The organism is Acidovorax sp. (assembly GCF_046339755.1).
Taxonomy (GTDB): domain Bacteria; phylum Pseudomonadota; class Gammaproteobacteria; order Burkholderiales; family Burkholderiaceae_C; genus Acidovorax.
The window spans coordinates 1-49,839 of sequence record NZ_JBKDTZ010000132.1 but is presented as its reverse complement, the minus strand read 5'-3'; the positions used below and the strand labels follow the sequence as shown (position 1 = coordinate 49,839).

General features: G+C 67.8%; 49 protein-coding genes. 37 read left to right on the top strand and 12 right to left on the bottom strand.

The window, feature by feature from the left end; translation table 11 throughout:
* Positions 1-62: 62 nt before the first annotated feature.
* Positions 63-1,559, bottom strand: coding sequence for an alkaline phosphatase D family protein (locus tag ACK59X_RS10750; RefSeq protein ID WP_409957235.1), 1,497 nt, complete (start codon positions 1,557-1,559; stop codon positions 63-65).
* Positions 1,560-1,805: 246 nt separating this feature from the next.
* Between ACK59X_RS10750 and ACK59X_RS10745 the strand changes: the two genes are divergently transcribed.
* Positions 1,806-3,302, top strand: a complete 1,497-nt coding sequence (locus tag ACK59X_RS10745; RefSeq protein ID WP_409957233.1) for a CHAD domain-containing protein — start codon at positions 1,806-1,808, stop codon at positions 3,300-3,302.
* A gap of 13 nt (positions 3,303-3,315) precedes the next feature.
* On the opposite strand, the gene ACK59X_RS10740 is transcribed toward ACK59X_RS10745, so the two are convergent.
* Genes ACK59X_RS10740 through ACK59X_RS10715 form a run of 6 tightly spaced genes read right to left on the bottom strand, consistent with a single transcriptional unit; the run spans position 3,316 to position 10,916 of the window.
* Positions 3,316-4,644, bottom strand: a complete 1,329-nt coding sequence (locus ACK59X_RS10740) for a TolC family outer membrane protein (RefSeq protein ID WP_409957231.1) — start codon at positions 4,642-4,644, stop codon at positions 3,316-3,318.
* Positions 4,645-4,699: 55 nt separating this feature from the next.
* Positions 4,700-5,053: a rhodanese-like domain-containing protein gene (locus ACK59X_RS10735; protein ID WP_409957229.1), complete on the bottom strand. Its 354-nt coding sequence runs from the start codon at positions 5,051-5,053 to the stop codon at positions 4,700-4,702.
* Positions 5,054-5,077: 24 nt separating this feature from the next.
* Complete coding sequence (locus ACK59X_RS10730) at positions 5,078-5,788, bottom strand: protein-L-isoaspartate O-methyltransferase family protein (RefSeq protein ID WP_409957228.1); 711 nt, start codon at positions 5,786-5,788, stop codon at positions 5,078-5,080.
* Positions 5,789-5,811: 23 nt separating this feature from the next.
* Positions 5,812-9,012, bottom strand: a complete 3,201-nt coding sequence (locus ACK59X_RS10725) for an efflux RND transporter permease subunit (RefSeq protein WP_409957226.1) — start codon at positions 9,010-9,012, stop codon at positions 5,812-5,814.
* A gap of 6 nt (positions 9,013-9,018) precedes the next feature.
* On the bottom strand, positions 9,019-10,200 hold the full coding sequence (locus tag ACK59X_RS10720; RefSeq protein WP_409957224.1) for an efflux RND transporter periplasmic adaptor subunit: 1,182 nt from the start codon (positions 10,198-10,200) through the stop codon (positions 9,019-9,021).
* Between the two features lie 2 nt (positions 10,201-10,202).
* The gene (locus tag ACK59X_RS10715; RefSeq protein WP_409957222.1) at positions 10,203-10,916 is read right to left on the bottom strand and encodes a TetR/AcrR family transcriptional regulator; all 714 of its coding nucleotides are present in this window, start codon (positions 10,914-10,916) and stop codon (positions 10,203-10,205) included.
* 340 nt (positions 10,917-11,256) lie between these two features.
* On the opposite strand from ACK59X_RS10715, the gene ACK59X_RS10710 reads away from it, so the two are divergent.
* The 16 genes from ACK59X_RS10710 (at position 11,257) to msrA (ending at position 27,872) form a co-directional block, all read left to right on the top strand.
* Positions 11,257-12,072 (top strand): GntR family transcriptional regulator, encoded by an 816-nt coding sequence (locus tag ACK59X_RS10710; protein WP_409957220.1) that lies wholly within the window; start codon positions 11,257-11,259, stop codon positions 12,070-12,072.
* A 44-nt stretch (positions 12,073-12,116) separates the two neighbouring features.
* On the top strand, positions 12,117-13,319 hold the full coding sequence (locus ACK59X_RS10705) for an ABC transporter substrate-binding protein (RefSeq protein ID WP_409957218.1): 1,203 nt from the start codon (positions 12,117-12,119) through the stop codon (positions 13,317-13,319).
* Positions 13,320-13,415: 96 nt separating this feature from the next.
* A complete protein-coding gene (locus ACK59X_RS10700; RefSeq protein ID WP_409957216.1) occupies positions 13,416-14,288 on the top strand; it encodes a branched-chain amino acid ABC transporter permease in 873 nt (290 codons plus the stop codon).
* Positions 14,285-15,256 carry a branched-chain amino acid ABC transporter permease gene (locus tag ACK59X_RS10695; protein WP_409957214.1) on the top strand — a complete coding sequence of 324 codons (972 nt, stop codon included), beginning with the start codon at positions 14,285-14,287 and terminating at the stop codon, positions 15,254-15,256. Before ACK59X_RS10700 ends, ACK59X_RS10695 begins: the two co-directional genes overlap by 4 nt.
* Positions 15,246-16,007 carry an ABC transporter ATP-binding protein gene (locus ACK59X_RS10690; protein ID WP_409957212.1) on the top strand — a complete coding sequence of 254 codons (762 nt, stop codon included), beginning with the start codon at positions 15,246-15,248 and terminating at the stop codon, positions 16,005-16,007. Before ACK59X_RS10695 ends, ACK59X_RS10690 begins: the two co-directional genes overlap by 11 nt.
* The gene (locus ACK59X_RS10685; RefSeq protein WP_409957210.1) at positions 16,004-16,720 is read left to right on the top strand and encodes an ABC transporter ATP-binding protein; all 717 of its coding nucleotides are present in this window, start codon (positions 16,004-16,006) and stop codon (positions 16,718-16,720) included. Before ACK59X_RS10690 ends, ACK59X_RS10685 begins: the two co-directional genes overlap by 4 nt.
* Positions 16,721-16,738: 18 nt before the next feature.
* Complete coding sequence (locus ACK59X_RS10680) at positions 16,739-17,698, top strand: tripartite tricarboxylate transporter substrate binding protein (RefSeq protein WP_409957208.1); 960 nt, start codon at positions 16,739-16,741, stop codon at positions 17,696-17,698.
* On the top strand, positions 17,695-18,972 hold the full coding sequence (locus ACK59X_RS10675; RefSeq protein ID WP_409957206.1) for a 3-isopropylmalate dehydratase large subunit: 1,278 nt from the start codon (positions 17,695-17,697) through the stop codon (positions 18,970-18,972). Before ACK59X_RS10680 ends, ACK59X_RS10675 begins: the two co-directional genes overlap by 4 nt.
* Positions 18,969-19,475 carry a 3-isopropylmalate dehydratase gene (locus ACK59X_RS10670; RefSeq protein WP_409957204.1) on the top strand — a complete coding sequence of 169 codons (507 nt, stop codon included), beginning with the start codon at positions 18,969-18,971 and terminating at the stop codon, positions 19,473-19,475. Before ACK59X_RS10675 ends, ACK59X_RS10670 begins: the two co-directional genes overlap by 4 nt.
* Entirely contained in the window at positions 19,468-21,174 is a 1,707-nt protein-coding gene (locus ACK59X_RS10665; protein ID WP_409957202.1) for a hydantoinase B/oxoprolinase family protein, read from the top strand. Before ACK59X_RS10670 ends, ACK59X_RS10665 begins: the two co-directional genes overlap by 8 nt.
* Positions 21,171-23,213 (top strand): hydantoinase/oxoprolinase family protein, encoded by a 2,043-nt coding sequence (locus ACK59X_RS10660; protein ID WP_409957199.1) that lies wholly within the window; start codon positions 21,171-21,173, stop codon positions 23,211-23,213. Before ACK59X_RS10665 ends, ACK59X_RS10660 begins: the two co-directional genes overlap by 4 nt.
* On the top strand, positions 23,210-23,839 hold the full coding sequence (locus ACK59X_RS10655) for a cysteine hydrolase family protein (RefSeq protein ID WP_409957197.1): 630 nt from the start codon (positions 23,210-23,212) through the stop codon (positions 23,837-23,839). Before ACK59X_RS10660 ends, ACK59X_RS10655 begins: the two co-directional genes overlap by 4 nt.
* Positions 23,836-25,248, top strand: a complete 1,413-nt coding sequence (locus tag ACK59X_RS10650) for an FAD-dependent oxidoreductase (RefSeq protein WP_409957195.1) — start codon at positions 23,836-23,838, stop codon at positions 25,246-25,248. The genes ACK59X_RS10655 and ACK59X_RS10650 overlap by 4 nt, the downstream gene beginning before the upstream one ends.
* Positions 25,245-26,108 carry an oxaloacetate decarboxylase gene (locus ACK59X_RS10645; protein WP_409957194.1) on the top strand — a complete coding sequence of 288 codons (864 nt, stop codon included), beginning with the start codon at positions 25,245-25,247 and terminating at the stop codon, positions 26,106-26,108. Before ACK59X_RS10650 ends, ACK59X_RS10645 begins: the two co-directional genes overlap by 4 nt.
* A 126-nt stretch (positions 26,109-26,234) precedes the next feature.
* The gene (locus tag ACK59X_RS10640) at positions 26,235-27,170 is read left to right on the top strand and encodes a hypothetical protein (RefSeq protein ID WP_409957192.1); all 936 of its coding nucleotides are present in this window, start codon (positions 26,235-26,237) and stop codon (positions 27,168-27,170) included.
* A gap of 156 nt (positions 27,171-27,326) precedes the next feature.
* Complete coding sequence (msrA, locus tag ACK59X_RS10635; RefSeq protein ID WP_409957190.1) at positions 27,327-27,872, top strand: peptide-methionine (S)-S-oxide reductase MsrA; 546 nt, start codon at positions 27,327-27,329, stop codon at positions 27,870-27,872.
* On the opposite strand, the gene ACK59X_RS10630 is transcribed toward msrA, so the two are convergent.
* A complete protein-coding gene (locus tag ACK59X_RS10630) occupies positions 27,859-28,827 on the bottom strand; it encodes a class I SAM-dependent methyltransferase (RefSeq protein WP_409957189.1) in 969 nt (322 codons plus the stop codon). The genes msrA and ACK59X_RS10630 overlap by 14 nt on opposite strands.
* Before the next feature lie 102 nt (positions 28,828-28,929).
* Between ACK59X_RS10630 and ACK59X_RS10625 the strand changes: the two genes are divergently transcribed.
* The 10 genes from ACK59X_RS10625 to map all read left to right on the top strand — a co-directional run bounded on the left by ACK59X_RS10625 (position 28,930) and on the right by map (position 37,329).
* Positions 28,930-29,790, top strand: coding sequence for a DUF6597 domain-containing transcriptional factor (locus ACK59X_RS10625; RefSeq protein WP_409957187.1), 861 nt, complete (start codon positions 28,930-28,932; stop codon positions 29,788-29,790).
* 196 nt (positions 29,791-29,986) lie between these two features.
* Positions 29,987-30,412, top strand: a complete 426-nt coding sequence (locus ACK59X_RS10620) for a transcriptional repressor (protein ID WP_409957238.1) — start codon at positions 29,987-29,989, stop codon at positions 30,410-30,412.
* A complete protein-coding gene (locus ACK59X_RS10615) occupies positions 30,409-31,074 on the top strand; it encodes an ABC transporter ATP-binding protein (protein ID WP_409957185.1) in 666 nt (221 codons plus the stop codon). Before ACK59X_RS10620 ends, ACK59X_RS10615 begins: the two co-directional genes overlap by 4 nt.
* Before the next feature lie 4 nt (positions 31,075-31,078).
* Positions 31,079-32,305, top strand: a complete 1,227-nt coding sequence (locus ACK59X_RS10610) for an FtsX-like permease family protein (RefSeq protein ID WP_409957183.1) — start codon at positions 31,079-31,081, stop codon at positions 32,303-32,305.
* 32 nt (positions 32,306-32,337) lie between these two features.
* Positions 32,338-32,592 carry a hypothetical protein gene (locus ACK59X_RS10605; protein WP_409957181.1) on the top strand — a complete coding sequence of 85 codons (255 nt, stop codon included), beginning with the start codon at positions 32,338-32,340 and terminating at the stop codon, positions 32,590-32,592.
* Between the two features lie 168 nt (positions 32,593-32,760).
* On the top strand, positions 32,761-33,339 hold the full coding sequence (locus tag ACK59X_RS10600; RefSeq protein WP_409957180.1) for a DUF3299 domain-containing protein: 579 nt from the start codon (positions 32,761-32,763) through the stop codon (positions 33,337-33,339).
* A gap of 16 nt (positions 33,340-33,355) precedes the next feature.
* Positions 33,356-33,826, top strand: a complete 471-nt coding sequence (locus tag ACK59X_RS10595; protein ID WP_409957178.1) for a hypothetical protein — start codon at positions 33,356-33,358, stop codon at positions 33,824-33,826.
* Positions 33,827-34,054: 228 nt separating this feature from the next.
* Complete coding sequence (locus ACK59X_RS10590) at positions 34,055-36,166, top strand: TonB-dependent receptor domain-containing protein (RefSeq protein WP_409957176.1); 2,112 nt, start codon at positions 34,055-34,057, stop codon at positions 36,164-36,166.
* Between the two features lie 75 nt (positions 36,167-36,241).
* Positions 36,242-36,526 (top strand): ParD-like family protein, encoded by a 285-nt coding sequence (locus tag ACK59X_RS10585; RefSeq protein ID WP_409957174.1) that lies wholly within the window; start codon positions 36,242-36,244, stop codon positions 36,524-36,526.
* Complete coding sequence (gene map, locus ACK59X_RS10580; RefSeq protein ID WP_409957172.1) at positions 36,526-37,329, top strand: type I methionyl aminopeptidase; 804 nt, start codon at positions 36,526-36,528, stop codon at positions 37,327-37,329. Before ACK59X_RS10585 ends, map begins: the two co-directional genes overlap by 1 nt.
* On the opposite strand, the gene ACK59X_RS10575 is transcribed toward map, so the two are convergent.
* Positions 37,311-38,267, bottom strand: a complete 957-nt coding sequence (locus ACK59X_RS10575) for a LysR family transcriptional regulator (RefSeq protein WP_409957170.1) — start codon at positions 38,265-38,267, stop codon at positions 37,311-37,313. The genes map and ACK59X_RS10575 overlap by 19 nt on opposite strands.
* 100 nt (positions 38,268-38,367) lie before the next feature.
* Here ACK59X_RS10575 and ACK59X_RS10570 point away from each other — a divergent pair, with 100 nt between their 5' ends.
* Both ACK59X_RS10570 and ACK59X_RS10565 read left to right on the top strand, forming a co-directional pair.
* On the top strand, positions 38,368-38,823 hold the full coding sequence (locus ACK59X_RS10570; protein ID WP_409957169.1) for an ester cyclase: 456 nt from the start codon (positions 38,368-38,370) through the stop codon (positions 38,821-38,823).
* Positions 38,820-39,746: an NADP-dependent oxidoreductase gene (locus ACK59X_RS10565; protein ID WP_409957167.1), complete on the top strand. Its 927-nt coding sequence runs from the start codon at positions 38,820-38,822 to the stop codon at positions 39,744-39,746. The genes ACK59X_RS10570 and ACK59X_RS10565 overlap by 4 nt, the downstream gene beginning before the upstream one ends.
* A gap of 30 nt (positions 39,747-39,776) precedes the next feature.
* Here ACK59X_RS10565 and ACK59X_RS10560 read toward each other — a convergent pair whose 3' ends face one another.
* Both ACK59X_RS10560 and merR read right to left on the bottom strand, forming a co-directional pair.
* Positions 39,777-40,202 (bottom strand): EAL domain-containing protein, encoded by a 426-nt coding sequence (locus tag ACK59X_RS10560; RefSeq protein ID WP_409957237.1) that lies wholly within the window; start codon positions 40,200-40,202, stop codon positions 39,777-39,779.
* Positions 40,203-40,268: 66 nt separating this feature from the next.
* A complete protein-coding gene (gene merR / locus ACK59X_RS10555) occupies positions 40,269-40,673 on the bottom strand; it encodes an Hg(II)-responsive transcriptional regulator (RefSeq protein WP_409957166.1) in 405 nt (134 codons plus the stop codon).
* 71 nt (positions 40,674-40,744) lie between these two features.
* Here merR and merT point away from each other — a divergent pair, with 71 nt between their 5' ends.
* The 8 genes from merT (at position 40,745) to ACK59X_RS10515 (ending at position 48,402) form a co-directional block, all read left to right on the top strand.
* On the top strand, positions 40,745-41,095 hold the full coding sequence (gene merT / locus ACK59X_RS10550; RefSeq protein WP_409957164.1) for a mercuric ion transporter MerT: 351 nt from the start codon (positions 40,745-40,747) through the stop codon (positions 41,093-41,095).
* Positions 41,096-41,107: 12 nt separating this feature from the next.
* Positions 41,108-41,383, top strand: coding sequence for a mercury resistance system periplasmic binding protein MerP (merP, locus tag ACK59X_RS10545; protein WP_003131987.1), 276 nt, complete (start codon positions 41,108-41,110; stop codon positions 41,381-41,383).
* Positions 41,384-41,454: 71 nt separating this feature from the next.
* Positions 41,455-43,140: a mercury(II) reductase gene (merA, locus tag ACK59X_RS10540; protein WP_409957162.1), complete on the top strand. Its 1,686-nt coding sequence runs from the start codon at positions 41,455-41,457 to the stop codon at positions 43,138-43,140.
* A gap of 17 nt (positions 43,141-43,157) precedes the next feature.
* The gene (merD, locus tag ACK59X_RS10535) at positions 43,158-43,523 is read left to right on the top strand and encodes a mercury resistance co-regulator MerD (protein ID WP_000995360.1); all 366 of its coding nucleotides are present in this window, start codon (positions 43,158-43,160) and stop codon (positions 43,521-43,523) included.
* Complete coding sequence (merE, locus tag ACK59X_RS10530) at positions 43,520-43,756, top strand: broad-spectrum mercury transporter MerE (RefSeq protein ID WP_003132004.1); 237 nt, start codon at positions 43,520-43,522, stop codon at positions 43,754-43,756. The genes merD and merE overlap by 4 nt, the downstream gene beginning before the upstream one ends.
* On the top strand, positions 43,753-44,742 hold the full coding sequence (locus tag ACK59X_RS10525) for a DUF3330 domain-containing protein (protein ID WP_003132006.1): 990 nt from the start codon (positions 43,753-43,755) through the stop codon (positions 44,740-44,742). The genes merE and ACK59X_RS10525 overlap by 4 nt, the downstream gene beginning before the upstream one ends.
* A gap of 130 nt (positions 44,743-44,872) precedes the next feature.
* Positions 44,873-45,433, top strand: coding sequence for a recombinase family protein (locus ACK59X_RS10520; protein ID WP_003124096.1), 561 nt, complete (start codon positions 44,873-44,875; stop codon positions 45,431-45,433).
* Positions 45,434-45,435: 2 nt separating this feature from the next.
* Complete coding sequence (locus ACK59X_RS10515; RefSeq protein ID WP_409957158.1) at positions 45,436-48,402, top strand: Tn3 family transposase; 2,967 nt, start codon at positions 45,436-45,438, stop codon at positions 48,400-48,402.
* Here the strand turns inward: ACK59X_RS10515 and ACK59X_RS10510 are convergent.
* A partial coding sequence (locus ACK59X_RS10510; RefSeq protein ID WP_409957156.1) for a putative bifunctional diguanylate cyclase/phosphodiesterase occupies positions 48,399-49,839 on the bottom strand: 1,441 nt, incomplete at its 5' end. The two genes, ACK59X_RS10515 and ACK59X_RS10510, sit on opposite strands and share 4 nt — an antisense overlap.

Sequence of the window (49,839 nt, the reverse complement as noted above, 5' to 3'; positions counted from 1 at the left end):
GTCTTTTGCCATGGGAGTCTCTCAGTGGGGTGGGCGGGATTGATTTTGGGGGAACGGGAAATTCATGCGCGCCGGGGTTCCAGCGTCTGGCGGTGGATGGCCTCGCCGGAGGCATCCTTGAGCTGCACGGTGAGCGCCTGGCTCCGGGCATCGACGTCGATCTGGCCGAAGAACTGCAGGCCTGCGAGTGGCGACAGCGTCTGGCCGGGCGGGGCGCCTTTGCTGAAGACGACCTGCGGTCCGAAGGTGTTGTCCATGGGCAGCGGCGCCGCCGTGCCGGCGTGGATGGGGCCGGCCACGAACTCCCAGAAAGGCTCGAAGTCACGGAACTGCGCGCGCGCCGGGTTGTAGTAATGTGCTGCCGCGTAGTGCACATCACCTGCGGTGAAGACCACGTTGCGCACCCGCCCGCGCGCCAGCTGGCGCAGCAGGCGGGCGATTTCCAGTTCGCGGCCCAGGGGCGGACCGTCGCCGTTGGCATTGTTTTCCATGACCTGGGTGCCCTGCGCGTCCTTCAACTGGCTGTCACGCACCAGGGTGCCCAGGGGCATGTCCAGCGAAATCACCTTCCACAGTGCACGCGAGGCCTTGAGTTCACGCAGCAGCCAGTCCACCTGGGTGTTGCCGAAGTAGGCCGTGTCCGCGCTCTCCTGCGGCTGCAGGTTGCTGCTGTTGCCACCCCGGTAGCTGCGCATGTCCGTCACGAACACGTCGAGCAGGGGACCGTAGGGAATGCGCCGGTAGATGCGTTCGGCCTCATCCTGCGCATGCCAGCGCATGGGCGCGTATTCCAGGAAGGCCCGGGTCCCGTAGGCCTGCAGGATGCCGACCTGCTTTTCGGTGTAGTCCTGCCAGGGCCCCAGATCCTTGGATGGGGACCAGTTGTTGGTCACCTCGTGGTCGCTCCAGTTCCAGACCTGCGCCACTTCGGCATTGAAACGGCGCAGGTGCTCGTCCATCAGGTTGTAGCTGTGGCAGCCGCGGAACTCGGCCAGGGTCTGTGCGGGCCGGGACCGTGCCGGCGTGACGATGTTCTTCCAGACCCGGCCGTCTTCGACCACCTTTTGCGCCGCCAGCGGCGTGGTGGCGTAGATCGTGTCCCCCGCATGGAGGAACAGGTCGGGCTCGGCGCGGCGCATGGTCTCGTACAGCGCCATGCCGCCCATGTCGGGGTGGGTGCCGAAGCCCTGGCCGCCCGTGTCGGCCGACCAGATGATGCGGACGTTGCGGCGCATGGCGGGCGCGCTTTGAAAGTGGCCTGCCACCCATTCGCTGGCCAGGGTGGGCTGCCCGGCATCCTGGAACTGGACGCGGTAGAAGATGGTCTGGCCGGGAGGCAGGCCCGTGAGTTCCACCCGGGCTGTCCAATCGCTCACGTCCAGGGCCAGCGGGCCCCTGACGGTGCGGGCGTCGGCAAAGCGCGGCGTCGTATCCCATTGCACCTGCATGCGCGCGGGCCGGTCGGTAGCGCTCCAGACCATGGCGCGGCCGGGAACCACGTCGCCGCTCATGACCCCCTTGGCCAGGGTGGGGCGCTGGGCCTGCGGTGCGGTCTGCACCCAGGCGGTGGCCGCCCGCCAAGGCAATGACAGGATGCCGCAGGCACCCGCAACCGAGCGCAGGACGGCCCTTCTTTTCAGCGGCGACCCCTCCGATATTCTCATTGCCGGTTTCTCTCGCGGTGTCCACGGGGCCGCAGGCGCGAGATATCACGGCACAGGGCATACCTGGAGCCGCCAGCTTAGGATACGAAAATGGCAGATTGATGACAGGCGGGCCTGTTGCGCCAGGGGGACAATAGGCCCATGGAAATCGAATTCAAGTTCAGCATCCCGCCCAAGCGCCTGGCGGCTGTGAAGGCGGCGGCGCGGCGCGGCGGCTCCTCGGCCATCCGCCTCGAGGCGCGCTATTTCGACACGGCGGACAAGGCGCTGTCCTCGCGCGGCATCGCGCTGCGCCTGCGCAAGGAGGGCGAGCAATGGGTGCAGACCGTCAAGGCCATGGGCGATGGCCCGCTGGACCGGGAGGAGCACAACGTCACGCTCGATGCCCCGTCGCCGCTGGCGCGCCCCGCGCTGCATGCTGGGACCAGGGCGGGCGAACGCCTGCGCGCCGCGCTCGACAGCGCGGACGGCCCCCTGGTGGAAACCTACCGCACCGAGATCGACCGCACCACGCGCGATCTGGCCTTCCGGGGCGGCGTGGTCGAACTGGCCTTCGACCTGGGCCGTATCGTCGCGCACGGCGGCTCGCCTCAGGAAAAAGAGACACCGGTTTGCGAGCTTGAGCTGGAGCTCAAGGAGGGCCCGGTGGCGGGTCTGGTGGAGGTGGCGACGCAGTGGGCGGCCCAGTATGGGCTGGTGCTGAACACGGTGTCCAAAGCCGAACGCGGCGAGCGGCTCATGGCCGAACACTGGGCCAGGCCGGCCGCCAAGGCACGCCCCATGGCGTCAGCCAAAAGCCGCAAGCAGTTTCTCCAGGGCCCGAACCTGCAGCGTGCTGCGGTGGCCAACTGCCTGGCGCAGATCCTGGCCAATGCCAGCGAGATCGTGGAGGGTTCGGGCGACGCCACCCATGTGCACCAGTTGCGCATCGGCATCCGCCGCCTGCGCACGGCCTTGCGCGAGCTCGACGCCCTGGCCCCGGGCCGTTTCGACCCTGCCTGGGAGGCGCCCCTGGTGGATGCCTTCCGGGGCCTGGGCGAGTTGCGCGACCGCGACCAGGCGCTGGACGCGATCGGTGCCGAACTGCGCGAGGCGGGCGCACCGCCCGTGGGAGAACAAGCCGCCAGGGCAGCCAGCGCATCCCCGTTCGATATCGTCAGCGCACCGGCCCTGCAGGCCGCGCTGGTTGCGTTGATGGGATTCACGGCCCAGGATTCGGGTCCGCAGGAAGGCGAGGCGCTGGGCCCGGGACAGGCCCGCAAATACCTGGACAAGCGGCTGCATGCGCTGCACGGCAAGATCCACAAGGACACCAGGCGCTTCGCATCGCTCTCGGCCGAGGAGCAGCACAGCGTGCGCAAGCGCTTGAAGCGCCTGCGCTTCCTGGCCGAATTCGTGGCGCCCGTGCTTGAAGGGGAGGGGGGCAAGTTCCTGGAAAGCCTGCAGCCGGCGCTGTCGGCGCTGGGGCGGCTCAACGACGAGCAGGTGGCCCGCGGCATCTACCGCGAGATGGCCGCCAGCGATCCCCAGGCCTGGTTCAGCGTCGGCTGGCTGGCGGCGCGCCGCGAGGGGGTGGTCAAGGCGACGAAGAAGGCGCTCGCCAAGATCGGCGAGCCGCCCCGTTTTCGCCGGATCTGAAATCTACGTACGCTCAGGGCGTCAGCAGCGCATTGATGGCCTGCACGTCTTCGAGCGTGAGCGTGCCGGCGGCCTGGCGCAGCTTGAGCGTGCCCAAGAGCACGTTGTAGCGCGCCTGGGCCAGGTCGCGCTTGGTCTGGAACAGCTGGCTCTGGGCGTTGAGCACGTCGATGTTGATGCGCACACCCACCTGGTAGCCGAGCTTGTTGGCGTCGAGCGCGCTCTGGCTCGATGCCTCGGCGGCCTGCAGGGCCTGCACCTGGCCCTGGCCCGATTGAACGCCGAAGAAGGCGGCGCGCGTGGCCTGGGCGACGTTGCGGCGCGTGGTCTCCAGGTCGGCGCTGGCCTTTTCTTCCAGCGCCAGGGTTTCCTTGATGCGGTTCTGCACCGAGAAGCCGGCGTACAGCGGCAGGTTCAGGGCCAGGCCCACGCTGGCGTTGTTGGTGCGGCTGTTGATGCCCGGGGTGGTGATGGTGCCGGTGGGGTTGCGCTGGATGTTGTAGCCGGCCTGCAGGTCCACGGTGGGCAGGTGGCCGGTCTCGGCCTTCTTCGTTTCCAGGCGCGCGATATCGAGGGCGATCTGGGCCTGGCGCACGCCGGGCTGCAGTTCGCGCGCCGTGTCCACCCAGGTCACCACGTTGTCGGGCTGCACGGGCGGCAGTTGCAGGGGCAGTGCCAGCGGCTTGGGCTGGGTGCCGGTAATGCCCACCAGTTGGTCCAGCGCGAGCTTTTTCACACGCCGGTCGTTCTCGGCCGCGCTCTCCTGGGCGATCACCAGGTCGTAGCGGGCCTGGGCCTCGCGCGAGTCGGTCACCGTGGAGGTGCCGACTTCGAAATTGCGCTTGGCCGAGGCCAGCTGCTCCGACACGGCGGCCTTCTGCGCCTGTACGAAGGTCAGCGTGTCCTGCGCGGCCAGCACGTCGAAGTAGGCCTGGCTCACGCGCACCAGCAGGTCCTGGCTGGCGGCATCGAGCTGCGCCTGGGCCACGTCCACGCCGCGCTGGGCCTGTTCCAGGTTGATGCGGTTGGCCGGGCGGTACAGGGGCTGCGAGGCGTTCACGCCCAGGGTCTGGGTGGTGGCGGTCTTCTCCACCGGCGGGCGGCTCACATCGGTGTTGGCGCGCGAGAGGCCGGCCGAAAGGCCGGCGCTGGGCAGCAGGCCGGCGCGGGCCTGGTCGGCGCGGCGCGCGGCCGCATCGAGCTGCAGCCGGGCCGACTGCCAGGAGGTGTCATAGGTGCGCGCGGATTCCAGCAGTTCCATCAGGCTCTGGGCCTGTGCGGGAGCGCACAAGGCCATGCCCAGCGCAAGGGACAGGGGAAGTAACCGAAACAACGGTGTCATGGGTGCCTTTCAGGAGAGTCTGCATGTCGAAGGGGTGCGAAAGCGGGCGCGCATCTCAGTAGCGGGGCACGGCCGGGTCGCGCTCGTGCGACCACGCGTCGATGCCGCCACTGATGTTGGCCAGGCGCTCGAAACCCTGTTGCTCCAGGAACGCCGCCACGCGCAGGCTGCGCGCACCGTGGTGGCACAGGCAGGCGATGGGCGTGCCCGCATCGCGGGCGGCATCGAGTTCGGCCAGGCGGCCGGTGAGCTGGCCCATGGGGATGGCCACCAGCTCGAACCCGTCAGCGCGCACGCTGGCCGTCTGCAGTTCCCAGGGCTCGCGCACATCCAGCACCACGGGCCGGCTGCCAGCGGGGGCGGTGGCGAACCAGGCGGCGAGTTGGGCGGGGCGGATGTGCTCGATCATGCAAAAAACTCCAGAAAAGGCAGGTCAGAAAGTGAAGCCGGAGGGTTCGGGGAAGTTCACCAGGCGCGGCGCGATGGTGTCCCAGGGCGACGTGGTCTCGAAGCGGTCGCCGCTGCGGCGGGTCAGGGTGAAGCGCATCACGGGATCGCTGCCCACGATGGCGCCCAGGCGGCCGCCATCGCGCAGTTGCGAGAGCAGGGCTTGGGGCACTTCGGCCACGGAGCCGCTGAGCACGATCACGTCGAAGGGGCCATCGGTGGCGCCTTGCGAGCCGTCGGCCAGGCGCACTTCGACATTGCGCACTTCAGCGCCAAGCAGGTTCTCACGGGCCATCTCGGCCAGTTCGGGCACGATTTCCAGCGACACCACGCTCTGGGCGCGGGCGGCCAGCAGGGCGGCCATGTAGCCGGAGCCGGCGCCGATCTCCAGCACGCGGTCGGTCGGCTTGATGGCCAGGTCCTGCAGCATGCGGGCTTCCACGCGCGGCTGCAGCATGCTGTGGCCGGCGCGCACGGCGTCCTCGGCATCGCTGCCCTGCAGAGGCACCTCGATGTCCATGAAGGCCATGCTGCGGTAAGCCGGCGGCACGAAGTCTTCGCGGCGCACCACGGCCAGCAGGTCGAGCACGTCGGCATCGAGCACGTTCCAGGGGCGGATCTGCTGCTCGATCATGTTGTAGCGGGCCTGGACGATGGGATCGTTGGGGTTGGCCGAGGTGTTCAGGGGCAAGGTCATGGAAGTTCTCCGTGGGGCGGGTGTCAGGACAAACCCTCGATTTTACGGGCCTCCGGGGTCGGTTGGCCGCGACCCATGCGCGCCAGGGCCCAGCGCGCCAGATCGTCCATGTAGCAATACACCACCGGCACGACCACCAACGTGAGCAGCGAGGAGGTGATGACCCCCCCGATCACGGCCTGGCCCATGGGCGCGCGCTGCTCGGAACCCTCCGACAGCGCGAAGGCCAGCGGCACCATGCCGAAGATCATGGCCAGCGTGGTCATGAGGATGGGGCGCAGGCGCACGCGGGCGGCCAGCAGCAGGGCCTCGGCCCGGGGCAGGCCGGGCACGGTGGCGCCGCTGTCGTCCACATGCTCCTCGCGGGCGCGGATGGCGAAGTCCACCAGCAAAATGGCATTCTTGGTCACCAGGCCCATGAGCATCACCACGCCGATGATGGAGAACATCGACAGGGTGGAGCGGAACATCATGAGCGCCAGCACCACGCCGATCAGCGTGAGCGGCAGCGAGGTCATGAGCGCCAGCGGCTGTAGAAAGCTCCTGAACTGGCTGGCCAGGATCATGTAGATGAAGACGATGGCCAGCACCAGGGCCGAGATGGCGTAGCCGAAGGATTCGGCCATGTTCTTGGTGGAGCCACCGAACTGGTAGCGGTAGCCGGGCGGGAAGTGCACCTCGTCCAGCGCCTTCTTGATGTCGGCCGACACCTCGCCGGCCGAGCGCTGCGACACGTTGGCATTGATGGCGACCTCGCGCGTCAGGTCGCGGCGGTTGATCTGGTTGGCGCCGGTGGACTCCCTCACCGCGGCCACCTGGTTCAGGCGCACGACGCGCGAGCTGCCATCGGCGGCCGAGGCCATGGCAAAGGGCAGGCGTTCCAGGTCCTGCGGGGCGGTGCGGGCCTCGGGCGCCAGGCGCACGTTCACGTCGTAGGTCTGGTCGTCGGGTGCGCGCCAGTTGCCCACCGTGGTGCCTGCCACCAGGGTGCGCAGCGATGCCGCCATCTGCGCCACCGACAGGCCCAGGTCCGAGGCCGCGTCGCGCTTGATGTCCAGGGCGATCACCGGCTTGTTGGGCTTGGCGCTGGTATCGAGGTCCACCAGGCCGGGGATGGTGCGGATCTTCTCGGTCACGGTGCGCGTCAGGCGCTCCAGCTCCTGCAGGTCGGGGCCCTGCAGCGAGAACTCCACCTGTTTCTGGCCGCCCACGGCATCCAGCAGGCCCACGTGCGTGACGGTGATGCCCGGTACGGTCTTCAGGCGCTCGCGCAGCACGTCGGACATGGCGTCCACGCTGCGCTCGCGGTCCGTGCGGTCCACCAGGCGCACGTAGATGCTGGCGTAGATCTTTCCCTGGGCATTGCCGGTGTTGATGGTGGACAGCGTGTAGCGCACCTCGGGCATCTCGTGCAGCATGGCCTCCACCTGGGCCGCCGTGGCCTCGGTGCCCTCCAGCGACGAGCCCACGGGCGTGTAGAAGTTGATCGAGGTCTCGGAGAAATCCGCCTTGGGCACGAACTCGGTGCCCAAGAGCGGCACCATGAAGATGCTCAGCACGAAGATGCCCACGGCGATCGCCATGGTGGTCAGCTTGTGCACCAGCGACCAGCGCAGGATGTGCTGGTAGCCCTCGGCCAGCGCATCGGTGGCGCGGTCGAACCAGCCCGTGACGCGGCCGATGGTCTTGTCGTAGAAGGTGACGGGCTCGGTCTTCTGCCCATGGCTGTGGATGCTCGGGTCGTGCCAGATGCTCGACAGCATCGGATCGAGCGTGAAGCTCACGAACATCGAGATCATCACCGCCGCGACGATGGTGATGCCGAACTCGTGGAAGAACTTGCCGATGATGCCGCCCATGAAACCGATGGGCATGAACACCGCCACGATGGACAGGGTGGTGGCCAGCACCGCCAGGCCGATCTCCTGTGTGCCGTCCATGGCCGCGTCGTAAGCGCCTTTGCCCATCTGCACATGGCGCACGATGTTCTCGCGCACCACGATGGCATCGTCGATCAAGAAGCCCACGCACAGGCTCAGCGCCATCAGCGTGATCATGTTGATGGTGAAGCCGAACATGTTCATGAACAAAAAGGTGCCGATCAGTGCGATCGGCAGCGTCAGCCCGGTGATGACGGTGGAGCGCCAGGAGTTCAGGAACAGGAAGACGATCAGCACCGTGAGGATGGCGCCCTCGATCAGCGTCTGGCGCACGTTGTTCACCGCCACGCGGATCGGACGGGCGCTGTCGCCGATGGTCTCCAGCCGCACGCCGGGTGGCAACTGGTTGCGCAGCTCCACCACCGCGGCGTTCAGGCCGTCCACCACCTCGATGGTGTTCTCGCCCTGCGACTTCTGCACCGACAGCAGCAGCGTGCGCTGGCCGTTGTACAGGGCCAGGCTCTCCACCTCCTGCGCGCCATCGTTGACGCGGGCCACCTGGTCCAGGCGCACGGGCGCGCCGTTCTTGCGCGCCACGATGATGCGGCCGAAATCCTCGGGCCGCTGCATGCGCGCGTCGATCTGCACCACACGCTCCTGCGCCAGCGAGCGGATGGCGCCCACGGGCAGGTCCTGGTTCTCGTTGCGCACGGCACTGGCCACCTGGTCCGGCGTCACGCCGAAGGCTTCCAGCGCCTGAGGGTTCAGGTAGATGTTGATCTCGCGCTTGGTGGCGCCCACCAGGTTCACGGCGCCCACGCCGCGCACGTTCTCCAGGCGCTTCTTGAGGATCTGCTCGGCCCAGGTGGTCAGTTCCACCGCGCTGCGCGTGGTGCCTGCCTTCTCGTCCGGCAGCACGGCCAGCGACCACACGGCACGGCTGGCGGGGTCGAAGCGCAGCACGCGTGGCTCCTTGACCTCGGTGCGCAGCAGGGGGCGCACCGTGGCCACCTTCTCGCGCACGTCCTCGGCGGCCTTGCGGCCATCGATGTGCAACTGGAACTCGATGATGACGACGGCCGTGCCCTCGTAGCTGCGCGAGGTCAGGGCGTTGATGCCGGCGATCGAGTTGACGCCTTCCTCGATCTTCTTGGTGACCTCGCTCTCGACGATCTCGGGCGAGGCGCCCGGGTAGTCCACCGTGACCACCACCACCGGGAAGTCGATGTTGGGGAACTGATCCACCTTCAGGCGCTGGTAAGAAAAGAGGCCCAGCACCACGATGGCGAGCATCACCATGGTGGCGAACACCGGGTTCTTGAGACTGACCTTGGTGAACCACATGGCGGATCAGGGCGCGGGGCGCGATGCGGCGGTCGCGGCGGAGGCCGCTGCAGCGGGGGACGCCGCCTTGGTGACGGCCGTGCCTTCGCGCAACTGGCCCATGCGGCCCGAGACCACCACCGTGCCTTCGGGCGCGCCTTCGATGGCCACCACGGTCTGGCCATCGACCACGGCGCGCGCGCCGGCCTTGACCGGTAGGTAGGCCACCTTGCCGTCCCGCACGGCCTGGATGTAGGGCGCGGGCTTGTCGGTGCGCACTGCGTCCAGCGGCACGGTCAGCACCTCGGCGCGGCCGGTGTCCAGCATGCCCTGTACGAACAGGCCCTGGCGCAGCACGGGCGCGCCGCGGTTCTGCGCGATGGCCAGGTAGACCGGCACCGTGCGGCTGCCGGCCTGGGCGCTGGGGTTGATGCGGGCCACCGTGGCCACCACGGGCTCGGTGCTGCCTTCGATCTGCAACTGCGCCTTCTGGCCCACGCGCACGGCCAGCGAGTCGGCCGGGCTCAGCAGGGCTTCGAGTTCCAGGCGCGACAGGTCGACCACCTCCAGCACGCGGCCATCGATGGGCATGCGCTCGCCGGGCTGGGCCAGGCGCTGCGACACCTGTCCCGTGATGGGGCTGCGCAGCACGGTGTCGTCCAGCGACTTCTTGGCCACGTCGGCGGCGGCCAGCGCGGCGCGGTAGGTCGATTGGGCCGACTCCAGGCTGGCCTGCGAGGTGACCAGCGCCGTGGCCGAGATGAAGCCCTGGTTCACCAGCGCCTGGTTGTTGGTGACCGTGCGCTGGTTGATGTCCACCTGCGCCCGGGCCGCATCGGCCTGCTGCTGCGCCTGGCGCAGGCGGGCCTGGGATTCGGTGGCCTCGATGCGGGCCAGCACCTGGCCGGCGCGCACGCTGTCGCCTTCGCGCACAGTGAGGCCCTGCAATTCACCGGCCACGCGCGCCTTGACCATGGCCGATTCGGTGGCGCGCAGCGAGCCGGACACCGGGATGCCCAGCACCAGGTTCCTGCGCACCACGCCCACCAGTTCGCTGGCGGCCAGCTGCATGGGCGCCTCGGCGCGCTGGCTGGCCGCCTGCGCCAGGGCCTTTTGCTGGGCCTGGCGTGCGGCCATGGCGCGCCATGCGCCACCACCCACCAGCACGACAACGGCGGCCGCAGCCAGCCAGGGAATCCAGCGTTTCATGGTCAGGCCGCAGAGGAAGAGGAGGGGGGAGGGGAGGAGTACGCGGGCGCGAAAGGCCCTGTTTCCGGTCGGGCGCACAGGCCGTAGAGCACGTTGTCGACCTGCGCATCGATGAACTTCTCGGGCGCGAGATCCAGGGCATCGGGCATGCAGGCCGCCATGGTGTGCTTCCAGAGCATGAGAAAGATCATGGGCGCCAGCACCACGTGCACGGCGTGGTCGAGGTCCACCGGGCGGAACTCTCCCCGTTCCACGCCACGGCGCAGGATGCGTCGCACCAAGTCCTGGCCCGGCCGTATCACCTCCTGCTGGTAGAAGAGCGTGATCTCGGGAAAATTCTGCGATTCGCTGAACATCAGCTTGGTGATGCCCGACGCCTTGGTGGCGCCGATGCGCTCCCACCAGACCTGGTAGCAGTAGCGCAGCAGCTCGCCGGTCGTGCCCTCGAAGGTTTCGAGTTCGTGGCTCCATTCCTCGAAACGGCCGGCGATGTTCTGGCGCACCACGGCCTTGAACAGCTCTTCCTTGCTCGGAAAGTAGAGGAACAGGGTGCCCTTGGACACCCCGGCGCGCGCAGCCACGTCGTCCACCCGGGTCGCGGCAAAGCCTTTCTCGACGAACAGGTCTAGCGCCGCTTCCAGCAGTTCGCCGGGGCGGGCTTCCTTGCGGCGCTCGCGTTTGGTGCCGGCAGAAGGGGGGGTGGGGGCGGTGCTCAAAGGGTCTTCTAAATTAATGACTGACTGGTTAGTAATATAGCAAGCACCGCCGGGCGCGTCAATTGAGCGATGCCATCGCCCATGCAGAAAGCATTGACGGCGCACGGGTTCGGGTAAACCCCGGGCCACCCACCCAAGCTGCCCGCGAGGCCGCTTGTGGGCCCGGCAGCAGGCCGCCCCAAGACAGTGCGGCAGGTCTCGAAAAGCCCCATCGGTGTGCGCAGTCATGCTCCAAAAAAGGGAGCATCTTGGGCCTTGCCGCTCTCTGGCGCAAATGTCCCTAAAACAGGACCAATCAGGCTTAAATGTCTTATTGACAGGACATTAGGCATGTACCACCATGCGGGCCATGTCCTCGTCGTCCAAGCTGCCGCTGCCCAAGTACCACCAGATCTACCTGGTGCTGCGCGAGCAGCTGCAGGAGGGCCACTTCGCCGCCGGCCTGCCGGGCGAACTGGCGCTGATGCAGCAGTTCTCGGTGGCCCGTGTCACAGTGCGCCGCGCTTTGGAACTGCTGCAGGGCGAGGGCCTGATCTCGCGCGAACCCGGCCGGGGCACCCGCCCCGTGGTCGCGTCCGCTGCAGAGCAGGGCCTGCCCCAGGGCAGCCTGCACAGCAACCGCGCCCAGCTCACCGGCCTGCTGGAAAACCTGGTCAGCATGGGCCTGCGCACCTCGGTCAAGGTGCTCGACGTGGAGACCGTGACCGCCTCGCGCGCCGTGGCCGGTGCCCTGCAGATCGCCGTGGGCGATGCCGTGCAGAAGGCGGTGCGGGTGCGCAGCACGCGCGAAGGCCCGCTCTCGCACATCACCACCTATGTGCCGGCCGAAATCGCCCGCCAGTTCGGCCGGCGCGAGCTGGCGCGCAAGCCCATCCTGGTGCTGCTGGAGGAATCGGGCGTCAGGGTGGGGCGTGCCCACCAGACCATTTCCGCCAAGCTGGCCGACGCCGTGGTGGCGCGCCACCTCGACGTGGCGGTGGGCTCGGCCCTGCTGGCCGTGCGCCGCCTGATCTACGACGACCAGGAGCGCCCCGTGCAATGGCTGCACGGCTTGTACCGGCCGGACCGCTACGAATACGAGATGCAGCTGTCCCGCGTGGGCAGCATCGATGCCAAGGTCTGGGTCAGCAAAGAGCTGTCGGCCCAGTTCCACTGAAGAACACAACAACCACCCCGACCCACCATCCAAGGAGTACGCCCATGAGCAATCGCCGCCATTTCCTGTCCCAGTCGGCCGCCGCCGCATCGGCCCTGGCCTTCCCTTTGGTGGGCGGCGCGCAGGCCAAGGCCGTCAAGGTGGGCGTACTGCACCCGGTGACGGGCGCGCTGGCCTATTCGGGCCAGCAGTGCCGAGAGGGCGCGGTGATGGCCATCGAGGACATCAACAAGGCCGGCGGCATCAAGTCCCTGGGCGGTGCCAAGCTCGAGGCCCTGCTGGGCGACGCGCAGTCGCAGCCCCAGGCCGGTGCGGCCGAGGTCGAGAAGATGAACCAGGCCGGCGTGTCCGCCGTGGTGGGCGCCTTTGCCTCCGCCATCTGCCTGGCGACCACGCAGGCCGCCGCCAAGTACAACCTGCCGCACATCGTGGACGTGGGCGTGGCCGACCAGATCGTGGAGCGCGGCCTGAAGAACACCTTCCGCTTCGGCCCCGGCTACAAGAAGTGCACCGAGACCGCCATGGCCAACCTGCACGTGCTCAACACCGCGGCCGGCAAGCCCGCCAAGACGGTGATGGTGATCCACGAGGAGTCGCTGTTCGGCTCGGGCACGGCGCAGCTGCTGTCGCGCGAGCTGCCGGGCTATGGCTACGAGGTCAAGGAAGTGGTCAAGCACGCCAACCCCACGCGCGACTTCAACAACATCGTGCTGCGCATGAAGGCGGTGAACCCCGACATCGTGATCCCCGCCAACTACTACAACGAGTACGCGCTGCTGGTGCGCACCATGCAGCAGCAGAAGGTCACGCCCAAGGCCATCTACTCGGTGCTGGGTGGTGCCGCGTCGAGCTACAAGTTCGTCAAGGAGTTCCCGGAGGCAGCCAACGGCATCATCGACTGCAACCACTGGTTCAACCCCAAGGACAAGCGCGCCCAGGACCTCAAGAAGCGCGTGGAGGCCAAGGGCCTGTTCTTCAGCTACGAGCTGTTCATGACCTACACCAGCATGTGGCTGCTGGCCGATGCGCTGGAGCGCGCCAAGTCCGCGGACCGCGCCGCCATCATCGACGCGCTGGAAAAGAGCACGTTTGCCGAGCACATCATGCCCTACGGCCCCACGAAGTTCGTGGCCGGGCAGAACCAGGGCGCCCAGCCGCTCATGACCCAGGTGCTGAACAAGGACATCAAGGTCATCATCCCGCGCGACTACCGCGAAGCGGACCCGCTCTTCCCCCTGAAGGCCTGAGAACTCCCACTTTTCGGCCATGCACAGGCTCGCGAGGTACCAGAAATCGCTGGTGCCGGGCCGCGCCTTCGCCTGAATGCCGCGCACACCACCTCCATGTTCGATCTCAGCATTCTCTTCCCCTCGGTCCTCAATGGGCTGACGACCGGCGCGGTCTACGCGCTGATCGCCCTGGGCCTCACCTTGATCTACGGCGTGCTGCACATCATCAACTTCGCGCACGGCGCGTCGCTGATGCTGGCGCTGTACGCCGTCTACCTGCTCAAGCAGCACTGGGGGATCGACCCCTACCTGGCGCTGCCCATCCTCGTGCCCGGCATGTTCGTGCTGGGCTATGGGCTGCAGCGCATGGTCATCAACCGCGCCAGCCACGGCAAGGACGAGAACATCCTGCTGGTCACGCTGGGCATCTCCATCGTGATGGAGAACCTGGCCCTGCTGTTCTTCAAGTCCGACACGCGCACCATCGAGACGGCCTACACCCTGACCACCGTGGCCATCGGCCCGGCCATGATCGCGCTGCCCAAGCTGGTGTCCTTCGCCGGGGCGCTGGTGGTCTCGGGCCTGCTGCTGTGGATCGTGGGGCGCACCGACCTGGGCCGCGCCATCCGCGCCGTGGCGCGCGAGAAGCACGGCGCCAAGCTCATGGGCATCCATGTGGACCATGTCTACGCCATGAGCTTCGGCATCGGCCTGGCCTGCCTGGGCGCGGCCGCATGCTTTCTGCTGCCGGCCTACTACGTCAACCCGCAGGTGGGCAGCGGCTTCGTGCTGGTGGCATTCACCATCGTCGTGCTCGGCGGCATGGGCAGCTTTGCCGGTGCGCTGGTGGGCGGATTGCTGATCGGGGTGGTCGAATCGCTCGGCGGCCTGTACCTGGGCGAATCGCTGGGGCAGATCGGCATCTTCGCCATCTTCATCGCCGTGCTGCTGTTCCGCCCGCAGGGCCTGTTCGGAGCCCGGCAATGAAGCAGCTCGCATCCATCGCACTTTTCGTGCTGGCCGTGTCGGCCATCACCCTGGCGTCCGATTCGGGCGTGTTGCTCAACTTCGTCATGATGTCCCTGTACGCGGCGCTGCTGGCGCAGGCCTGGAACATCCTGGGCGGCTTCGGCGGGCAGTTCTCGTTCGGCCACGCGCTGTTCTTCGGCACGGGGGCCTACATCCAGGCCATCGCGCAGATGCAGGGCGGCATCAACCCCTGGCTGGCCCTGCCCATGGCGGTGGGTGGCAGCGCGCTGGTGGGGCTGTTCGTGGGCGGGCTGTCGTTCCGCTACGGGCTCAAGGGCTCGTACTTCGCGCTGGTCACGCTGGCGTTCGCCGAGGTGTTCCGCATCCTGGCGCTGTCGGTGCCGTTCACCGGCGCGGGCGTGGGGTTGATGCTGCCGCTCAAGGAATCGCTCTCCAACATGCAGTTCGGCTCGCGCAAGGGCTATGTCTTCCTGATCCTGGCGCTGGTCACCCTGGCGCTGCTGGCCAGTTGGTGGCTGCGCAACTCGCGCTTCGGTGCCTGGCTGCAGGCCGTGCGCGACAACGAGGATGCGGCCCGCGCCGTGGGCGTCAACCCCTTCCGCGTCAAACTGGGTGCCATCGCGCTGTCGGGCGGCTTCATGGGCGCGGCCGGGGCGTTCTATGTGCAGGTGTTCCAGTACATCGACCCGGGCATCGCCTACGGCTCGGCCACGTCGGTGGAGGCCTTGGTGGCGGCCATCGTGGGCGGCATCGGTACCGTCTGGGGTCCGGTTCTCGGCGCCCTGGTATTGCACGTGCTGGCCGACCTCACGCGCAACCTGTTCGGCCAACTGCCCGGGATCAACATGGTGATCTACGGCACGGTGCTGGTGCTCATCGTCATGTTCCTGCCGCGCGGCATCGCGGGGCTGGGCCAGTCGGTGGTGGACCTGTGGAAACGATCGGGAGGCCGCCATGGCCAATGAACTGTTGACCCTTAGCGGCGTGGGCAAGTCCTTCGGCGGCCTCAAGGCCGTGCAGAACGTGAGCCTCACCGTGCCCGAAGGCACGCTGACGGCGCTGATCGGCCCCAACGGCGCCGGCAAGACCACCTTGTTCGCGCTGATGAGCGGCTTCGTGCGGCCCGACACGGGCAGCGTGAGCCTGGCCGGGCAGGACATCACCGGCCAGGCCCCGTACCTGAATGCCCGGCTGGGCATGGCGCGCACCTTCCAGATCGTGCAGCCCTTCGCTGCCCAGACCGTGCGCGAGAACATCGCCGTGGGCGCCCACCTGCACGAGCCGCGCCGCGCCGCCGCCCTGGCACTGGCCACCGACGTGGCCGCACGTGTGGGCCTGGCCGCGCAACTGGACAAGCCCGCCTCGGACCTCACCGTGGCCGGGCGCAAGCGGCTGGAGCTGGCGCGAGCCCTGGCCACCCGGCCGCGCCTCTTGCTGCTCGACGAGGTGCTGGCCGGACTCAACCCGCAGGAGATTGCCGAGATGATTCCCGTGGTGCGCGGCATTGCCCAGGGCGGCGTGACGGTGCTGATGATCGAGCACGTCATGCAGGCCGTGATGAACCTGGCCGAGCACGTCTGGGTGCTGGCCCAGGGCCAGCTGATTGCCGAGGGCAGCCCTGCCACTGTGACATCCGACGAACGCGTGATCGAGGCCTACCTGGGCCATGGCACGGCCGCGCGCCTGCGCGCCGCCGCCGCGAAGGAGGCCGCATGAACACGGCTCCCTTGCTCGGCATCACCGGCCTGCGCGGCGGCTATGGCCGCGTCGAGGTGCTGCGCGGTGTCGACCTCACGGTCAACCCTGGCGAAACCGTGGCCCTGCTGGGCAGCAATGGCGCCGGCAAGTCCACCCTCAACAACGTGGTCTGCGGCATCTACAAGGCCTGGGCCGGCACGGTCGCCTTCGGCGGCGCGGACCTGAGCGGCGCGCACTACACCGAGGTCGTCAAGGCCGGGCTGATCCAGGTGCCCGAGGGGCGCAAGATCTTCCCCAATCTCAGCGTGCTGGAGAACCTCTCGCTGGGCAGCTTCACCCGCGCCCGGGAGCGGCGGGCCGAGAACATCGACAAGGTGTTCGCGACCTTCCCGCGCCTCAAGGAACGCACCGGCCAACTGGCCGGCACCATGAGCGGCGGCGAGCAGCAGATGCTGGCCATCGGCCGGGGCCTCATGGCCGAGCCGCGCCTCTTGATCCTGGACGAACCCTCGCTGGGCCTGTCGCCGCTGCTGGTCGAGGAGATGTTCGGCCTGATCCGGCAACTGCGCTCCACCGGCCTGGCCGTGCTGCTGGTCGAGCAGAACGTGGGCCAGTCGCTGGAGATCGCCGACCGCGCCTATGTGATGGAGAACGGGAGCATCCGGTTTGCCGGCGCCCCTGGCGAACTGCTACGCAGCGACGAACTGCGCCGGGCCTACCTGGGCCTCTGACAAAAAGGAGACAACCACATGACCATTCCACGCCGAAATCTGCTGCTGGCCTTGCCCGCGGTGCTTCCCCTCGGGCAGGCCCTGGCCCAGAACAACGCGCCCATCCGCATCCTGGTGGGCGCGCCCGCAGGCGGCTCCACCGACACCCTGGCGCGCAACCTGGCCAATGAGATGGGTCGCCAGCTCGGCCGCACCGTGGTGGTGGAGAACCGCCCCGGCGCGGGCGGCAACATCGCCGCCGAGGCCGTGGCCAAGGCCGCGCCCGACGGCAACACGCTGCTCATGAGCTTCACGAGCCATGCCATCAACGCCAGCCTGTACCCTTCGCTGCCCTTCGATCCGATCAAGGACTTCACGCCACTCACCTGTGTGGCCACCTCGCCCTCGATCCTGGTGGCCAATCCGGCGGTGCCCGCCAAGGACGTGCGCGAGCTGATCGCGCTGGCCAAGGCCAAGCCGGGCACGCTCAACTTCGCCATCGGCGCCGTGGGCTCCTCGCTGCACCTGGCGGGAGATGCCTTCAAGATGCAGTCGGGCGCCTACATCGTCAACATCCCCTACCGCGGCACGGCCCCTGCGCTGCAGGACGTGCTGGCCGGGCAGGTGGAGCTGATGTTCGCCGCGGTGGGCAATGCCCAGGCCCAGGTGCGGGCGGGCAAGCTCCGGGCGCTCGGCGTCACCAGCGCCAGGCGCCTGCCGGCCTTCCCGGACGTGCCCGCGATTTCCGAGGTGCTGCCGGGATACGAGTCGAGCGCCTGGTTCGGCCTGTTCGGGCCGGGGAACATGGCCCCCGAGTTGGCCAAGCGCCTGAGCGACGCCGCGCGCCAGGCCATCGCCACGCCCGAGGTGAAGAAGCGCCTGGAGACCGAGGGGGCCGTGCCCGTGGGCAACAGCCCCGAGGAGTTCGCGCGCTTCGTGCAGGCCGAGATTCCGCGCTGGGCCAAGGTCGTGCGCTTTGCCGGAGCCAAGCCCGAATGAGCTCCCCGCCCAGCACCCTGGCGCAGAAGCTGGTGGCCCGTGCAAGCGGGCGCACCGGCGTCACGCCGGGTGAGATCGTGAACTGCAGCGTGGACCTGGCCATGTTCCACGATTCGTCCGGCCCGCGCCGGCTCAAGCCCATGCTCGACGAGCTCGGGGCCCGTATCTGGGACAAGTCGCGCGTGGTGCTGGTCATGGACCACTACCTGCCCGAGCGCGACGAGGAGTCGCGCCGCATCGTGCGCATCGCGCGCGACTGGGCACAGGAGCAGGCCTTGCCCCATGTCTACGACGGCCAGGGCATCTGCCACGTGGTGGTGCCGCAGCACGGCCACATTCGCCCCGGCATGTTCTGCGTGGGCGGGGATTCGCATTCGCCCACGGGCGGGGCCTTTGGCGCCTACATGTTCGGCATCGGCAGCACCGAGATGCTGGGCGTGGTGGTCACCGGCGAGATATGGCTGCGCGTACCCAATACCCTGCAGATGCACTGGACCGGGCACCTAGCCCCCGGCGTGACCGCCAAGGACATGATGCTGCACATGATCGGCCGCTTCGGCATGAACGGCGGCCAGTACCAGGCGGTGGAGTTTGCCGGCCCGGCCGTGCAGGCCTTGTCGATGCAGGAGCGCATGACGCTCTCGAACATGAGCGCCGAGCTGGGTGCCCAGGCCGGCCTGATCGCCCCCGACGCCACCACGCGCGACTGGCTGGCGGCCCATGGTGTGCCCGACGCGGACCTGCAGGGCCTCGACGCCTGGCGAACCGACCCCGGTGCGCCACTCACCCGCCACGACTTCGACGCAGGCACCCTGGCACCCCAGGTGGCGGCGCCCCACAGTCCCGCCAATACCGCTGCGGTGGGCCAGCATGCGGGCACGCACATCGACGTGGCCTACATCGGCGCCTGCACTGGCGCCAAGCTCGACGACCTGCGCGCCGCAGCCAGTGTGCTGCGCGGCCAGCGCGTGGCCAGCGGTGTGCGGCTGATGGTGGCGCCCGCCAGCCAGCAGGACCAGGCTGCGGCCCGCGATGAGGGTGTGCTGCAGGTGCTGCAGGACGCCGGGGCCGAACTCGTTACCACCACCTGCGGCGCCTGCGCCGGCTATGGCGACACGGTGGGCGACGGCACCACCGTGATCTCCAGCACGGCGCGCAACTTCAAGGGGCGCATGGGCTCGGCCACGGCCCAGGTGTACCTGGCCTCGCCCTACACGGTGGCCGCATCGGCCCTCAGGGGCCGGATTGCCGACCCGCGCGAGGTGCTGGCATGAGCGGCGCACCGTTGCACAGGGTCTGGAAGCTCGGTGCCGACATCGACACCGACGTGCTGGCCCCCGGCCACGCGATGAAACACGGCATCGAGGTGCTGGCACGCCACTGCCTGGAATCCGTGCGGCCGGACTTCGTGGGCGGCGTGCGCCAGGGCGACGTGATCGTGGCCGGGCCCAATTTCGGCATCGGCTCCTCTCGCGAGCAGGCCGCCGCCGTGCTGGTGCGCCTGGGCCTCGTGGCGGTCGTCGCGCCCTCGTTCAGCGGCCTGTACTTTCGCAACGCCTTCAACCTGGGCCTGCTGCTGCTGACCTGCCCCGAGGCGGGACGGATGGCCGAGGGCGCGCAGATCGCCCTGGACTGGCACACCCCTGCCGTGGTCACTGCGGATGGCACGCGCCTGGCGTGCGACCCGATTCCCCCGTTTCTCATGGACATGGTGCGCGCTGGCGGGTTGATGAACCAGCTGCGCGCCCGATTTGGCAAGGAGGCCGTGAATGGCTGAACACACAACCACTACCAGCAGCATGGACCCCGTCACCCTCGCGGTGCTGCGCGGGCGGCTCGAACAGATCGCCGACGAAATGGACGCCACGCTCTACCGCAGCGCGTTCAACCCCATCATCGCCGAGGCGCACGACGCCTGCCACGGCCTGTACGACGCCACCAGCGGCGACACCCTGGTGCAGGGCAAGTCGGGCCTGCCGGTCTTCGTGGGGGCCATGGCCTTTGCGGTGCGCGCGGCCATGCGCATCGCGGACGGGCGCGGCGGCATGGCCGAGGGCGATACCTGGCTGTTCAACGACCCCTACGAGGGCGGCACGCACGCCAACGACTTCAAGCTGGTGCGGCCGTTCTTCCGTGGCGGCAGGCTGTACTGCTTTCTCGCCTCGGCCGCGCACTGGCACGACGTGGGCGGCAATGTGCCCGGCAACTACAACCCGGCCGCCACGGAGTGCTGGCAGGAGGCGGTGCAGATACCGCCCGTGCGTATCGTGCGCGGCGGCACGCTGGACGAGGACGTGCTGGCCATCCTCAAGGCCAACACCCGGCTGCCCGACAGCCTGTGGGGCGACCTCAACGGCCAGCTCTCGGCCCTGGACCTGGGCGAGCGGCGCCTGCATGACTTGCTCGACCAGTACGGCGACGGCGTGGTGCTGCAAGCCATGGGCGAGCTGCGCACGCGCGCCGTCAGGCTCATGCGCTCGCACATCGCGGCGCTGCCCGACGGGCGCTACAGCTTCAGCGACATGCTGGACAACGACGGCGTGAAGGACGAGGCTCTGACCATCGCCCTGGACATGACGGTGCACGGCGACCGGCTCACGCTCGACTTCTCGCGCAGCTCGCCCCAGTGCGCGGGGCCGGTCAACATCTCCCGCGCCACGGCCATCGCGGCCTGCTACGTGGCGCTCAAGCACCTGTTCCCGGACGTGCCCGCCAATGACGGGGTGCTCGATGCGGTGGACTTCGTGCTGCCCGACGGCCTGGTGATCAGCGCCGCGCGGCCGCGCCCGGTGGGCGGCTACACCGAGACCATCTTGCGCATGATCGACGTGATCTTCAGCGCCACGGCCCTGGCCGCGCCCGAGCGCGCCATGGCCCAGGCCTACGGCACCATCAACGCCCTGTCCATCGCCGGGCACCGCACCGATGCGGCGCGCAAGGGCCAGCGCTGGGTGATGTTCAGCTTCTTCGGCGGCGGCCACGGCGGGCATTCGGATGGCGACGGCATGAGCCACGGCAATGCGCCCATCTCCACGGCGACGATTCCGCCGCTGGAAATCCTGGAGGCGGCCTACCCGGTGCGTTTCACGCAATGGGCGCTGCGCCCGGGCTCGGGCGGCGACGGCCAGCACCGGGGCGGCCTGGGGGCCATCTACGAGATCGAGCTGCTGGAGCAGGATGCCGAGGTCTTCATCTTCGGCGAGCGTGGCAAGGCCGCGCCCCAGGGCATCGCCGGGGGCGGGGAGGGTGCCCTGAACGTCTTCAGCTACGAGAACGCGGGCGAGTGGAAGACCCCGCCCATGCGCTCCAAGATGATCGGCATCAAGCTGAAACAGGGCGAGCGCGTGCGCCTGGAGACCCCGGGCGGAGGCGGCTACGGCGCCCCTGCGGCACGCAAGGTGACGGCGCGTGAGAGCGACGCGGCGATGGGTTATGTGGTGGACGACAGCGCAGCAGCAGTGAAAGGCGAAGCATGAGCGGCAAGGCTTCCTTTGTGGTGGGTGTGGACGTGGGCGGCACCTTCACCGATCTTTTCGTGCTCGACGAGGCGGACGGCAGCGCCCGCATCGTCAAGGTGCCCTCCACCCGCGGGGAAGAGGCGCGCGGCTTCATGAACGGCGTGGCGCGCGTGGCGGATTCGGCGGCGGCCATCGCCACCATCGTGCATGGCACCACGGTGGGCACCAATGCGCTGCTGGAGCGCAAGGTGGCACGCACCGGCATCATCACCACGCGCGGCGTTCGCGATGTGCTGGAGATGCGCCGCCGCGACCGCCCGCAGACCTGGGGCCTGCGCGGCAGCTTCGAGCCCATCGTGCCGCGCGACCTGCGCCTGGAGGTGGACGAGCGCGTGCTGGCCGACGGCACGCTGCACACGCCGGTGGACCTGAACCAGGTGAAAGCCCAGGCCCAGGCATTGCTCGATGCGGGCTGCGAGGCCGTGTGCGTGTTCTTCATCAACACCTACGCCAACGCGGCCAACGAGCAGGCGGCCGTGGCAGCCGTGCGCAGCCTGTGGCCCAACGCCCATGTGACGGCGGCCAGCGAGGTGCTGCCCGAGATCCGCGAGTTCGAGCGCTGTTCCACCGCCACGCTCAATGCGGCCCTGCAGCCTGTGGTGGGCAGCTACCTGGAGCGGCTGGAGGGCGACCTGCGCGGCCAGGGCTTCGCGGGCGAGTTGCTCATCGTGCAGAGCAATGGCGGCGTGATGTCGCGCCAGACGGCCTGCGACGTGCCGGTACGAACGGCGCTGTCGGGCCCCGCGGCGGGGGTGATCGCCTGTGCGGCCATCGCACGCGCGGCGGGCTTCCCGGATGCCATCACGGGTGACATGGGCGGCACCTCGTTCGACGTGTCGCTGGTGGCGGGTGGCGAGGCGGCCCTGGCGGCGCAGACCTCCATCGAGTTCGGCATGGTGGTGCGCTCGCCCATGATCCAGATCGAAACCATCGGCGCGGGCGGCGGTTCCATCGCCTCGGTGGACGCCAGCGGGATGCTGCAGGTGGGCCCCGAGTCGGCCGGCAGCGTTCCCGGCCCCGCCTGCTACGGGCGCGGCAACACCCGGCCCACGGTGACCGATGCCAACGTGCTGCTGGGCCGCATCGCGGCCGACCGGCCGCTGGGTGGCGGCCTGTTGGCCGCCATGGATGCTGCCAAATCGCGCGATGCCATCGAGACCCATGTGGCACTGCCCCTGGGCCTGGACGTGATGGCCGCTGCCGAGGCCATCCTCACCGTGGCCAAGGCCAAGATGGCCGGCGCCGTGCGCGTGGTTTCCATCGAGCGCGGGCACGACCCGCGCCAGTTCGCCTACATGCCTTTTGGAGGCGGTGGCGCGCTGCATGTGTGCGCCATGATGCGCGAGGTGGGCGTGGGCACGGGCATCGTGCCGCGCTACCCGGGCGTCACCTCGGCCCTGGGCTGCGTGATGGCCGATATGCGCCACGACGCCGTGCAGACCCTGAACAAGCCCCTGGCCGAACTGGACGTGGCCGACCTGCGCCAGCGCGTGCAGGCCCTGTCCGAAGCCTGCCAGCAGCGCCTGGATTCGGCGGGCGTGCAGTTCGTCGAGGTGCAGGAGATCATTGCGCTGGATATGCTCTACGCCGGGCAGACGCACACGGTGCAGGTGCCGCTCGCCGCGGAGGCAATCCCCCGCGAGGTCATCCAGGCAGGGTTCGAGGCCGCCTACTGCGCCGCCTTCGGCCGGGTGCTGGCCGGTATCGCCGTGCGGGTGATGAACCTGCGCTACGCACGCGTGGGTGTGCGCCCCAAGTTCGACCTCACGGTACTCGCCCCGCAATCGACCATGCTGAACCCGCCGCTGGGCGTGCAGCGCGTGTTCCATGCCGGCCAGTGGTGGGACGCCTTGCGCCACGCGCGGCTGGACCTGCCCGTGGGTACCCGCATCGAAGGACCGGCCATCCTGGAGCAACCCGACACCACCGTGTGGCTGGAGCCGGGCTTTCACGCCACGGTGGACACGCTGGGCAACCTGCTGGTGCGTGCAGCATGAGCAGCGCCGCCAGCCCTCTGCAGCCGCGGCGCGTGGCACTGGTCGTGATCGATCTGCAAAACGACTTTCTCGCGCCCGATGGCGCCTATGCGCGCGGTGGCGCCGTGAGCCCGGCCGCGCAGCTGCTGCCGCCGCGCGTGGCCCAGGTGGCCCAGGCTGTCAAGGCCGGCGGCGGCCTGGTGGCGGGCAGCCAGTTCACGCTGTGGCCGGACGCTGAGGGCGAGCCCATGGTCTCGCCCCACCTCAAGGAACTGCGCCCCTTTCTGCGGCGCGGCGACTTCGCGCCGGGCGGCACGGGCCAGGCCCACGTACCCGAGATCGCGCCGTGGGTGGATGTCTCGGTCTGCAAGGTCGCTTACTCGGCCTTCTTCAACACCCAGCTCGACTGGGTGCTGCGCCGCGCGGGCATCGACACCGTGGCCGTGTGCGGCATCGTCACCAATGGTGGCGTGGCCAGCACGGTGCGCGACGCCCACATGCGCGACTACCGCACGCTGGTGCTGTCGGACGGCTGCGCCGCCTTCCGCCAAGAGGTGCACGACACGGCGCTGGCCGACATGTCCAATGTGGCCCAGGTGCTGAGCTGCGCGGACTTCATCGCGGCATTGGCGGCCGGCACACCATGACGGGCCTGTCGCCCACCATCCGCCGCGCCGACCGCATGCCTGCGGCCGCGCAGGACAACCATGTGCCCGTGGCCATCATCGGCGGCGGGGCCTGCGGCCTCACGGCCGCGCTGGTGCTGCACGACCTGGGGGTGGACTGCGCCGTGCTGGAGCGCGATGCCACGCCCACCGGCTCCTCGGCCCTGTCCTCGGGTTTCATCCCCGCACCGGCCACGCAGGTGCAGCGGGAGCTGGGCATTGACGACAGCCCCGAGCGCTTTGCCGCCGACATCGGTGCCAAGGCCAAGGGAAGGGCGGCGCCGCACCTGGTGCAGGCCTATGCCCGGGCCATCGGCCCGGCGCTGGATGCGCTGCAGCAGCGCCATGGCCTGCAGTGGCAGGTGCTGGACGGCTTTCTCTACCCCGGCCACAGCGTGCGGCGCATGCATGCCGTGCCCGAGAAGACCGGCGTAGGCCTGATGGGCCGCCTGGCCAATGCGGTGGCCGCGGCGGACATTCCCCTGGTGACCGACGCCACCGTGCGCGAGCTCTGGGCCGATGACACGGGCCTCGTGATCGGCGTGGGCTACGAGCGGCCCGATGGCACGCTGGAGCATCTGTCGTGCGACGCTGCCATCCTGGCCTGCAACGGCTTTGGCGGCAATGCCGCCATGGTGCGCGAACTGCTGCCCGAAATGCGCGACGCCCTGTTCGCCGGCCATACGGGCAACGACGGCAGCGCGATTGCCTGGGGCCGGGCGCTCGGCGCCCGCCTGGCCGACCTGGGCGGCTACCAGGGCCATGGTTCCTGGGCCATCCCCCAGGGAGCGCTGATTTCCTGGGCGCTGATGATGGAAGGCGGGATCCAGGTCAATGCCCTGGGCCGGCGCTTCCATGACGAGACACAGGGCTATTCCGAGGCCTCGGTCCATGTCCTGGCCCAGCCCGGCGGCGTGGCCTGGAATGTGTTCGATGGGCCCATCCTGGCGCTGGCGCGCGGTTTTCCAGACTTTGTGGATGCCGAGGCGGCGGGCGCCGTGAAACACTGCGATAGCGTGCAGGCCCTGGCCACCCTGATCGGCTGCGACGAAAACACGCTGGCCGGCACCCTGGCGGGGCAGGGCCCGTACCCGCGCCCCGGGGCACGGCCGCTGCAAGCGCCGTTCTGCGCCGTCAAGGTCACAGGTGCCTTGTTCCATACCCAGGGCGGGCTCGACATCGATGCGCAATGCCGGGTGCTCGACGCGATGGGCCGGCCATTTCCCAACCTGCTGGCTGCCGGCGGTGCGGCGCGCGGCGTTTCGGGCGATGCCGTCTGGGGTTATCTCTCCGGCAACGGCCTGCTGAGCGCCGTGGCCGGCGGCTTCATTGCCGCGCACACCGCCGCCCGCCAACTGCTATCCACCAACGGCACCACTCCATCTCCATGACCGCGATCTCCTTGAAAGAACGGCTGCAGCAGCCGAACATCCTTCTGGCCCCTGGCATCTACGACGCGCTGAGCGCCCTGGTGGCCGAGCAGGCCGGCTTCGAGGCTCTGTACCTCTCGGGCGCTTCCATCGCCTACACCCGGTTGGGCCGCTCCGACGTGGGCTTGACCACCTACACCGAGGTGGAGGACACGCTGGCGCGCATCACCGAGCGCGTGCGCACGCCCGTCATCGTCGATGCCGACACAGGCTTCGGCAACGCGCTCAACATGCAGCGCACGGTGCGCGGCTTCGAGCGCGCGGGCGCCGCCATGGTGCAGGTGGAGGACCAGGGCTTTCCCAAGCGCTGCGGCCACCTGGACGGCAAGACCGTGGTGCCGGTCGCCGAGATGTGCGGCAAGCTGCATGCCGCGCTGGACGCGCGGCGCGACGCCCGCACCCTCATCCTGGCGCGCACCGACGCCATCGCGGTCGAGGGCATCGAGGCCGCCTTCGAGCGCGCCGAGCGCTACCTCGAATGCGGGGTGGACGCACTGTTCATCGAGGCCCTGCGCACCCCCGAGCAGATGGACGCCGCCTGCCAGCGCTTCGCCCACCGCATTCCCCTGCTGGCCAACATGGTCGAAGGCGGCAAGACCCCCGTGCAGAGCGCGCAGGAGCTGGGCGCGCGCGGCTTTCGCATCGCCATCTTCCCCGGCGGCACCGCGCGGGCCGTGGCCAATACCCTGCAGGGCTATTACGCCAGCCTGCACGCTCACCAGACCACGGCGCCGTACAAGGAGCGCATGCTGGATTTTGACGGGCTTAATGCGCTGATCGGCACGCCCGAGCTGATGGAGCAGGGGCGGAAGTACGAATAGATCGGCTCTGTTAAACCGGCTTCAAGAACGACAGCATGGTCGGCCGGATGCGACACGCAGTGGTGAAAGCAGATCATTTGGCGAACTCTCCAGCATGGGTCAAAATTCCAACCCGTTGCTGAGCAAATGGGATTGGAAATGGCGTCCACGCTGCGCTTTAAAATTGAAACAGAAGAGGTGCCCGGAGGAAATCGATTGTCCGGGCCGTACCTGCTGGTGCATGTCGTGCCTGTCATTGATACAGACCCGTACATTGGAAAATTCAAGGACTATCCGTTTGAGGCCTTGGAGGTTTATGGCTTTGGACTGATCTCGGGAGAAATCTGGCCGTTCAATTGCGAGTGTGGAACTCCTGGATGCGCCCGGATCAATGAGCCCACCCTCATGACGGTGGACGGCTCATCGGTTCGGTGGGCATTCCCTGAGGAACCATACGAATATTTGGCAACCACCAAAGAAGGCCATCCCAAGCCGCGCGAATTTGTCTTTGATCGCCAGCAGTACGTGAAGGTGTTTGAAGATCTGGTGATCGATCTCAAAGACCTGGAGGCTCGCCACGGAAGAATCAGCCTCGCGCCCGCTCCACCCCGGATTTTGTCGGTGGATCAGACTATTGAAGTGCAGCGGAATTTTGCTGAGTTTCGGAGAATCCGCCGCGCAACGCTAGGCGACCTGGACCACAAACATATGCGGTTTGTTGTCACCAGCGTGGATGGTCTTGAGTTGGCAATGGATATCAGCGAAATCGTCTTCGTATTGACTTGGGACCATCCCGACAAACTATATGACCTGGCCAAGGTACAGGAAGTGCTGGAGCGCCTGGGGCATGAGCTTCGGACTACGCCCGAGTCCGTATTGAAGCAGATGGACATTCATGATCTCAGCAGAAAGCTCCGGGCTGCACCCATCGCAGCTAAAAGCTACGATGCAGACTATGACGACTCGGAAGAGAATTGGCCGGCTCCTTACTACACTGATGCCGACTCACCTGCAGAGCACCTGGAGTTTTGGCGCGAACTGCAGAGATCAGGAAAGGTGACGATTCGTCCACGGGGTTACTGATCTCTGAGACGGTTGCCGCGCGTCCTAGCCGGCAGCGGTGCGTTATGGGACGGATCTCGGGGCTGTACTCAAGGCTTGCGGCAATAGCCCCGCCCGCACTGCGGCACCCGAGGCCGCGTACCATGCCATGGAAACTTTCATCGCATGGAGACCTTCATGGCAGAGAAACTGCAAACCATCACCCTGGGCGGCGGCTGCTTCTGGTGCACCGAGGCGGTTTTCGACCGCGTGCGCGGCATCACCGACGTGGAAAGCGGCTACACCAACGGCCATACCGTGCAGCCGACCTACGAACAGATCTGCGGGGGTGACACCGGCCATGCCGAGGTGGTGCGCCTGACCTTCGATGCCGACGAGATCAGCCTCGAAGAGATCCTGGAGATCTTCTTCCACACGCACGACCCGACCACGCTCAACCGCCAGGGCAACGACGTGGGCACGCAGTACCGCAGCGGCATCTACTACGAGGACCCGGCCCATGGCGAGCTGGCCCAGGCCATGGTGCGCCAGATGGGGCAGGACAAGCTGTTCGGCGCGCCCATCACCACCGAGGTGAAGCCCCTGGCCAACTACAGCACGGCCGAGGACTACCACCAGGATTACTTTGCCAAGCACCCGGGGCAGGGCTATTGCGCCTTCGTGGTGGGCCCCAAGGTGGAGAAATTCCGCAAGACCTTCCGCAAGTACCTCAAGGAGGACTGACGGTCCCGGACCGGGCAGCGACCCGGGCGCGCACCACCCCGCCCAGCAATCCGCCCATGGCCTTTTGCAGCCGTGAGGCGGGGCGGGCCGCGAGCAGGGTGCGCATGATGTCCTGTGCGCTGATGACGTCGGCCGGCGCAAAGCCGCACTCCGCGAGCAGGGCCTGCAGCTCGGCATCGGCCAGAAAGCAGTGCCAGGGCTCGCCCATGCGGCGAAAGCGGCGCGCCATCAGGCCCAGGGCCAGCCGGCGCCCCAGCTCCCAGGAGGCCGGGCGCCGCACATAGTCAAAGACCAGCACGCTGCCCGGCGCCATGCGTGCCCCGATGCGCGCGAAGGTGGCACGCACCGCCGCAGACGCCAGGTACATGCTGACGCCCAGCCAGGCGAACACCGTGCGCTCGCGCGGGTCGAGGCCGCAGGCCAGCAGCTGCTCCATGAAGTCCTGCCGTTCGAAGTCCACCGGCACATGGCTGGCGCCCGCAGGCATGCCCAGCCCGGCCGCGCCGGCCAACTGCTGCTTCCACGCCTGGGTGGCCGGGTGATCGACCTCGAACACCCGCGCTAGCCCTTGCGGCCACTGGCTGCGGCGCAGGGCAAAGGTGTCCAGGCCGGCGCCCAACACCACATACTGGATGGCACCATCGGCCACGGCTGCGCGCAAGGTGTCTTCCGCGATGCGGCTGCGGGCGGCCAGGGCGCCGCGCATGGCCTCGGAGAAACTGCCCCGGTCGCTGAGGCGGCCCTCTGGCCCGTGGTCGTGGGCCCATTGGTGCACCTGCGATGCCAGTTCGGGGCCCAGGATGTCGAGGGCCAGCGGGTCGGAAAAGACTTCGCCGCCATCGAGCAACTGGTGCCGGGCACGGGCGATGCCGCACAGCAGCGCCGTGCGGCTGGGCCGGGCTGAAGCCAGAAGGGGTTGCAGCGCGGGCGCGATCGGAGGAGGGTTGTGGCTCATGGTGGCGCGATTCTGGGCGCCAATGTGCCCGCTGTCTTGAAGGTTTTCGCCAAACGGCAGCCCCTGTGCCCGGCCTGTAAAAGCCACTACCATGCGAGGGCCATGCGTCTGCAGCTCACGCTTCCGTTTGCCACCATCGCGCTGCCGCCGCCTGCGCTGGCGGGCTGCATCCGTGCCTACATCCTCAAGGACACGACAGGCCGGCCGGCACCTTTGGGCGGGCAATTGAACCGTTACCCTGCCTCCGTCTATTGCGGTGTCGCCTGGCTCCTGCAGGGTGGCTCGGAGCGGGTGGATCCTGCGGGCGGGGCGCCCCAGCCTCTGGCCTCGACGCTGCTGCTCGGCCCCCAATCCCGGCCGCTGGTCACCCGCAACCCCGGGCCGGGGCGCAGCTTTGGCGTGGTGTTCCAACCGCATGCCTTCCACCAGATCACAGGCCTGGATGTGGGGGCACTGGTGGATGGAGTGCTGCCGGCCGAAGATGTGCTGCCATCCCACTGGGCGGCGCTTTGCACCCAGGTGCGGCAGGCCGAAAGCGATGCCGAGCGCATGTCCCTGGTCGAGAGCGCGGTGACCGGCTGGTGGCGGCCGCATGCGGCGGGCTTGGCCGGCAGCGACAACCCCGCGGGCCGCTGGCGGGGTGCCCTGCAGGCCCATGCCATGGCCGCCGGCCTGGGTTCCAGCCTGCGCAATCTGGAGCGGCATGCCCGCACCTGGGCCGGCCAGCCCATGCGCCGCCTGGCCTGGCTGTCGCGCGCGGAATCCACGCTGCTGCAAGCGCGCGTGGCCAGCGAGCACAGTGGCGCGCAGCCCCGCTGGCAGGACGTGGCGGCCGACGCCGGCTATGCCGACCAGGCCCACCTCTGCCGCGAGACGCAGCGCGTCACCGGCCTCAGCCCGCGCGAACTGGTGCAGCGTGTCGACGGGGATGAGAGCTACTGGTTTTATCGCCTCTGGTCCTGAGTGAGAGGGCGGGCACGGTGGCCAGCATTGCCCGCTGGCCCCCTCGGGAAATGGCCGAGGGGCCGCCGTGGTGCATGCATAATGCAAGCCAATTGCGTTACCGGCATCTCTGTTCGCACCGGCCCTACCCATGCCTACCGCCCGATCCACTCCATCGACCATCGACCGCCAGGGCGCCTGGACCTTGCCGCCCGGCATGCGCGCTACCAAGGCCACGCGCGCCCTGGCTGCGCTGTACGAGGCGCGCCCCGATGCGGCGCTGTCCGAATCCGAGGTGGAGTCCGCGCTGGCTGCGGCAGGCGCGCCCGTCAACAAGGTCACCGTCTACCGCATGCTGGACCGCTTTGCCGCGGCCGGCCTGCTCAACAAGCAGGTCGATGCAGCCCGCGTGACCCGGTTCGCGCTGGCCTCGCGGGATGAGGATTCCGCCGTGCCGCGCTTTGAGTGCGGCGACTGCCACCGCCAGTTCCGTTTGGCGCAGGGCTCGGCGCGCGTGCAGTCGGCCTTGAAGCAGGTGCTGGCCGCGCTGGCCACGGCGGGCCACGAAAGCCTGGCGGTGGACGTGGCCGTGCGCGGCCGCTGCGCGGGCTGTGCGCACCCGGCCGGGGGCGCGGCCGCATGATCCGTACCAGAGGCCTCTCCTACCGCTATACCGAGGGCAGCGAGCCGCTGCGCTTTCCCGATGTGGACCTGCGCCAGGGCGGCACCTTGCTGCTGCGCGGGCGCTCGGGCACGGGCAAGTCGACCTGGCTGGCGCTCATGGCGGGGTTGCGTTCGCCCGCGGGCGGCGACCTGTTCGTGGCCAGCACCCAGCTGGGCACGCAGCGCGGCGCCGAGATCGACGCCTGGCGTGCGCGCAGTGTCGGCTTTCTGCCGCAAAAGCTGCACCTGAGCAGCGCGCTCACCGTGGCCGACAATTTGGCCCTGGTGTACTTTGCGGCCGGGCTGCCGCGTGACGATGCGGCCATCACCCGGGCCCTGGCCCAGGTGGGCGTGGCCGAACTGGCGGCGCGCCGGCCGCACCAGCTCTCGGGCGGGCAGGCGCAGCGCGTGGCGCTGGCGCGCGCGGTGCTGCTGCAGCCCCAGATCCTGCTGGCCGACGAGCCCACTGCCAGCCTGGATGATGAGGCGGCCGCCGACGCCCTGGCCCTGCTGCAGGCCAGCGCTGCCGCCTGCGATGCCAGCCTGGTGATTGCCACGCACGACCAGCGCGTGGTGCAGGCCCTGGTTTCGGTGCAAGGCCTGCAGCAACTTGACCTCAATGTGATGCGCACCGCCCCTTAATTCCATGGCCAAGCTGTTCTCCCTGTCATGGCGCTACCTGTGGGCGCGCCCCTTGGCCGCTGCGCTCAACCTGCTGGTGCTCACGCTCGGCCTGGCGGCGATCACGCTGGTGCTGCTGGTCGCCACGCAGCTCGACCGCGCCTTCGAGCGCGACCTCGATGGCATCGACCTCGTGGTGGGTGCCAAGGGCAGCCCGCTGCAACTGATCCTGGCGGGGGTGTTCCATATCGACGTGCCCACGGGCAATATCCCGCTGCAGGAAGTGCAGGCGCTGCAGAAGAACCCGCTGGTGGCCCAGGTGATTCCGCTGAGCCTGGGCGACAGCTACCAGGGTTTCCGCATCGTGGGCACCACGCCCGACTACCTGGCGCTCTACGGCGCCAGCCTGGCCCATGGACAGCCCTGGGCGCAACCCATGGATGCCGTGCTGGGCGCCACCGTGGCGCGCGGCATCGCCCGCGAGGGGCATGCAGGCGCTGCGCTCGTGGGCGGCACCTTCATTGGCAGCCATGGCCTGGGCGGGGGAGGGCATGCGCATGGCGAACACCCCTACCGCGTGGCCGGCGTGCTGGCGCCCTGCGGCTGTGTGCTCGACCGGCTGATCCTCACGTCCACCGAATCGGTCTGGATGGTGCACGAAACCGCCACGGCATCCGAGCCCGAGGACCTGGAGGTGCTCAAGGAAGAGCGCGAGGTGACCGTGGCCCTGCTGCGCTACCGCACGCCCATGGCCGCCATCACGCTGCCGCGCCAGATCAATGCCGACACCTCCATGCAGGCGGCGGCCCCGGCCATCGAGGTCACGCGCCTGCTGCGCCTGCTGGGCGTGGGGGCCGACGTGCTGCGCGCCTTTGGCGGCGTGCTGCTGGGCGTGGCAGCGCTCAGCGTTTTCATCGCCCTGTGGAATGCCGTGCGCGAGCGCCGCACCGATCTGGCCATGCTGCGCATGCTGGGCGCACCGCCGGGCCGCGTGGCCGGCCTGGTGCTGTGCGAAGCCCTGTGGCTGGCCGCCATGGCCTCCGTGCTGGGCCTGCTGTTGGGCCACGGCCTGGCCCAGGTGCTGGGCTGGGTGCTGCAGGCGCAGGGGCTGCTGCCCGTGACCGGCCTGGTCTGGCTGCCGGCCGAGGCCGGGGTGCCGCTGATCGCTGGCGCCGTGGCCGCGTTTGCAGCACTGCTGCCCGCGATGCAGGCCTACCGCACGGAAGTGGCCGACCTACTCAGCCAGCCCTGATCCGATTACCAACTGTCCTTGAAAGGTTCACCATGAAAAAGCTGCTCACCGCACTGGCCATTGCCCCCTTGCTGCTGGCAGGCGCCTTTGCCCACGCCCAAGGCGCGCACTCCGACCAGGAAACCAAGGCCGACATCCAGCGCCACCGCGCCATGGCCGCAGCACACGAGGCCGCCGCCAAGTGCCTGGAAGCGGGCAAGAGCCATGACCAGTGCCAGAAGGAACTCCAGGTGGCCTGCAAGGGTCTGGCCATCGGCAAGTTCTGTGGCATGCGCCACGTACATTGATCCCCCCTGAGTCGCTTCGCGCCTTCCCCCCGAGGGGGACACCCCCAGCGCGGCGGGGCGGCCCTTGCGCGGGGGCGCCGGCCTGTGCCGCGCCAGTTTCAAGGGCTTGGCGCCTCAAGGGCTTCAACTGTAAGAAAATAACGCCAGCCCTGTTACCAAGGACTTTCGATGCACCACCATCCTCCATCGCCCCGTTTCCTGTCCGTGTTGATACTGGCCAGCGCCCTGGTCGGGGTGGTGGGTGCCCGTGCCGAAAGCAAGCCTGCGGCCACGGCCGGCGCGCCCTTCAACGCGCCGGTGCTCAGCTCGCCCATGCCGGGCACGGCGCCCACGGGCTCGGGTGCAGGCTACCACAGCCCCAACAGCCCGATTGCCCCGCTGCCGCAGCGCAATGACGTGGTGCCATGGTCGGTGCTCAGCGATCTGACCAAGAAGACCACCAAGGATGGCATCCTGCCCGTGTTCAACGCCCAGCAGCAGGGCATGGACAAGACGGTGCAGCGCATCCAGGGCTTCATGATGCCGCTCGACGCCAAGGCCACGCAGACGCACTTTTTGCTCACCTCCGTGCCGCTGACCTGCTCGTTCTGCATTCCAGGCGGTCCCGAAAGCATGGTCGAGGTCAAGGCCAAGACGCCCGTGCGCTACTCGCTCGAACCCGTGGTGGTCGAGGGCCGCTTCACCGTGCTGAACAACGATCCCTACGGCCTGTACTACCGTGTGGTCGAAGCGGTGCCGGTGAAGTAAGCCCACCATCCTTCCCGTGAACCGCTCGCGCACCCCGCCGATGGCCTTGCAGGCCGTCTCCACCCGCATGGGGCACCCAGCCCCTGAGGCGGGTGCGCGTGCGTGGGCGGCCCGGCTGGCCCTGGTCTGGCTGGTGCTGGCGCTGGCCTGGGTGCCCACGGCCGGCCGCCTGCACCAGATTGCCCATGCCCAGCCGCTGGCCCAGATCCATGCGGGCCATGGCGCGCTGGTTGCGCAGGTGACGGCAGAGCACGCAGCCGCCCATGGGGTGGCGCGCGATGCCGGCGGCTTCCTGTCCAGCCACAGCCTGGTCGATTGCCTTTTGCTCGACCAGCTCGCGCTGGGCGACGCCCTGCACAGCGCCGCACTGCTGCTGCTGCCCCCTTCGCCGGCCCCTGCGCCGGTGGCCGCGCATGCCCACGGCGTGCAGGCGCGCCATGCGGCGCTGTTCCAGGCGCGCGCCCCGCCGCCTGCGCCGCGCGCCTGACAGCCCTTTCTCTCCCCGCATGGGCCACCTGGCCGGCAGGGCAGGGCCTTGTCGCGCACGCTGCTGCAGCCTCTGTTCCTTGAATCCATTGCGGTAGACGCCTGCGCGCCAGGCGGCTGACTGCATACCCGTTTTCTTTCTTTCCTTTGATTCATGCCCCGCGGCATGAAGGCGTGCGCCCGTGACCGGCCGCTGCCTCGCTGCGCGCACGCTTTTGCACTGAACACCATGACGACACTTTCGCTCCACTCCTCTTCCCGCCGCCCCGCGCTGCATCCCATCGCCCTGGCTGCCATGCTGGCCCTGTCTGCCGGCAGCAGCCTGGCCCAGACGGCGGCGCCGGCTGCGCCCGACACGGCGGCCAATGCCCCCAGCCTGCCGTCCGTCACGGTGTCCACCAGCGGCCTGCAACTGGGTGTCAATGAAATGACCACGCCCGTGAGCGTGCTCGAAGGCGACGAGCTCGTGCGCCGCCGCGAGGCCACGCTGGGCGAGACGCTGAACAGCGAGCCCGGCATCACCAGCAGCCACTTCGGCGCGGGCGCCAGCCGCCCCATCATCCGCGGCATGGACGGCCCGCGCGTCAAGGTGCTGTCCGACGGTGCCGAGCTGCACGATGCCTCCACCATCAGCCCCGACCATGCCGTGGTGTCCGAGCCCCTGCTGGCCACGCAGATCGAGGTGCTGCGCGGCCCCTCGGCCCTGGTGCATGGCAACGGTGCCGTGGGTGGCGTGGTCAATGTGCTCGACGGCAAGATTCCCACTGCCGTCCCGGAAAAGGGCTACGAAGGCAGTGCCGAGCGGCGCGCCAACAGCGGTGCGCGGGAGGGGGCAGGGGCCTTCTCGCTGACCGGCGGGGCCGGCAACCTGGCCGTGCACGTGGAAGGTGTGTCGCGCGATGCCAGCGACTACCGCGTGGGCAAGGGCTGGGCCCCCAATGGCGAGCCGGCGCGCAAGGTGCTGGGCAGCTTCAACCGCACCGACACGGGCAGCGTGGGCCTGTCCTGGGTGGGCGACCGCGGCTACCTGGGCGCCGCCTACACGCGCCAGACGGCGCGCTACGGCCTGCCGGGCCACAACCACAGCTTCGAGGGCTGCCACACCCACGGCAACCACCTGCACTGCGGTGCCCACGGCGACGACGACGGGCACGACCACGACCATGACGAGCACGGCGCCGCGGCCGTGCCGGTGGTGGACCTTCGCAGCGAGCGCTTCGACGTGCGCGGCGAGCTGCGCAACCCCTTCACCGGCTTTTCGGCCCTGCGCCTGCGCGCCGGCGTCACCGACTACAAGCACGACGAGGTGGAAGACGGCGCCATCAGCACCACCTTCAAGAACAAGGCCTACGACACGCGCGTGGAGCTGCAGCACGAACCCATCGCCGGTTTCAAGGGTGTGTTCGGCCTGCAGACCTCGCAGCGCAAGTTCAGCGCCGAAGGTGAGGAGGCCTATGTGCAGCCCACCGAGACGGGCAAGACCGGCCTGTTCGTGCTCGAGGAATACCGCATGGGCGACTGGCGCTTCGAAGGCGCGCTACGCCACGACCGCCAGACCGCCGAGGCGCAGGACTCGGGCATCGAGCGCAGCCACAACGGCACTTCGGCATCGCTGGGTGCGGTGTGGCAGTTCACGCCGGGCTATTCGCTGGGCGCCTCGCTCACGCGTGCCAGCCGCGCGCCCTCGGCTGAAGAGCTGTTTGCCAACGGCCTGCACATGGCCACCAGCACGTACGAGCGCGGCAACGCCGACCTGCGCTCGGAGACCTCGCAGAACATCGACCTGAGCCTGCGCAAGACCAGCGGCGACACCACCTTCAGCGCCAGCGTGTTCCGCAACCGGGTGAACAACTACATCTACGGCCGCACGCTCGACGAAGTCGACGGCCTGCACCTCCTGCAGTACGCCCAGGCCGATGCCACCTTCACCGGCATCGAAGGCCAGGTGCGCCAGCGCCTCACGCACAACCTGGGTGTCACCCTGTTCGGCGACACGGTGCGTGCCCGCCTGGCCGGCGGCGGCCTGCTGCCGCGCATTCCCGCCACACGCGCCGGTGTGCGCATGGATGCGAACTGGAATGCCTGGGAAGGCCAGGTCGAATGGGTACAGGTGGCACGCCAGAACCGCGTGGCCGAGTTCGAATCGGCCACGCCCGGCTACGGCATGCTCAACCTGGGCGTGAGCTACAGCGGCAAGTACAACGGCGAGACGCCCTGGCAGGTCTACCTCAAGGCCAACAACCTGACGGATCGCCTGGCGTACGCCCACACCTCGTTCATCAAGAACGCGGCGCCGCTGATGGGGCGCAACATCACTTTGGGCGTAAAGGTCGCTTTCTGACACCCGGGCCGGCCGCACGGTCGGCCAGCAGACCATGGTTTACACGAAACGTATATGTTTCGTATAATTCACACCATGGGCATCGTCAAAATTTCCGACCAAATGCACGAGAACCTGCGCATTGCCAGCAATGCGCTGTCTCGTTCCATCAACTCCCAGGCCGAGCACTGGATGCGCGTGGGCATGCTCGCCGAGCTGCACCCCGAGCTCAGCCACAGCCAGATCTGCCAGCTGCTGATCCGCGCCGAGCAGGCGGGCGGGTTCGATCTGGCTGCGCTCGCACAGGCGCTGCCATCCGCCGGTGGCGGCAGTGGCGCTGGCGACAGCAAGCCCAGCCTTCAGGTCAGGCGGGTGCAGTGATGGGAGCCCGGCACCCCCAGGTCATCATCAAGACGCCGGCCGAAATCGCCCAGTCCCGCATTGCCGCCCAACTGGCGGCACGGGTGCTGCAGATGATCGGCCCGTACGTGCAGCCCGGCGTCTCCACCGAGGCGCTGGACGACCGATGCCGCGAGTTCATCGTCAACGAACTGCAGGCGACCCCGGCCAACATCGGCTACCAGGGCTTCACCAAGACCGTCTGCACCTCCGTCAACCATGTCGTCTGCCACGGCGTGCCCGCGGCCGACAAGGTGCTCAATAAGGGCGACATCATCAACATCGATGTGGCCGTCATCAAGGATGGCTGGTTCGGTGACACCAGCCGCATGTACTACGTGGGCGAGCCCAGCCGCCTGGCCCGCCGGCTGGTGGAGACCACCTACGAGGCCATGTGCGCCGGCATCCGCCAGGTGCGCCCGGGAGCCACGCTGGGCGATGTGGGCCACGCCATCCAGGCGGTGGCCGAGCGCGAGCGCTTCAGCATCGTGCGCGACTACTGCGGCCACGGCATCGGGCAGATCTACCACGAGGACCTGCAGGTGCTGCACTACGGCCAGCCCGGCCAGGGCATCGTGCTGGAAGAGGGCATGGTCTTCACCATCGAGCCCATGGTCAACGTCGGCCGGCGCGAGACGCGCGAGCTGCCCGATGGCTGGACCGTGGTGACGCGCGACCATTCGCTCTCGGCCCAGTGGGAGCACATGGTGGCCGTGACGGCCGATGGCTTCGAGGTGCTGACGGCCTGGCCCGAGGGTACGGGGAGCTATCCGGCGATTGGCTGACCCGGCGCATCCGGTACATCGCCGGGTTGCAAGCCGTTCGCCAGGCCCGTGATCATGCCGCGCAGCCACTGCTGCGCCGCATGCAATTCGTTGCGCCTGTGCCAGATCAGATGGAAGCCGATGGCGGGCAACGCCAGAGGCGGGGCAAACACCGCCAGTTGGCGGTGCTCGGCCGCATGCAGTGCCACGCGCCGCAGCAACGTGGCCGCCATGTCGGTGCGGGCCACCAGCGCAGGGGCTGCGAACAGCTGGGGCAGGGTCACCGCAAGGTGGCGGCGCTTGCCCAACTGCGCCAGTGCCTGGTCCACCAGGCCATGGCGGTCGCCTTCGGGCGAGACCAGCACATGCGAAAGCGCAAGGTAGGCATTCAGATCCAGGCCCTGGCGGACCTGGGGATGGTCCCGCCGCACGATGGTGACGAACTCGTCCTGCAGGACCGGGCGGGTGAAGATGCGGCCATCGGCCTGGGTCGGCGGCACACCCACGGCCGCGTCGATGGTGCCCGCGTCGAGCAGGTCCACCGCGCTGTCGCGGGCGCTGAAGGCGTGCACGTTCAATGACACACCCTGCGCCTGCGCCCTGAGCGACTCGGCCAGCGCCGGCAGCAGCACCATGGCCGGGTAGTCGTACAGGCCCAGGTTGAAGGTGAACGACGCGCGCGCCGCATCGAACTGCGGCCGGGGCACGACAGCGGCCTCGATCTGACGCAGCGCCTGCGCAATCGGCTCGGCCAGATCCCGTGCACGCTGCGTGGGCAGCAAACCCTCGGCACTGCGCAAGAACAACGGGTCGGCAAACAGCGTGCGCAGGCGTGACAGCGCTGCACTCATGGCCGGCTGGCTCACCCCCACGCGCACAGCGGCGCGGGTGACATTGCGCTCGTCCATCAATGCATCAAAGGCGGCCAGGAGGTTCAGGTCGATGCCATGAAAATTCATAAATCAAATATCAATTCATATTTATCATTTGTTGGACAGATTTTAGGTAAATTTTCAGAATCAGGTCATCGCTTTCCCAACACCTCTAGAGGACTTACCGATGACCGCTTCGACCCCATCCCTGCAACTGCGCCGCGAGCGCCAGGCCGTAGAAGCGCTGTACCGCGCTTTCAGCGACAAGAACCCCGACTTGATCGACCAGGCCGTCACCCCCGACTGGGACGACATTCCCCTCGCGCCCGGCCAGGGCCCAGGACCCAACGGGCTCAAGCCCATCATCCGCAGCTTCATCGAAGCCATGCCGGACGTGCACATCACCCTCCACGACGTGATCCAGGCACCGGGCCGGCTGGCCGTGCGTGCCGAGATCTCCGGTACCCACCAGGGGCCGCTGTTCGGCATTGCCGCCACGGGCCGGCACCTGAGCATTCCCATCCATGAGTTCCACGAACTGCGTGGCGACCGCATCCAGCGCACCTGGCACCTGGAAGACTGGTTCGGTGCCTTCCGGCAGATGGGCAGCTTTCCACCGGCCGCAGACAAGGAGGCTGCATGAAAGCGCTGCGTATCCACGGATTCGGCACGCCGGATCGGGCCGTATTGGACGATGTGGCCCCGTTGCCGGCCCCCGCGGCAGCGCAGGTGGCAGTGCACATTGAGGCCGCCGGCATCAATCCGCTGGACCTCAAGATGCTCGCCGGCCACATGCAGACGGTGTTTCCGGTGAAACTGCCGTATACCCTGGCCACCGACTTCGCGGGCGTGGTGCAGGCCGCGGGGCCGCAGGCAACGCGCTTTCGCCCGGGTGACCGGGTCGTGGGGCGCTTGGAGCCCACGGCGGGCGGTGCACTGGCGCAGGCCGCGCTGGTGTCGGAGCTGGCGCTGAGCCCATTGCCCGACGGCATTGCCTTCGAGCAGGCAGCTGCGCTGCCCACGGCTGCGGGCACCGCCTGGCTGGCCTTGTTTGGCGTGGGCCGGCTCCAGGCCGGGCTGCGCGTGCTGATCCACGCCGCCGCAGGCGGGGTCGGGGGCTTTGCCGTGCAATTGGCGCGCCAGGCCGGGGCGCACGTGGTGGCCACCGCATCGGCGGGCAACCATGGCCTGGTCAAGGCGCTCGGTGCGCACGAGGTGGTCGACTACCGCACGGGCGAGCTCGAGGCGAGGGCCCGGGATCTGGACCTCGTGATCGACACCGTGGGCGGTGGCGCGACCGAGCGGTCCTGGCCGCTGATCCGACCCGCTGGCCTGCTGGTGTCGGTGGTGGACCATGCCATACAAGGGCAGGATGGGGTGCGCGCGGCCTTCGCCTTCTTCCAGCACGATGCGCCGGTGCTGGACGCCATCCTCGCGCGCCTCGCATCCGGGCAACTGCAGGTGGTGCTGGACAGCATCCACCCGCTCGAAGAGGCCCGCGCAGCCCTGGTGCATCTGGCCGGCGGGCACGCGCGGGGCAAGGTGATCGTGCGCATGCCGGGCTGATGCGGGGGTGCGGGGGCCGCGAATCCGCGGCTACCGCGCCGCCTGCATCGCCTCGAACTGCTCCACCGGCATGGGCCGCGCAAACGCAAAGCCCTGCAGCACGTCGCAGCCGGCGTCCACCAGGTAGTCGGCCTGCTCGCGCGTTTCCACGCCTTCGGCCGTGACGGCCAGGCCCAGGCCGTGGGAGAGGGCGATGATGGCGTTGACGATCATGCGGCTGTGCTCCTGCCCGGGCAGGTCGCGGATGAAGCTGCGGTCGATCTTCAGGCGCTTCATGGGCAGGCGCCGCAGGTAGGCCAGCGACGAGTAGCCGGTGCCGAAGTCGTCGATGGCCAGGTGCACGCCCAACTGGCTCAGGCGGTGCAGGGTGCTGGCGCAGGCATCCATGTTCTCCATGAGCACGGTCTCGGTCAGCTCGATTTCCAGCAGGTGGGCCGGCAGGCCTTCCTCGCGCAGGATGGGGTCGTCGCAGAAAACGGAAAATAAAGCACGCTAAGGCATATCCTAACCTGCCAAGCGTGCTCAACCCTGTAGTGACGCGATCAGCGGGCAGGAAACGTTCCCCCTTCGCGCATGGCAGGCGCACACCAACTCAGACAGCACGGCCTCCATGCGCGCCAGGTCAGCCATTTTCTCGCGCACGTCCTTGAGCTTGTGCTCGGCCAGACTGCTGGCTTCCTCGCAATGGGTGCCATCCTCCAGCCGCAGCAGCTCGGCGATCTCATCCAGGCTGAAGCCCAGCCGCTGGGCTGATTTCACGAAGCGCACCCGCGTTACATCCGCCTCGCCATAGCGGCGGATGCTGCCATAGGGCTTGTCAGGCTCCAGCAACAAGCCCTTGCGCTGATAGAAACGGATGGTCTCCACATTGACCCCGGCCGCCTTGGCGAAAACGCCAATGGTCAGGTTCTCCAAATTGTTTTCCATATCGCTTGACTCCGTACATGAGTACGGAAGTAAGGTTACGCTATCCAATTTCAATTCGAAAGGACAAGCGCATGTCTGAACCAAAAACCGGGCGCGGCGCGCTCTTCACTGGAGGGCTTGCCGCCATCATCGCCTCGGCTTGCTGCCTCGGGCCGTTGGTTCTGATCGCCTTGGGGTTCAGCGGCGCTTGGATCGGCAACTTGGCGGTGTTGGAACCCTATCGCCCCATCTTTATTGGCGTGGCGCTGGTGGCGTTGTTCTTCGCCTGGCGGCGCATCTACCGGCAGGCAGCGGCCTGCAAACCGGGTGAGGTCTGCGCGATTCCCCAAGTGCGAGCTACTTACAAGCTCATTTTCTGGATCGTGGCCGCGCTGGTTCTGGTCGCGCTCGGATTTCCCTACGTCATGCCATTTTTCTACTGATCGGAGTTCACCATGAAGAAACTGTTTGCCTCCCTCGCCCTCGCCGCCGTTGTTGCCCCCGTCTGGGCCGCCACCCAGACCGTCACGCTGTCCGTACCGGGCATGACCTGCTCCGCCTGCCCGATCACTGTCAAGAAGGCGATTTCCAAGGTCGAAGGCGTCAGCAAAGTTGACGTGACTTTCGAGACACGCCAAGCGGTCGTCACCTTCGACGATGCCAAGACCAGCGTGCAGAAGCTGACCAAGGCAACCGCAGACGCGGGCTATCCGTCCAGCGTCAAGCAGTGAGTCACTGAAAACGGCACCGCAGCACAACGGACGTCATTGTCTGGCGCCACAAACGATAAAGGATCTGTTGCATGACCCATCTAAAAATCACCGGCATGACTTGCGACTCGTGCGCGGCGCACGTCAAGGAAGCGCTGGAAAAAGTGCCAGGCGTGCAGTCGGCGCTGGTGTCCTATCCGAAGGGCACAGCGCAACTCGCCATCGTGCCGGGCACATCGCCGGACGCGCTGACTGCCGCCGTGGCCGGACTGGGCTACAAGGCAACGCTAGCCGATGCGCCACTGGCGGACAACCGCGTCGGACTGCTCGACAAGGTGCGGGGATGGATGGCCGCCGCCGAAAAGCACAGTGGCAACGAGCCCCCGGTGCAGGTAGCGGTCATTGGCAGCGGTGGAGCCGCGATGGCGGCGGCGCTGAAGGCCGTCGAGCAAGGCGCGCAGGTCACGCTGATCGAGCGCGGCACCATCGGCGGCACCTGCGTCAATGTCGGCTGTGTGCCGTCCAAGATCATGATCCGCGCCGCCCACATCGCCCATCTGCGCCGGGAAAGCCCGTTCGATGGCGGTATTGCGGCAACTGTGCCTACGATTGACCGCAGTAAGATGCTGGCCCAGCAGCAGGACCGCGTCGACGAACTGCGGCACGCCAAGTACGAAGGCATCCTGGACAGCAATTCAGCCATCACCGTTCTGCATGGTGAAGCTCGTTTCAAGGACGACCAGAGCGTTGTCGTCCGTTTGAACGAGGGTGGTGAGCGCGTCGTGATGTTCGACCGCTGCCTGGTCGCCACGGGTGCCAGCCCGGCGGTCCCGCCGATTCCGGGCTTGAAAGAGTCACCCTACTGGACTTCCACCGAGGCCCTGGCGAGCGACACCATTCCCGAACGCCTTGCCGTAATCGGCTCGTCGGTGGTGGCGCTGGAGCTGGCGCAAGCCTTTGCCCGGCTGGGCAGCAAGGTCACGGTCCTGGCGCGCAATACCTTGTTCTTCCGTGAAGACCCGGCCATCGGCGAGGCGGTGACAGCCGCTTTCCGTGCCGAGGGCATCGAGGTGCTGGAGCACACGCAAGCCAGCCAGGTCGCCCATATGGACGGTGAATTCGTGCTGACCACCACGCACGGTGAATTGCGCGCCGACAAACTGCTGGTTGCCACCGGTCGGACACCGAACACGCGCAGCCTCGCGCTGGACGCAGCGGGGGTCACTGTCAATGCGCAAGGTGCCATCGTCATCGACCAAGGCATGCGCACGAGCAACCCGAACATCTACGCGGCCGGCGACTGCACCGACCAGCCGCAGTTCGTCTATGTGGCGGCAGCGGCCGGCACCCGTGCCGCGATCAACATGACCGGCGGCGATGCGGCGCTCGACCTGACCGCAATGCCGGCCGTGGTGTTCACCGATCCGCAAGTGGCGACCGTGGGCTACAGCGAGGCGGAAGCCCACCACGACGGGATCGAGACCGACAGCCGCACCTTGACCTTGGACAACGTGCCGCGTGCGCTCGCCAACTTCGACACACGCGGCTTCATCAAGTTGGTTATCGAGGAAGGCAGCCATCGGCTGATCGGCGTACAGGCGGTCGCGCCGGAAGCGGGTGAACTGATCCAGACGGCGGCTCTGGCCATTCGCAACCGCATGACGGTGCAGGAACTGGCCGACCAGTTGTTCCCCTACCTGACGATGGTCGAGGGGTTGAAGCTCGCGGCGCAGACCTTCAACAAGGATGTGAAGCAGCTTTCCTGCTGCGCCGGGTGAGAAAAAGGAGGTGTTCAATGAACGCCTACACGGTGTCCCGGCTGGCTCTTGATGCCGGGGTGAGCGTGCATATCGTGCGCGACTACCTGCTGCGCGGATTGCTGCGCCCGGTGGCGTGCACACCAGGCGGCTACGGCTTGTTCGATGACGCCGCCTTGCAACGGCTGTGCTTCGTGCGGGCGGCCTTCGAGGCGGGCATCGGCCTCGACGCGCTGGCGCGGCTGTGCCGGGCGCTGGATGCGGCGGACGGCGACGAAGCGGCCGCGCAGCTTGCCCTGCTGCGTCAGTTCGTCGAGCGTCGGCGCGAAGCGTTGGCCGATCTGGAAGTGCAGTTGGCCACCCTGCCGACCGAGCCGGCACAGCACGCGGAGAGTCTGCCATGAACAACCCCGAGCGCTTGCCGTCCGAGACGCACAAACCGATCACCGGCTACCTGTGGGGCGGACTGGCTGTGCTGACTTGCCCCTGCCACCTGCCCATCCTCGCTGTCGTGCTGGCCGGCACAACCGCCGGTGCTTTCCTCGGCGAGCATTGGGTCATCGCGGCGCTCGGTTTGACCGGCCTGTTCCTTCTGTCCCTGTCGCGGGCGTTGCGGGCATTCAGGGAAAGAGAATGAGCGCTTTCCGGCCGGATGGATGGACGACGCCGGAACTGGCCCAAGCGGTCGAGCGCGGGCAGCTTGAACTGCACTACCAGCCCGTCGTCGATCTGCGCAGTGGTGGGATTGTCGGCGCGGAAGCCCTGTTGCGCTGGCGTCATCCGACGCTTGGACTATTGCCACCGGGCCAGTTCCTGCCCGTGGTCGAATCGTCCGGCCTGATGCCTGAAATCGGCGCTTGGGTGCTGGGCGAAGCCTGCCGCCAGATGCGTGACTGGCGAATGCTGGCATGGCGACCGTTCCGGCTGGCCGTCAATGTTTCGGCGAGCCAAGTGGGACCGGACTTCGACGGGTGGGTAAAGGGCGTGCTGGCTGATGCCGAGTTGCCCGCCGAGTATCTCGAAATCGAGCTGACCGAATCGGTCGCGTTTGGTGATCCGGCGATCTTCCCCGCCCTGGACGCCTTGCGGCAGATCGGTGTGCGCTTCGCCGCCGATGACTTCGGGACGGGGTATTCCTGTCTGCAACATCTGAAGTGCTGCCCAATCAGCACGCTCAAGATCGACCAATCGTTTGTCGCCGGGCTCGCCAACGACCGCCGCGACCAAACCATCGTGCACACCGTGATTCAGCTTGCGCACGGGCTGGGCATGGATGTGGTGGCTGAAGGCGTGGAAACATCGGCGAGTCTTGATCTATTGCGACAAGCGGACTGCGACACAGGACAAGGCTTCCTGTTCGCGAAGCCAATGCCGGCGGCGGCATTCGCCGTCTTCGTCAGTCAATGGAGGGGTGCCACCATGAATGCAAGTGACTCGACCACCACCAGTTGCTGCGTGTGCTGCAAGGAAATCCCGCTCGATGCCGCCTTCACCCCGGAAGGCGCGGAATACGTCGAGCACTTCTGCGGGTTGGAGTGTTATCAACGCTTCGAAGCGCGTGCCAAGACAGGGAACGAAACCGATGCCGATCCGAACGCCTGCGACTCGCTACCGTCAGATTGAGGCATACCCTAACTTGGCGTCAGACCATCCGGCGCTAAATCGTCAGAATAGAGTTGCCTTCCGAATTGATTGACATACGCCGTCAAGGGTCATAGATTTCTTCCTGACACATTTCCCTCAGGAGGATACCTTGCACGGTCAGCGCATCGGTTACGTCCGCGTCAGCAGCTTCGACCAGAACCCAGAACGGCAGCTCGAACAGATCCAGGTGGATAAAGTGTTCACCGACAAGGCGTCGGGCAAGGACACACGGCGGCCCGAACTGGAACGGCTGCTCGCCTTCGTGCGCGAAGGCGACACGGTCGTGGTGCACAGCATGGATCGTCTGGCGCGCAACCTCGACGACCTGCGCCGCCTGGTGCAGGGCCTCACCCAGCGCGGCGTACGCATCGAGTTCCTTAAGGAGCATTTGACCTTCACCGGCGAGGACTCGCCGATGGCGAACCTGATGCTGTCGGTAATGGGCGCGTTCGCCGAGTTCGAACGCGCCTTGATCCGCGAGCGGCAGCGCGAGGGCATCGCGCTCGCCAAGCAGCGCGGGGCCTACCGTGGCAGGAAGAAATCCCTGTCGTCTGAGCGTATTGCCGAACTGCGCCAACGTGTCGAGGCTGGCGAGCAAAAGACCAAGCTGGCTCGTGAATTCGGAATCAGTCGCGAAACCCTGTATCAATACTTGAGAACGGATCAGTAAATATGCCACGTCGTTCAATCCTGTCCGCCGCCGAGCGCGAAAGCCTGCTGGCGTTGCCGGACACCAAGGATGAGTTGATCCGTCACTACACGTTCAGCGAAACCGACCTCTCCATCATCCGGCAGCGGCGCGGCCCGGCCAACCGGCTGGGCTTCGCCGTGCAGCTCTGTTACCTGCGCTTTCCTGGTGTCATCCTGGGCGTCGATGAGCCGCCGTTTCCGCCCTTGTTGAAACTGGTCGCCGACCAGCTCAAGGTCAGCGTCGAAAGCTGGGACGAATACGGGCAGCGGGAGCAGACCCGGCGCGAGCACCTGGTCGAACTGCAAACGGTGTTCGGCTTCCAGCCCTTTACCATGGGCCACTACCGGCAGGCCGTCCAGTTGCTGACCGAGATGGCCTTGCAGACCGACAAGGGCATCGTGCTGGCCAGCACCTTGATCGAGCACCTGCGGCAGCAGTCGGTCATTCTGCCTGCCCTCAACGCCGTCGAGCGGGCGAGCGCCGAAGCAATCACCCGCGCCAACCGGCGCATCTACGATGCCTTGGCCGAACCGCTGTCGGACGCGCATCGCCGCCGCCTCGACGATCTGCTCAAGCGTCGGGACAACGGCAAAACGACCTGGCTGGCCTGGCTGCGCCAATCGCCCGTCAAACCGAATTCGCGGCACATGCTGGAACACATCGAACGCCTCAAAGCGTGGCAGGCGCTCGACCTGCCTTCTGGCATCGAGCGGTCGGTGCACCAGAACCGCCTGCTCAAGATCGCCCGTGAGGGTGGCCAGATGACGCCCGCCGACCTGGCCAAGTTCGAGGCGCAGCGACGCTATGCCACCCTGGTGGCGCTTGCCATCGAGGGCATGGCCACCGTCACCGACGAAATCATCGACCTGCACGACCGCATCCTGGGCAAGCTGTTCAACGCCGCCAAGAACAAGCATCAGCAGCAATTCCAGGCGTCCGGCAAGGCGATCAACGCCAAGGTGCGGCTGTTCGGCCGCATCGGCCAGGCGCTGATCGAGGCCAAGCAGGCGGGCCGCGATCCGTTCGCCGCCATCGAGGCCGTCATGTCCTGGGATGCCTTCGCCGAGAGCGTCACCGAAGCGCAGAAGCTTGCGCAGCCCGAGGACTTCGATTTCCTGCACCGCATCGGCGAAAGCTACGCCACGCTGCGCCGCTACGCGCCGGAATTCCTTGCCGTGCTCAAGCTGCGGGCCGCTCCCGCCGCGAAGGACGTGCTCGACGCCATCGAGGTGCTGCGCGGCATGAACAGCGACAACGCCCGCAAGGTGCCCGCCGACGCGCCGACCGAGTTCATCAAGCCGCGCTGGCAGAAGCTGGTCATGACCGACACCGGCATCGACCGGCGCTACTACGAACTGTGCGCGCTGTCGGAGGTGAAGAACGCGTTGCGTTCCGGCGACATCTGGGTGCAGGGGTCGCGCCAGTTCAAGGACTTCGAGGACTACCTGGTGCCGCCCGCGAAATTCGCCAGCCTCAAGCAGGCCAGCGAATTGCCGCTGGCCGTGGCCACCGACTGCAACCGGTACCTGAACGACCGGCTGACGCTGCTGGAAACACAGCTTGCCACCGTCAACCGTATGGCGACGGCCAACGAGCTGCCGGACGCCATCATCACCGAGTCAGGCTTGAAGATCACGCCGCTCGACGCGGCGGTACCCGACACCGCCCAAGCGCTGATCGACCAGACGGCAATGATCCTGCCGCACGTCAAGATCACCGAACTGCTGCTGGAGGTGGACGAATGGACGGGCTTCACTCGGCATTTCGCGCATCTGAAATCGGGCGACCCGGCCAAAGACAAGAACCTGTTGCTGACCACGATCCTCGCCGACGCGATCAACCTGGGCCTGACCAAGATGGCGGAGTCTTGCCCCGGCACGACCTACGCCAAGCTGGCTTGGCTGCAAGCCTGGCACATCCGCGACGAAACCTACGGGGCGGCGCTGGCCGATCTGGTCAACGCACAGTTCCGCCATCCCTTCGCCGAGCACTGGGGCGACGGCACCACCTCATCGTCGGACGGCCAGAACTTCCGCACCGGCAGCAAGGCCGAGAGCACCGGCCACATCAACCCGAAATACGGGAGCAGCCCAGGGCGGACGTTCTACACCCACATTTCTGACCAGTACGCGCCATTTCACACCAAGGTCGTGAACGTCGGCGTGCGCGATTCGACCTACGTGCTCGACGGCCTGCTGTACCACGAGTCCGACTTGCGGATCGAGGAGCATTACACCGACACGGCGGGCTTCACCGATCACGTCTTCGCCCTGATGCACCTCCTGGGCTTCCGCTTCGCGCCGCGCATCCGCGACCTGGGCGACACCAAGCTCTACATCCCGAAGGGCGACGCCGCCTATGACGCGCTGAAACCCATGATCGGCGGCACGCTCAACATCAAGCACGTCCGCGCCCATTGGGACGAAATCCTGCGGCTGGCCACCTCGATCAAGCAGGGCACGGTGACGGCCTCCCTGATGCTCCGAAAGCTCGGCAGCTACCCACGCCAGAACGGCCTGGCCGTGGCGCTCCGCGAGCTGGGCCGCATCGAGCGCACGCTGTTCATCCTGGACTGGCTGCAAAGCGTGGAACTGCGCCGCCGCGTGCATGCCGGCCTGAACAAGGGCGAGGCGCGCAATGCGCTGGCCAGGGCAGTGTTTTTCAACCGCCTGGGTGAAATCCGCGACCGCAGTTTCGAGCAGCAGCGCTACCGGGCTAGCGGCCTCAATCTGGTAACGGCTGCCGTCGTGTTGTGGAACACGGTCTATCTGGAACGGGCTGCGCACGCGCTGCGTGGCAACGGCCATGCCGTTGATGACGCGCTGTTGCAGTACCTGTCGCCGCTCGGTTGGGAGCACATCAACCTCACCGGCGATTACCTCTGGCGCAGCAGCGCCAAGATCGGCGCGGGCAAGTTCAGGCCGCTACGACCGCTGCAACCGGCTTAGCGTGCTTTATTTTCCGTTTTCTGAGGCGACCCCAGGATGTCCATCACGCGCTCCAGAAACTGCGGGTCGATGAGCTGCCGCGCCGAGACGTTGACCGCGACGCGCAGCGGGCCGGGGGCCTGGGCCTGCCAACGCGCGGCGTCCCGGCAGGCGGTGCGCACCACCCAGTAGCCCAGGTGCACGATCAGGCCGCATTCCTCCGCCACCATCACCGCCTCCAGCGGCGGAACCGGGCCCAGCCGCGGGTGCGACCAGCGCAGCAGGGCCTCGGCCCCGATCATCGCGCGGTCCTTGGCCGAGAACACCGGCTGGTAGTGCAGGGCCAGGCCGTCCCCGTCTTCCAGCACCTGGCGCAGGGCCTGCTCGATGGCCTGGCGCCGCACCGATGCCAGGTTCATCGACGGGTCGAAGCGCTCGCAGCGGTTCTTGCCCAGGTCCTTGGCGCGGTACATGGCTGTATCGGCGCTGCTGATCAGGCTGTCGCGGTCCGGCGCGTCCCCGGGGTAGGTGGCGATGCCGGCGCTGCAGGTCACCATCACCTCCTGCTCCGACTCGACGAATCCTTTCTCGAACACGGCGACGATGCGCTCGCCGTAGCTGCCGAGCGCCGCCTCGTCCATGTCCAGCCGCAGGATGACGGAGAACTCGTCGCCCCCCATGCGGCAGATGTCATCGCCTTCGCGCACCACCGATTGCAGGCGCTGCGCCACCTGGCGCAGCAGGCCGTCGCCGGCGGCATGGCCGAAGGTGTCGTTCAGGGTCTTGAAATTGTCCAGGTCGATGTAGACCAGCGCCAGCTTGCTGCCCAGCGTGGCGGCCCGGTCGATTTCATGCGCCAGCCGTTCTTTGAAAAAGTTCCGGTTGCCCACGCCCGTCACCGCATCCTGGTGCGCCAGCACCTGCAGGCGGCGTTCCGCCTCGCCGACCTCCGCGCGGCTGCGCAGTACCAGCGCGGTGGCCAGTGCCATCGTCCCCCCGGCGATGAGCAGCGCGCCGCCGAAGCGGATGACCAGGTGGGTGTAGACCTCGGCCATCGACTTGCGCAGGTAGATGCTGCCCGAGCTCTTGCCCCGGAACTTCACGGGCTTGGCCATCTCCAGAAGGTACAGGCCCTGGTACTCGAAATCCCCGTTGCCGCCGCCCGGGAGCGTGCTCGGCGCCACCTGGTCGCCATCGCGCTGGTACGAGGCGAAAAGCACGCCCTGGGCATCGTAGATGGCCGCCATCAGCACCATGGGCGCGGCCTTGAGGGCGCCCAGGATCTCCTCGGTCGTGTGCGCATCGCGGAACATCACGGCCGTGGAGACATTGTCGGCAACAATGGCGGCCTCCACCCGGCTGTCGGCCAGCATGGCCTGGCGGCTGCTCCAGTAGTCAAACGCCGTCAGGGCCAGAAGCATGGTCAGCAGCGCCAGGCCGGTGGCGAGCAGCCCGGTC

Coding starts and splice junctions, on each gene's coding strand:
- ACK59X_RS10730 (WP_409957228.1), bottom strand. CDS start 5,788: ATGACCTTGCCCCTGAACACCTCGGCCAACCCCAACGATCCCATCGTC.
- merD (WP_000995360.1), top strand. CDS start 43,158: ATGAACGCCTACACGGTGTCCCGGCTGGCTCTTGATGCCGGGGTGAGC.
- merT (WP_409957164.1), top strand. CDS start 40,745: ATGTCTGAACCAAAAACCGGGCGCGGCGCGCTCTTCACTGGAGGGCTT.
- ACK59X_RS10585 (WP_409957174.1), top strand. CDS start 36,242: ATGGGCATCGTCAAAATTTCCGACCAAATGCACGAGAACCTGCGCATT.
- merR (WP_409957166.1), bottom strand. CDS start 40,673: ATGGAAAACAATTTGGAGAACCTGACCATTGGCGTTTTCGCCAAGGCG.
- ACK59X_RS10700 (WP_409957216.1), top strand. CDS start 13,416: ATGTTCGATCTCAGCATTCTCTTCCCCTCGGTCCTCAATGGGCTGACG.
- ACK59X_RS10650 (WP_409957195.1), top strand. CDS start 23,836: ATGACGGGCCTGTCGCCCACCATCCGCCGCGCCGACCGCATGCCTGCG.
- ACK59X_RS10600 (WP_409957180.1), top strand. CDS start 32,761: ATGCACCACCATCCTCCATCGCCCCGTTTCCTGTCCGTGTTGATACTG.
- ACK59X_RS10590 (WP_409957176.1), top strand. CDS start 34,055: ATGACGACACTTTCGCTCCACTCCTCTTCCCGCCGCCCCGCGCTGCAT.
- ACK59X_RS10660 (WP_409957199.1), top strand. CDS start 21,171: ATGAGCGGCAAGGCTTCCTTTGTGGTGGGTGTGGACGTGGGCGGCACC.
- ACK59X_RS10615 (WP_409957185.1), top strand. CDS start 30,409: ATGATCCGTACCAGAGGCCTCTCCTACCGCTATACCGAGGGCAGCGAG.
- ACK59X_RS10565 (WP_409957167.1), top strand. CDS start 38,820: ATGAAAGCGCTGCGTATCCACGGATTCGGCACGCCGGATCGGGCCGTA.
- ACK59X_RS10695 (WP_409957214.1), top strand. CDS start 14,285: ATGAAGCAGCTCGCATCCATCGCACTTTTCGTGCTGGCCGTGTCGGCC.
- ACK59X_RS10690 (WP_409957212.1), top strand. CDS start 15,246: ATGGCCAATGAACTGTTGACCCTTAGCGGCGTGGGCAAGTCCTTCGGC.
- ACK59X_RS10525 (WP_003132006.1), top strand. CDS start 43,753: ATGAGCGCTTTCCGGCCGGATGGATGGACGACGCCGGAACTGGCCCAA.
- ACK59X_RS10610 (WP_409957183.1), top strand. CDS start 31,079: ATGGCCAAGCTGTTCTCCCTGTCATGGCGCTACCTGTGGGCGCGCCCC.
- ACK59X_RS10735 (WP_409957229.1), bottom strand. CDS start 5,053: ATGATCGAGCACATCCGCCCCGCCCAACTCGCCGCCTGGTTCGCCACC.
- ACK59X_RS10740 (WP_409957231.1), bottom strand. CDS start 4,644: ATGACACCGTTGTTTCGGTTACTTCCCCTGTCCCTTGCGCTGGGCATG.
- ACK59X_RS10625 (WP_409957187.1), top strand. CDS start 28,930: ATGCGTCTGCAGCTCACGCTTCCGTTTGCCACCATCGCGCTGCCGCCG.
- ACK59X_RS10630 (WP_409957189.1), bottom strand. CDS start 28,827: ATGAGCCACAACCCTCCTCCGATCGCGCCCGCGCTGCAACCCCTTCTG.
- ACK59X_RS10720 (WP_409957224.1), bottom strand. CDS start 10,200: ATGAAACGCTGGATTCCCTGGCTGGCTGCGGCCGCCGTTGTCGTGCTG.
- ACK59X_RS10570 (WP_409957169.1), top strand. CDS start 38,368: ATGACCGCTTCGACCCCATCCCTGCAACTGCGCCGCGAGCGCCAGGCC.
- ACK59X_RS10620 (WP_409957238.1), top strand. CDS start 29,987: ATGCGCGCTACCAAGGCCACGCGCGCCCTGGCTGCGCTGTACGAGGCG.
- ACK59X_RS10675 (WP_409957206.1), top strand. CDS start 17,695: ATGAGCTCCCCGCCCAGCACCCTGGCGCAGAAGCTGGTGGCCCGTGCA.
- ACK59X_RS10745 (WP_409957233.1), top strand. CDS start 1,806: ATGGAAATCGAATTCAAGTTCAGCATCCCGCCCAAGCGCCTGGCGGCT.
- msrA (WP_409957190.1), top strand. CDS start 27,327: ATGGCAGAGAAACTGCAAACCATCACCCTGGGCGGCGGCTGCTTCTGG.
- ACK59X_RS10575 (WP_409957170.1), bottom strand. CDS start 38,267: ATGAATTTTCATGGCATCGACCTGAACCTCCTGGCCGCCTTTGATGCA.
- ACK59X_RS10685 (WP_409957210.1), top strand. CDS start 16,004: ATGAACACGGCTCCCTTGCTCGGCATCACCGGCCTGCGCGGCGGCTAT.
- ACK59X_RS10645 (WP_409957194.1), top strand. CDS start 25,245: ATGACCGCGATCTCCTTGAAAGAACGGCTGCAGCAGCCGAACATCCTT.
- merP (WP_003131987.1), top strand. CDS start 41,108: ATGAAGAAACTGTTTGCCTCCCTCGCCCTCGCCGCCGTTGTTGCCCCC.
- map (WP_409957172.1), top strand. CDS start 36,526: ATGGGAGCCCGGCACCCCCAGGTCATCATCAAGACGCCGGCCGAAATC.
- ACK59X_RS10655 (WP_409957197.1), top strand. CDS start 23,210: ATGAGCAGCGCCGCCAGCCCTCTGCAGCCGCGGCGCGTGGCACTGGTC.
- ACK59X_RS10680 (WP_409957208.1), top strand. CDS start 16,739: ATGACCATTCCACGCCGAAATCTGCTGCTGGCCTTGCCCGCGGTGCTT.
- merA (WP_409957162.1), top strand. CDS start 41,455: ATGACCCATCTAAAAATCACCGGCATGACTTGCGACTCGTGCGCGGCG.
- merE (WP_003132004.1), top strand. CDS start 43,520: ATGAACAACCCCGAGCGCTTGCCGTCCGAGACGCACAAACCGATCACC.
- ACK59X_RS10670 (WP_409957204.1), top strand. CDS start 18,969: ATGAGCGGCGCACCGTTGCACAGGGTCTGGAAGCTCGGTGCCGACATC.
- ACK59X_RS10665 (WP_409957202.1), top strand. CDS start 19,468: ATGGCTGAACACACAACCACTACCAGCAGCATGGACCCCGTCACCCTC.
- ACK59X_RS10710 (WP_409957220.1), top strand. CDS start 11,257: ATGCGGGCCATGTCCTCGTCGTCCAAGCTGCCGCTGCCCAAGTACCAC.
- ACK59X_RS10705 (WP_409957218.1), top strand. CDS start 12,117: ATGAGCAATCGCCGCCATTTCCTGTCCCAGTCGGCCGCCGCCGCATCG.
- ACK59X_RS10640 (WP_409957192.1), top strand. CDS start 26,235: ATGGGATTGGAAATGGCGTCCACGCTGCGCTTTAAAATTGAAACAGAA.
- ACK59X_RS10515 (WP_409957158.1), top strand. CDS start 45,436: ATGCCACGTCGTTCAATCCTGTCCGCCGCCGAGCGCGAAAGCCTGCTG.
- ACK59X_RS10605 (WP_409957181.1), top strand. CDS start 32,338: ATGAAAAAGCTGCTCACCGCACTGGCCATTGCCCCCTTGCTGCTGGCA.
- ACK59X_RS10725 (WP_409957226.1), bottom strand. CDS start 9,012: ATGTGGTTCACCAAGGTCAGTCTCAAGAACCCGGTGTTCGCCACCATG.